Genomic DNA, 54,433 nt, shown 5'->3' on the forward strand with positions numbered 1-54,433 from the left:
TTGCCTGCCTTTCGGCGCCAAAAGGGGAAGTAAGGGCGCGCGGCAGCATTCCCTCCCCCTTGTGGGGAGGGTTAGGGTGGGGGTCCATCTTCGTAAGAATCCAAATGCGATTGCCCCGCCACAAGGGGGAGATCGGGAGCTTCGGCCGACTGCTCAAGCTCGCCTTCACCGCCGCCATCCACAGCCGGTCGATGTTGGCCAGGAATTTCTCGTCGAGCTTTTCGAGGTGCTTCCAGTACATGCCGTCCTCGAAGAAATAGCCGAGTTCCTTCTCGATCCTGTCGGCCTCCTCCGCCTGATCGAGCCGCAGGCCGGCAAGCATCTCGGCCTTCATTTCCGAAAGCCGCGAGGAAGAAAGCGCGCCGACTTCATCGAGCGTCAGCCGCGGGAAGACCAGCCGGCTGCGCGGCAGGTCGGATAGGTTGACGCACAGGCAGCCGCGCCGAAGCGCATGGATGAGCAGGCGGGCCGACTTCGCCTCGAGGTTGCGCAGGGTGACGTCGTTGCGCAGCGGATCGGCGCGGCCGACGCCGTAAAAATGCGTGTTGCCGGGCTGGTCGTAAATCATGTCGCAGCCAAGGAATGCCAGCACGTCCGGCTTCTGACTGTGGATCGTCCAGTAGGCCGCCGTCATCGACATGGTGCCCCCGGCATAGACGAAGCCGCCAAAGCTGTTTTGCGCCGGCACGTAATGCGAGGCGCTGAAGATCTGCGCCTGCTGCAGGGGACCGCCTTGCGGCATCCGCTCCGCCGGGAAATCGCCGGCATGGACGAGGAAATCCCAGTCCGGCCGCACGCGCCAGGCGTTGTTGATGGCGACGATCTTGCCGAAGGCCTGCTTGGGCCAGGCGGCGCAGCGCACCACATCGGGGGCGCTGCCGATCAGCAAGATCACGTTTGGCGTTCCGTCGATCACCACAACCCTCTCGACCGGCCGAAATGCATCCCGATGCCGCCCGGTTGAACGGCTTTATAGCCTCAACCGCCCATCGAAAACACCAGCCGGATTTAGGCTGCGTCAACGAAAGGGAGCTTGCCAGCCGGTTGTAAAATGCGGACTTAGGCACAGTCGTACAAGCAGCAGGCAGGTTTTCCCGCTAGCCCAAAAACGACGATATGAGTTGGGCGATATATATTAGTTGGCTAAACTAGCGGAACGTCCAACGCACATTCCCAGAACCGAACATGTCCTGTCTAGACCATGATATCTATATGGGACATTACTGCATAAGCTGAATGCGACCTCGACGGTTCGGCGGCACAGCCCTCAGACGCCGCGGCTTTGCCGCCGCGCCTTTCGCCCCGGATCCGTAGATCAACCGGACGACGAACAGGAAATATCCAACCTGCATGACGATCAAGGTCAAGATCGTCCAGGCCAGCGTCTTCCAGATTGAACCCGTCGCAAAGTAAGTCGAGATCGCCACGATGGACGATGTGGTGGTCAGCCCCACCAGGAACTGTGGAAAGTTCATGACTTTTCTGCGCCGCCCCGAAACTCGCAACAGCCGGGACGAACTCCCCTAACCCATTACCCCGGGGCAACGTTTTCACTATTTTAGCAATTGCGCAAGCACCAAATAGAACAGCAGTTAACGCATGCTTCCGTGATCAAGGGCTGCATGTCAGGTCACCAAGGTGGGCTGGCTTGGACAGCGGCTGCGCGTCCCCTACTCCCCAGCAACCTCCCTATACGCCCTCACCGCCCCATCAAGCCCACGTATTCGCCACGTCTCCCCTTCGCGCGCCTCGAGATAGGACGGGCCGAGCGGGACTTTCCCTCCGCCGTCCGGCAGGTCCAGCACGTAGACGGGATTGCAGATGCCCGACAGGCGCGCACGCAAGGCGCTGACCAGCGCCTGGCCCTCGGCGATCGTGGTGCGCCGGTGCGCCATGCCGCGCACGAGATCGCCGTGGTGCAGGTAATAGGGTTTGACGCCAAGGCGATACATCAGCTCGCGGCACAGCTCTTCCAGCACCTCGACCGTATCGTTCACGCCTTTCAGCAGAACGCTCTGGTTCAGCAGCACGAAGCCGCCCTGCCGCAACGTGCGGCAGGCCCGCTCGGTCGCCTCCGTGATTTCGCGTGGATGGTTGAAATGGGTGACGACAGTAACCATCAGCCGGCCCTGCAAGGCTTGAATCAACCCGCCGGTGACGCGCGACGGCAGCGCGACGGGTACGCGAGTGTGGATGCGCAACAGCCGCACATGCTGGATCGCCTCGACACGGGCGCGGATTTCCGCCAGCGCCCTGTCCGGCAGCGACAGCGGGTCGCCGCCGGTCAGGATCACCTCGCGGATTTCCGGATGGGCCGCGATATAGGCGAAGGCCGGCTCCAGCGCCTCGCGCGAAAAACCCCGGCCGATCGAGGTCAGCTGCTCCTTGCGAAAGCAGAACCGGCAATAGACCGCGCATTGATAGGTCGGGAACAACAGAACCCGGTCGGCATGTCGATGCGTCAATCTAGGCACGGGACTGAAGGCGTGGTCGGCGATCGGATCGTCGAGTTCGCCCTCCTGCTCTGCCAGTTCGTCGGGCGACGGGATGACCTGAAGCCGTATCGGATCGGCGGGGTCGTTCCAGTCGATCAGGTCGAGATAGGCCTTGGGAATGCGAACCTTGTGGCGCGTGGCCGCGGCTTTGGCCGCCGCCCGCTCGGCTGGCGACAGCAGCAGCGAATCCAGATCGCCTACCTGCCGCACGCCCTCGCGAACATCGTCCCGCCATGCGGCATCCGCCTCGCGAGCGCGCCGGTCATCGGCTGCCACGCCGGCCGCATCGACCGCCATGCTGGCGTCGGGGATGTCGGGATGTGAGGTCATCGCAGGCTCCTTGAATTTCGGGCCGGGGTACAGCATTGAAGCCAGGACTTGAAGGCAATAAGCGGTGTTTGGCCGGATTGGAGGGCGCGGCAGGAAGCCACAACCGGCCATGGTCAGAACAATCGTCCAACATCGCTGACGCAAAACATTAGCTTGCTCTTATATTAGCTTGAGCGTATACACATAAACGGCCGGTGATCTACCCCCCAACCGGTTAGGCTCGGCGCCAGTTCCCTCCCTACCCCTCAGGTCAACGACGCCGGGCCGCCCGGTCGCCCGCGGTCGAGACCGGATCGTCGACCTCTTCGATGTCGATCATGCCCCCTGCTCAAGCAGCACCCAGCTGAACATGCCAGCTGAACACATCGGCGATGCCCGCGTCTCTCGGCCTTCCCGTCGCCGGCCGCGGTCGCTAGTCTCGGATTGTGAAAAAGCTGGAGAACAGCGTATGGCGAACGACTTGTCGCCAAGGCTTTTGGAGATCGTCAATGCGCTGCCTTTGCGGCAGGGCATGCGAGTGCTGGAGATCGGCTGCGGACCGGGTGCTGCAGCGCGCGAGATCGCGCGCCGGATCGGCGGCGGGCACGTGCTGGCGATCGACCGCTCGGCCAAGGCCATCGCGCAGGCCGGGGCCGCCTCGCGCGCCGAGATTGCGGCAGGCCGGCTGAGCCTTCGCCAGATCGCCATCGAGGATTTCGAGTTGGAGGCCGATGAGAAGCACTTCGACATTGCCGTTGCGGTGCGCGTCGGCGCGCTGGACGGGCGTCATCCCGAAGCAGGAAAAATTGCCCTGCGACGGCTCAAGGCGGCGTTGACCGCGCAAGGCCGGCTGTTCATCGACGGCGGCGATCCGCTGCGCGAAATTGCGATACATGGCTGAGCACCTCGTGCTTGGCCCCCGGAATCGAGCGTCTACGTGACCGTGCGCGGCAGAGCCGGCCTCAGCTCCGCAACCCCGGCGCCTCCTGCCCGGTGCGCTCGACATATTCGGTATAGCCGCCGCCATAGGTGTGGATGCCCTCGGGCGTCAGTTCCAGCACCCGGTTCGACAGCGCCGCCAGGAAATGGCGGTCGTGCGAGACGAACAGCATGGTTCCCTCGTACTGCGACAGTGCCGTGATCAGCATCTCCTTGGTGGCGATGTCGAGGTGGTTGGTCGGCTCGTCCAGCACCAGCAAATTGGGCGGATCGAACAACATCAGCGCCATCACCAGCCGCGCCTTCTCGCCGCCCGACAGCACGCGGCATTTCTTCTCGATCTCGTCGCCGGAAAAGCCGAAGCAGCCGGCCAGCGCCCTGAGCGGCGCCTGGCCGGCCTGCGGAAACGCATCTTCCAGCGTCTGGAACACGGTGCGCTCGCCCTCCAGCACTTCCATGGCGTGCTGGGCGAAATAGCCCATCTTGACGCTGGGCCCGCGCGCCACCGTGCCATTGTCCGGCTCGGAAGCGCCAGCGACCAGCTTCAGCAGCGTCGACTTGCCGGCGCCGTTGACGCCCATGATGCACCAGCGCTCGCGGCGGCGCACCTGAAAATCCAATCCCTCGTAGATCGAGCGGCTGCCATAGCCCTTGTGCACGTTCTTCAGCGTCACCACGTCCTCGCCGCAGCGCGGCGCCGGCTGGAAGTCGAACGATACCTTCTGGCGGCGCTTGGGCGGCTCGACCCGGTCGATCTTGTCCAGCTTCTTCACCCGGCTCTGTACCTGGGCAGCATGCGAGGCACGCGCCTTGAAGCGCTCGATGAAGGCGATCTCCTTGGCCAGCATCGCCTGCTGGCGCTCGAACTGCGCCTGCTGCTGCCGGTCGGCAATCGCCCGCTGCTGCTGGTAGAATTCGTAGTTGCCGGAGTAAGCGGTCAGCGAACCGCCGTCGATCTCGACCACCTTGTTGACGATGCGGTTCATGAACTCGCGGTCGTGCGAGGTCATCAGCAGCGCGCCGTCATAGTTCTTCAGGAACTGCTCCAGCCAGATCAGGCTTTCCAGGTCGAGATGGTTGCTCGGCTCGTCGAGCAGCATGGCGTCGGGCCGCATCAAAAGGATCCTGGCCAGTGCCACGCGCATTTTCCAGCCGCCGGACAGCTTGCCGACGTCGCCGTCCATCATCTCCTGGCTGAAGCCGAGGCCGTCCAGCACCTCGCGCGCCCGGCCATCCAGCGCGTAGCCGTCGAGCTCCTCGAAGCGGTGCTGCGCCTCGCCGTAGCGGGCGATGATCTCGTCCATCTGGTCGGCCTGGTCAGGGTCGCCCATGGCGTGCTCGAGCTCGCGCATCTCGGCCGCCACTTCGCTGACCGGTCCGGCGCCGTCCATCACTTCGGCCACCGCACTGCGGCCTTCCATGTCGCCGACATCCTGGCTGAAATAGCCGATGGTGACGCCGCGATCGACCGAGACCTGGCCTTCGTCGGGCTGCTCCTCGCCGTTGATCATGCGAAACAGCGTCGTCTTGCCGGCGCCGTTAGGCCCGACCAGCCCGACCTTCTCGCCCTTCTGCAACGCGGCGGAGGCTTCGATGAAGACGATCTGCCTGCCGTTCTGCTTGCTGATGCTTTCGAGACGAATCATGGTTTTCCGGGGAAGGCCAAAGGAGAGTTCCTGCGCCAATACGCGATAGACCGCGCCGGCGGAAGCCCGCAGTAGTGAGGCGCCCCGCGCCAAATTGTCTGAACCCGCCAGTTGCTTCCCGGCTGGATCAGGCTTTGACGGCGTAGGGATGAGCCGGCGGATCAGCTATCGGTCAGGGCTTTTGTCGTCGCCAGCTTGACCCCGGCGGCGGCAAATGCCGCATTGTGCCGGGCGATGATCTCCGCGGCGGTCTCGCTGGCCGCGTCGAGCGTGCTGTGGGCGTCGGAAACCACGGTGACGCCCAGGCCCGCTGCAAAGGCGCCCTTCACCGTGGCCGCCACGCAGAAATCGGTCTGCGCGCCGATCAGAACGACCTCGCCGGCGCCCTGCCCGGCCACCCATTCTGCAAGGGCGGCATTGCTGAACGCATCGCCGACACACTTGGCGAAAGTCGGCTCGTCCTCGGCCTGGCCGAGCGCCGGCCACACCGGCCAGCCCGGCTCACCCGGCGCCAGAGGATCGCCCTGCGGCCCGTCATGCCTGATGAAGGCGACTTTGCGCCCGCTGCGCCGCGCCCATTCGATCAGCGCGCGGGTGCGGGCAACGATGCCGTCGGCATCATGGATCGGCGGTTCGGCAACACCGTCGAACATGCCGGTCTGAAGATCGATCACGATGAGCGGCACGGTGGCCGCGGGGCTGGTCTCTGACATGGCCGCGAACATAGCGTTGGTGGTAGGCGGGTCAAGTATACGCGCCGAAGCCGACGCTGGAGCTGCCGATCTCCCCCCACCAGCGCAGGGCTATGGCAGATGGAAAGCCGAGACTTTCGCTCTACGATGGACCCCCACCCCTAACCCCTCCCCACAAGGGGGAGGGAGACTTCCGTTGGCGCTGACCTCGGCAAATTGCCTGCCTTTCGGCGCCAAAGGGGAAGTAAGGGCGCGCGGCAGCATTCCCTCCCCCTTGTAGGGAGGGTTAGGGTGGGGGTCCATCTTCGCAAGAATCCAAATGCGGTTGCCCAGCGCAACAGTGGGGGTGTCCAAGCCCCGGCGACGAAATTGGATATCCCGCAATCAATCCGGCGCCCCGGCGAAAAGCACCATCCTATCGGCGCCGCCAGCCGGCCAGTCCCTGATGCTGCGGTCGTAGCCGCCGGTCAGCACCGTGCCGCCCGCGGCAAAGGCAACCGCATAGATCGGGCCGGACTGGCTGTCGAACATGGCGAGCTGGTTGCCGGTCTGCCGGCGGTGAAACTGAGGCCGTTCGGCACCTCGCGAGCACGCCTCGCCCAGCGCCAGATACGCCTCGATGAAGCAAGCCGTGCCGATCACGATCATGAGGGCTGCAAGCAGCCTGTCAGCAAACCTGTTCATCTATCCGCTCTGCAATGATGGCGCTCGGCGCCTGGCTGTCGGTGATGGCTCAAGTCCACCCCAGCCCTTCGGCAGCAGCCGCAGGCATCGCCGCGTTTGCCGGGAGGCCGGTCGTGCGCTAGATCGCTGGCAGAGGCTAACGCGAGGCCAGCAATGGACGATTGGAAGCTACCTTGGGGCGGCGGTTGCCTGTGCGCCGGAATACGCTTTCGCATCAGCGCCCCGCCCTTGCTGACGATGGCGTGTCACTGCACCGGCTGCCAGAAGCTGAGCGCCAGCGCGTATTCCCTGACCATCGCCGTGCCCAGCGACGGTTTCGCCGTCACCCAGGGCGAGCCGGTGGTCGGCGGCCTGCACGGCCCGCACCGGCAGCTCTATTGCCCGCATTGCAAGAACTGGATGTTCACGCGCCCGCATGGCCTGGACTTTTTCGTCAACGTTCGTGCGACCATGCTGGACCAGCACCAATGGTACGTGCCTTTCGTCGAAGTCTTCACTTCGGAAAAGCTGCCCTGGGCTTCGACCGCCGCTAGCCACAGTTTCGCTACGCAGCCCGACCTCGAGGGATACGCCCCTCTGATCGAGGCGTTCGCCCGCGAAGCGGCGCGGCCAACTTGACTGGTTGCCGCCCGGAAAGGCGGCGCCAGCCTCCGTGCCTCACTTCAACTCCACCCAGACCGGCGCATGATCGCTGGCGCCGGTCTCGCCGCGCACGTCGCGGTCGATGCCCGCCGCTACCAGCCGGCGCGACAGCTTCTTGCTGAGCAAGATATGGTCGAGGCGCAGGCCGGCATCGCGCGGCCAGCGGTTGCGGCGATAGTCCCAGAATGTGTAGAGCGTCTCGTTCGGGTGCTTCTTGCGCAGCGCGTCAAGCCAGCCCTGGTCGAGCAGCCGCTGGAACGATGCGCGGCTTTCCGGCTGGACCAGCGCGTTGTCGTCATAGGAGCGGGTCGGGTAGATGTCGCGCGGCTCGGGCACGATGTTGTAGTCGCCGGCCAGCACCACTGGCAGGTCGGTGTCGAGCAACTGTGCCGCATGCGCCTCCAGCCTTTCGTGCCAGTTGAGCTTGTACTGGAATTTCGGGCCGGGCTGCGGATTGCCGTTCGGCGCGTAGAGGCAGGCGACGACGATGCCGTTGACCGCCGCTTCGATGTAGCGCGCCTGCTGGTCGCTATCGTCGCCGGGCAGCGCCTCGCGGGTCAGAACGGGTTCTGCGCCACGCGAAAGGATGGCGACGCCGTTCCAGGTCGGCTGCCCGACCCAAACCGCGCCGTAGCCGGCCGCCGCCAGCGCAGTGCGCGGAAACTGCGTCTGTCTCGCCTTGAGCTCCTGCAGGCAGGCGATGTCGGGTTTGGCGGCAGCCAGCCATGCGAGCAGGTTCGGCAGCCGGCTGTTGATGTTGTTGACGTTGAAGGTGGCGATCTTCATCGGCCTGCTTCAGCGCACGATGCGTTCGGTCCACGCCTTCACCGCATCAGCGAGCGTCTTCAGATGATCGGCGGTGGAGAAGCCGGAGATGTTTTTGCGCGGCTTCAGATCATGGTCGCCGTCTTCCAGCCAGAAGATCTCGATTGCATCGGACAAAGCATAGGTCGCGACCTCGTCTTTGGTCCCGAACTCGTCGCGCGTGCCCTGGAAGATCACTGTCGGCGTCTTGAGATCGGCCAGGTGCTTTGTCCGAAGCTGCGTCGGTTTGTCAGGCGGATGGAAGGGATAGCCGAGACAAAGCAGCCCTGAAATCTCGCCCTTCGAAAACATCTCGTCGGCGATCATCGAAGCGACGCGTCCGCCCATCGACTTGCCGCCGATGATCAGCGGACCCTTCACGCCCTTCGCCCGGAGGTCGGCGATCGCCTTGACGTATTCCGGGTTAACCGTCTCGGCGCGCGGCGGCGGCTTGCGGTGGCCGTAGCGGCGAGCCGCCATGTAGTGGAATTCGAAGCGCGCGACGCGGAAGCCGGCTGCGGCCAGCGCCTTGGCGGTGGCGGTCATCGAGGGCGAGTCCATAGGAGCGCCTGCGCCATGGGCGAGCAGGATGATGATGGCGGCGGTGTCGGGGCCGTCGAAGAGGAAGGTTGTCATGGGGACTCCAACGCTGGTGACCCCTTCTCCCCTTGTGGGAGAAGGTGACCGAGCGAAGCTCGGTCGGATGAGGGGTGTTCCAGGGAACGCCGACGCCTCATTTCTTCCAACACCCCTCAACCGTCTCGGCGCTGCGCGCCGATCCACCTTCTCCCACAAGGGGAGAAGGAGGCGCTACCACCTATCCCGCCGACATCCGCGCCAGCTGCAAATCCACGAACTGTATCCCCTTGCCCGCCGTGCGCGCCCATTCGGAATTGGCGTCGAGCTCGAGGTAGCGCACCCAGCGACGCCGCGCCTCGGCGAGATTGCCGGCGTCGAACTCCAGCCTGGCAAGGTTGAACACCGCGTCGGCATAATTGGGATCGAGTGCGATCGCCTTCAGCAAATGGCGGCGCGCCGAGGCTACCCGCCCCTCTTCGCTCATCAGCCCGGCGAGATTGAACCAGGCCTCGACGAAGCCGGGATCGAGCTTTATGGCGCGGGCATAGTCGTGCGCCGCCTCGGCCGCGTGGCCGGCGGCGCGCAGGCAGTTGGCGCGGTTGAAGGCGGCGATGGCATCGCTTGGGTCGATGGCCAGGCAGCGCTGGTAGAGCGCCGCCGCCTGCTCGTGGTCTTCAGCCCCTTCCGCCGCCTCGGCATCGGCGAACAGCTCTTCCAGCGTGTCGTCATCCTGCGTTCCCAGATCGAACAGCAGCTGGCCGTCGAGTTCGCTCTGGCCTCCCTCGAGATAGATCGCGTCGGCCCGCCCATGCTGCGAGCCGACGGCGAGCGACTTGGCGGTGAGCGAGGCGACCGGGCCCGAGCGGTGCACCGAGCGCGCAATCGCCCCCCACGAGGCGCCGCCGGCAACCAGCCCGGCATATTTGCGGGCGAGGATCAGGTCGCGAAAGGAATACGGTTCGCAATCATGCTCGAAGGCATCGAACAGCGACAAAAGGTCGAGATCCGCGCCGGTCAGCCGCGACTGGTCGATCAGCGACTGCCGCGACAGCGCCGAAGCCTCCGGCGCTTTCATCAGGCCGAGCAGGCGCAGGAAGCCGTTCTCGCTGACCAGCTTGCGCCCGGCCGCGCGCTCCGCAGCAGCGCGACGCTCGATCTCGCCATCGCCGGCTTTGGCGAGCAACTTGCGGCCCAACACGACATGTGTGGTGCGCCGAGTGACGCCGCGCCGCAACTGGCCGTACTGGCGCTCGACCTCGCGCGCCGCCAGCCTGAGCGGAAAGGCCGCCAGCGCGCCGACGATGCCGAAGACCGTGCCGGCGAGAGCCGTCACGCCTTGCTCTTGCCGACGGCTTTGAGAAGGTTCGCCTTGAGCGGGTTTTCCTTGACCGCGGCGGCGCTGGCCTTGGCGGATTTCGCCGCGGGCTTGGCCGTTTCATCGGCCTTGCTCTTCGACTTGGCCGGCGGCTTGGCCGATTGCGACAGGCTCGCCTTCAGCGCATCCATGAGATTGATGACATTGCCGCGCTCGGGGGCCGCCGCGATGATCGGCTTATGGCCCTTCAGCTTCTCGCGGATCATCGCCATCAGCGCGATCTCGTAGCGGTCCTCGTAATTCTTCGGATCGAAGGTGGTTTCCTTCTGCTTGATCAGCGCTTCGGCCAATTGCAGCATTTCGGGATCGGGGTTTCCGGCCGGGATATTGCCGAAATATTCAGCCGTGCCACGCACTTCGTTCGGATTCCTCAAGGTGCAGACGAACATGCCGTTCTCGCGCGCGCCGATCGTCACCACGCGCTCGCGGCTGGACAGCACCAGGCGGGCGATCGCCAGCTTGCCGGATTTGCGCATCGCTTCGCGCAACACGGCAAAGGTCTCCTCGGCCATTGCGCCGTCCGGCGCCAGGTAATAGGGCGCGTCCTGATAGATGACGTCGACCGAATGCTCGTCGACAAAAGCCTCGATGTTCATCGTATGGTTGGATTCGATGCGCACCGCATCGAGATCGGAGTCCTCGATGATGATGTACTGCTTGTCCTCGTATTCGTAGCCCTTGACCAGGTCCGAACGCTCGACCAGCCCGAGCTCGGGGTCGACCGGCTTCATGTTGATGCGGTTGTGCGTCTTCTTGTGCAGCTGGTTGAAGCTGATGCGCTCGCTGGCGCTCGTCGCCGGATAGAGCCGGACCGGACAGCTGACCAGACTGAGCTTGAGGTAACCTTTCCAACTTGCCCTGGGCGCCATGAAATACTCCTACGCGGCCTTGTGCTGTCGAACTGTTCGCAGCGTTCATTCGTCCGGAGGACGAATGCGGCTGCCGAAATCCTACATTGCCCTTACAATACCGGCAAATCCCTAGCGAAATCTTCCTCCGCCGGAGCCCCTGCAGGTAAGAGGTCCGTGGCGAAGAATAATTCAAATTTTCCGGAGCGTCGATGGAGTCTGGGGCCGCGCCCGCGGGACTATCTCGCAGTGCCCATCACCGGCAAATCCCGGGCGAAATCTTCCATGTCGGCCCAAGGGTCGCCTGACGTCGCCAGCAGGCCCGGCAGTGACGAATAATTCAGATCCTGCGGGGCATCGATGGTCGCCAGGTCGCTCCAGCTCACCGGCGTCGAGGCCGGCAAATTGGTGCGGGCGCGCAGCGAATAGGGAGCCGCCGAGGTGTGGCCGCGCGCATTGCGGTGATAATCGATGAAGATGCGCCGCTTGCGGTTATCCTTGCCCATGGTGGTGGTGAAAGTGTCGGGCGCGGTGGCGGCAAGATGCGTCGAGATGGCGCTGGTCGCCTGGTGCAATTTCTTCCAGTTCTGCTTTTGCGTCACCGGTACTGATATGTGGATGCCGTGGCCGCCGGACGTCTTGGCGAACGGCACCAGCCCTAGCGCTTCCAGCTCGCCCTTAATGTGCACCGCCGCCTCAACCACCTCGCGCCAGGCGATCCCCTCGCCCGGGTCGAGGTCGAAAACGACCAGGTCCGGCTTGTCGAGCCGCGTGCGATGGGTGCCCCAGGTGTGGAACTCGACGACACCGAACTGCGCCAGGGCCAGATAGCCCTTGGCGTCTTCCACCGAGAGATAGGATTTGGTCTCGCCCTCCGAATTGGTCGCTTCGAAAGTCGCCACGGATGACGGCATGCCGGTGAAGGCGTGGCGCTGGAAGAAACAGTCCTGCGGCCTGCCGGTCGGGCAGCGCACCAGCGACACCGGCCGGCCGAGAATGTGCGGCAGCATGAAATCGCCGACCAGCGCATAATAGACGGCAATGTCGAGCTTGGTCGGGCCGGTCTTGCCGAACAGCCGCCGCGTCGGGTTGGTCACCCAGATGGTGGCGAGGTCGGCCTCGGCGATCAGCCGCTTGCGCTTGGCCGAAACCGGCGTCGACAGGCCGACGTCGCGCAGGCCGCGGAACACCGCATGGCGCAGCGCATTGTCGGTGGTCCGGTTGGCGTAGTGGATATGCGCCGAAAGCAGCGGCCGCACCCATTTCATCTCGCGCATGATTTCGCGCGGAACGCCTTCTGGCGCGGATGCACCCGCCCTTAGCGGCTCCAGCCTGGCCAGCAATTCGCCGGCGGTTCCCGCATCGAAGCCGGTGCCGACCTTGCCGCGATAGTGCAGCTCGCCGTCCTCGAATTCGCCGAGGCCAAGTGCAGCCAGCCCCTCGGCCGCGTCGGAAACTGTGTAGCCGGCGATGACGAAGTCGCCGGTCTGAAGCGCCTTGGTCTTGGTCCAGGTCTTGGTACGGCCGCTCTGGTAGATTGCCGTGGCGCGCTTGGAGACGACACCCTCGAGCCCCATCTCGGACGCCTGGTCATAAAGTGCCTGGCCGTCTCCTTCGACATGATCGCTGAGCTGGATGGCCGAATTGGCGCCGAGACCGGACAGCAATTGCGAAAGCAGCGCCTTGCGCCGGCGGAGCGGCGCTTGTCTCAGGTCCCAGCCGTCGAGATACAGAAGATCGAAGGCGTAGAAGTGGAGCTTGTTGCCGGCGCCTTCGGCCAGCGCATTCTGCAAAAGGGCAAAGCGGCTGATGCCCTTGGCGTCGAGCGCGACGACCTCGCCGTCGATGATCGCCTCGCGGCACGGCAGCCTGGCGAAGGCAAGCGGCAGGTCGCCATAGCGCTTCGTCCAGTCGAGGCCGGCGCGGGTGATCAGCCTGACTGCGCCGTTAGCGAGATGCGCCATGGTGCGGTAGCCATCGAATTTGATCTCGTGCAGCCAGACTTCGCCCGTTCGGGCCGCTGGGTCATCGCCGCCCGGCGGTTTCGAAACCTGCGTCGCCAGTTGCGGCTCGATGCGGGTGGGCAGCGGCGCCTTGACGGCGCCCGGCAAAGCACCTGGCTTCAGCACCACCGGCCTGGCAGGCTTGGCGGCCGGCTTCGGCGTTGCCGCCAGTTCCTCAATGCGGCGTCCGGATTTGACGCTTTCCGGCCGGGCTTCCAGTATGTCGAGCTTGGCGTCGGCGGCGAGATCGCGCTCCTTGAACAGCAGCCAGTTCTTCTTGCCCGCATCCTCGCCGGGCTTCGGTTTCAGCCGCGTCAGCATCCAGCCGCCATTCAGCTTTTCGCCGGCGAGGCGGAACTTGAAGGAACCGGTGCGCAGGCTCTTCTCGACATCGTCCATCGGCGCCCAGACGCCGGTGTCCCAGACGATCATCGGCCCGCCGCCATATTCGCCTTCGGGAATGACACCTTCGAAGTCGATATACTCGAGCGGATGGTCCTCGGTCTCGACCGCCAGCCGTTTGTCGGCGGGGTTGAGCGACGGGCCGCGCGGCACCGCCCAGCTCTTCAGCACGTCGCCGACCTGCAGGCGAAGGTCGTAGTGGTCGGCGGTGGCGTGGTGCTTGTGAACGACGAAGCGGTTGCCTTCCCCGGCAACCAGCCCGCCGGCGGGTTCCGGCGTCCTCGTGAACTCGCGCTTGGCGCGATAGGCCTTGAGCTTTGGCGGGGCGGTCACGGCCACATGCTCTTGCGCAAAAACAACGGCTTGATGCGCATGTCTTGAATCATTTTGTCAGCATGCGGCAGGTCGGCGTCATGCCGCTCAATCGTCGGTGGCCGGCGTCAATTCGAGCTCGGCCGGCGACAGGCCCTGCTGCAGCTGGCTGAGCCGGAATTCGTCGACCCAATAGGCCTCGCCGTTGACCAGCACCCGCGCGCTGTAGCTGCCGGCCGAAAAACGCTGCGCGGTGATGTACACCTTGTGGCGGTCGAGCGCGTTCCGCACCGCGGCGCGCTTGGATTTCTGACTGGCGACGGAACTGGCCATGCTGGTTACTCACGCACAAGCCGCAAGGCGGCGTGCCTTAAGGATGGCCGAGAGCGTGTCGGCTGTCAATTTGGCGGTCGCTGCGAGCCGCGCGCGGTAGCGTGTTCTTGCGCAAAGCTCCGGCCTTGGCTAGCATCCGCCGGCAGGCACCGAGCGGAGGAGAACGTCGCGGTGGACCGGCTGGAGCGCCGTTGCGTCCCTTCAAACACGAGTTGGGCGCTCGAAGGACACTCCATTTTTGAATCGACGCAAGGAACCTTCCGGAAAACCCATTCCGGTTTCGGGTCGTGCGCTCATCTGGGAGGAGACTAAATTGATCAACAGACGTGAATTCCTGCTGTCGACCGCGGCGATGGGCGCTTTAGCGCTGGCCGCCCCGCAACTGGCTTTTGCCCAGGACAAGCTGACCATCCTGGGTTCGGTGCCGAGCCTCGGCTTTCCGTTCTTCGTGCACATGCTGAACCAGATCAAGGCGGAAGCCCAGGCGCAGGGCGTCAACCTGGTCGAAAGCGACGGCCAGAACTCGGCGCCCAAGCAGACCGCCGATATCGAAGCGGCGCTCGTGCAGAAGGTCAACGCCATCGTCATCTCGCCGCTCGACGTCAACGCGCTTGCCCCAGCCATCGAGGAAGCGGTCAAGGCCGGCGTTCCCGTCGTCACCATCGACCGCCGTGTCGAAGGCGTCGAGGGCATCCTTGCCCATGTCGGCGCCGACAACGTCAAGGGCGGCGAGGCTGAAGCCAAGGCCATGGTGGCGGCGTTCCCGAACGGCGCCAAGATATTCCATCTGCAGGGCCAGCCCGGTGCCGGCCCGGCGATCGACCGCAACAAGGGTGTGCACAACGTCCTCGATCCGATGAAGGACAAGTACCAGATCATCTTCGAGCAGACCGCCAACTTCGCCCGCGCCGAGGCGCTGTCCGTCACCGAGGCCGGCCTTGCCGCCAACGGCAAGCCCGACGCGATCATCTGCGCCAATGACGACATGGCGCTTGGCGCGGTTGAAGCCTGCGCGGCGCGCAACTTCACCGACGTCAAGATCTACGGCTTCGACGCGCTTCCCGAAGCGCTGGTCGCCGTGCGCGACGGCAAGCTGGCCGGAACGGTCGAGCAATTCCCCGGCGAACAATCGCGCACTGCGGTGCAGATCGCGGTCGCCTACGCCAGGGACAAGACCGAGCCGAAGGAAAAGCTGGTGCTTTTGACGCCGATCGTCATCGGCAAGGACAATCTCGACAAGGCAGAGAGGCTGGGCGAGACGAAGTGAGGTTGCACAAAGGGCGCGCAGCGGCAAAAGTAGCATTCTGTCGCGCCCCCCTCTGCCCTGCCGGGCATCTCCCCCACTTGGGGGGAGATCGGAAGCTTCGCCGATGGCGCCTTTTCTGCAACGCAGGAAGATTGGCGAAAGACATCCAATCTCCCCCCTCGTGGGGGAGATGTCCGGTAGGACAGAGGGGGGCGCTGACCCGCCGACAATCGCAATCCAGGAGCAAACTTTGCCCAAGGCAGCCGCCATCGCGCCCTCTCCCGCCCTGCTCACCGTCGAGGGCGTGACCAAGCGCTTTGCCGGCGTCACCGCGCTGAACGACGTTTCGCTCGAAGTCCGCCCCGGCGAGATTCTCGGCCTGCTCGGCGAGAACGGAGCCGGCAAATCGACGCTGCTCAAGATCCTGTCCGGCGTGATGCCGCCGTCCAGCGGCCGCATCGTCTTCGATGGGGTCGAATTCAGCCCGCACAATCCGCAGGATGCCAAGCGCCACGGCATCGTAACAATCTACCAGGAACTGAGCCTGATCCCGACGCTGACGGTAGCGGAGAATATCTTCATCGGTCGCGCGCCGCTCGGCCGGTTCGGGCTGGTCAGCTGGCGAAAGATGGTGGAAGACTCACGCGCGATCATCGCCCGCGTCGGCCTCGACCTCGACCCGGCGACGCCGGTGTCGGCGCTGTCGGTGGCCGAGCAGCAGCTGGTCGAGATCGCCCGCGCGCTGTCGCTGAAGAGCCGCTTGATCATCATGGACGAGCCGACCTCTGCGCTGACCGAAACCGAAGTGCACAGGCTGATGTCGATCATGGACCGGCTGCGCAAGGATGGCGTCGCCATCATGTTCGTCACCCACCGGCTGGAGGAGGCCTCGGCGATCTGCGACCGCATGACGGTGCTGCGCGACGGCAGGCTGGCCGGCCATCTCGACCGCGAAGGCGGGCCGATCAAACTGCCGAAGATCATCGAGAAGATGGTCGGCCGCGCCGCTTCCGAGCTCTATGCCAGGCCGACGCAGCGCGACGTCGCCGGCGACGTCCGGCTCTCGGTGCGCGGCCTGCGCACGGTGCGCGATCCGCAGGCGCCGCACGCCATCGTGCTCGAAGGCGTCGATCTCGACCTCAAGGCGGGCGAAATCCTCGGCGTCGCCGGGCTCGTCGGCTCCGGCCGCACCGAGCTCGCCCGCGCCATCTTCGGCGCCGACCGCATTGCCGCCGGCACCATCAGGCTCGACGGCAAGCCGATCGCGCCCGCCTCACCCGCCGACGCCATCGAGCTCGGCATCGGCCTGGTGCCGGAGGACCGCAAGCACCAGGCAATCTTCGCAGCACTCGCCATCCTCACCAATTTCTCGATCGCCGCGCTCGACCGCTACTCCAGTGTCGGCTTCATGGCCGAGCGGCGCGAACGCGAGGCGCTGGCGAACTACAGGAAGATGCTGTCGATCCGCATGGCCTCGCCCGAGCAGGCGATCGAGGGCCTGTCCGGCGGCAACCAGCAGAAGGTGATCCTTGCCCGCTGGCTGGCGCGCGATCCCAAGGTACTGATCGTCGATGAACCGACGCGCGGCGTCGATGTCGGCGCCAAGGCGGAAGTGCACCAGATCCTGGTGGAGCTCGCCGCGCGCGGCATCGCCATCATGATGATCTCGTCCGAGCTGCCCGAAGTGCTTGCGGTGTCGGACAGGATCGTCACCATGCGGCGCGGGCGCATTACCGGCGAGATGCCCGGCGTCGAGGCGACCGAGGAGAAATTGATGGAACTGATGGCGCTCGACCAGAAGCAGGAAGCAACCCAATGACCAGCACGACCGAACGGAGCCAGCGCGGCGGTGTCAATATTGCGCGGCTGCTGATGAGTTTCGGCCCACTGATGTTCCTGGCGTTGCTGATCGTCGTCTTCACCGTGCTGAAGCCGAGCTTCATCGACCCGATCAACCTGTTCAACATCATGCGCCAGATCTCGATCACCGGCCTGATCGCGCTTGGCATGACCTTCGTCATCCTCACCGCCGGCATCGACCTGTCGGTCGGCTCGCTGCTCGCCTTCTGCGGCATGGTCGCGGCGGTGGTGGCCAAGGGCGGCACCGCCAACACGCTGTCGCTGTCGACAACGGGCACGCAGGGCTATGGCTGGTTCGCCGCCCTTCTCGCGGCCGTCGTCGTCGGTGCCGTGGCCGGCGGCGTCCAGGGCTTTGCCATCACCAGGCTGAAAGTGCCGCCCTTCGTCGTCACGCTTGGCGGCCTCACCGTGTTTCGCGGCCTGACCTTGACGATTTCCAATGGCGGCCCGATCTCCGGCTTCGACGCCTCGATGCGCTGGTTCGGTACCGGCCTGATCGGCCCGGTTCCGGTGCCGGCGATCATCTTCGCGATTGCCGCGATCCTTTGCCATATCGTGCTGCGCTACACACGTTACGGCCGCGCGGTCTATGCCGTCGGCGGCAATGCCGAGGCGGCACGACTCTCCGGCCTGCGTGTCGACCGCATCCTGATCTCGGTCTACATCATCGTCGGCTTCTTCGCCGGCCTTGCCGCCTTCGTTTTGTCGGCGCGGCTCAACTCCTCCGAAGCCGTCGCCGGCATCGGCTACGAGCTGACGGTGATCTCGGCGGTCGTCATCGGCGGCACCTCGCTGTTCGGCGGCATCGGCAGCGTCGGCGGCACGGTGGTCGGTGCAGGACTGATCGGCGTCTTGCAGAACGGGCTGCAGTTCAACAATGTCTCGTCCTACACGCAAAGCATCGTCATCGGCCTGATCCTCATCCTCGCCGTGGCCTTCGACCGCTGGCTGAAATCGCGGGTAAGGCGGTGATACAGGTGCCATGCCTATCCAGGTCGGCGGGCCAGCACCCCCCTCTGTCCTGCCGGACATCTCCCCCTCAAGGGGGGAGATTGGACGTCGCTCCAGCTTTCGCCAATCTCTAAAGAAGGGAGAATTTTCGGCGAAGCTGCCAATCTCCCCCCTTGAGGGGGAGATGTCCGGCAGGACAGAGGGGGGTGTTCAAGCGCAGCATAGAGAAGATGGGCAAGGTTCGCGCTGAGGAATAGAAGTAGTGAATCACTATCCCGTACCTCCCCGTAACCGCGGCAATGCGCGCAAGATGCGCAAGGCCATGACGGATGCCGAGCTGAAGCTCTGGAATGAGGTCAGGGCGCATCGACTCATGGGGCTGGCATTTCGGCGGCAGATGCCAATTGCAGGCCATATTGTCGATTTTGCCTGCCCGGACAAAAAGCTGATTGTCGAACTGGATGGCTCCCAGCATGCCCGGGCCGATGCCTCAATATCGGACGCTACCAGAAGCGCACGGCTTGAAGCGCTGGGCTGGACTATCCTGCGGTTCTGGAACGACGACGTCATTCGCGATATCGACAATGTCTGCCAGCACATAGTCATGGTGGCCGGCGCGGATGTGCGCTGAACTCAGCCGTGCAGGGCCGGCGGGACAGCACCTCTCTGTCTTGCCGGACATCTCCGCTCAAAAGGGGCAGGTTTCTGAGGCGAGGTGCCAATGACCCAAATAAGAACCATGACCGAACAGGACGTTCCGGCGGTGTCGCGGCTGCTTGGAGGGTCCTGGCGACACACCTATTCGCCAATCCTGGGTGCCGAGACGACGGCACGGCTGTCGGATGAGAAGCACGCGCCGGAGCGGCTGGCGGCCGAGCTCGGGGATGACAACAAGATGTCCTTCGTCGCCGAGCGGGCTGACGGCTCGCTCGCCGGTTATGCGATGGCAGCGATGGACGACAAGGGCGAGGTCATGCTCGAGCGGCTCCATATAGACAAAACAGAGTACGGCACCGGCCTTGCCGCCGACCTGCTGCATGCCGTTCTTGCCGCGCATGCGGGTATTCCCAGCATCGCCCTGGAAGTGATCGGGGGCAACGACCGCGCAATCGCCTTCTATCGCAAGCACGGCTTCGAGGTCGTCGAGCGCCGGCCGGCTGCACACGGGGTGGGCGGCCATGCCTCGCTGATCATGCGCCGGCTGCTACCGATGGCTTAGTAGGCGAAAGCGGCTGAGCGCGTAATCTCCCCCCTCGAGGGGGAGATGGCCGGCAGGCCAGAGGGGATAGCCGCGCGTGAGGCGCCAACTTTCTCTTTCGTCCAACATGGCGTCGCGCCAGGACGTACCGACCCCCTCTGTCGCCTTCGGCGACATCTCCCCCTCAAGGGACCCTCAAGGGGGGAGATTGGCGACTTCTCCAACCGCTCAGGCCGGGGCGTTGACGCGCTGTGCGCGCGTTGCCCAGTCGGCAACCGTCGCGCCAGCAACACTCTCGCCGGCAACCATCCCGTTCGCCTGCGGCGCAAGCAGGTCGTTGCGGCGGGCGAAGGCGACGAAGGTGGCGCGCGCCGTCTCGGCGTCGATCTCTCCTTCCATTGCCGCCCGGCAGGCCTTGGCGGCGATGTCATGCGCGGCCGTCCGGCTCGTTGCCGGCCACTCAGCCAAAAGTGCATAAGCCTCAGCCGCGCTTTCTATCTTCGTCGGCGTACCGAGGCCGGTGAGGATGGTAACTGGCTTGTCGAACGAAGCACGATCCATGAAACTCTCCTTTCCTGGCTCAATCGGCTGCTTGCGGAACTCAACCGCGCGGGCGCTTCGATCCGCCTGCAGGACGGCGTCGATCGGTGAATGCAACACGGCTTGCATGCTCGGCCGCGGCAGCAGCCGATGCACCTTGACCAGCGCCTCGAGCCAGGCCGCCACGCCCAGCGGCGGATGTTCGCGCCCGTAGAGCCACGCCTTTGCCTTGGCGAGCGGGTATCCCGCCTCTTCGGCGAAATCGGTTTCCGACCAACGCAGCAGGCGCAGGCATTCGCGCATCCGCGCCGCGATCATTTGCGCTCCTCCGTGCCGGCCCCCACGCGTTGAGCCGACAGAAACATCAGCGTGTAGGCCGCCTTGCGGCGGTCCCAGCCGGCCGACTCGGCCATATCCAGCAAGCCGTCGACCAAAGGCGCCAGCGCCGCCCTGCAGTCGGCTTCATAGTTGAAATCGTTTTTCGGGCGGGTCGGCGCCGCGATCTTTCCAAAACTGTCCATCATATCCATGGCAACACCTGCTCAGCATTAGTCCCGGACCGGCAAGACCGTGCCCGCTTTTGGCGGACACGGTCCATCTGCCGTTTCGAAGTCGCGCTTTGGAAGCCTGGCCTTAGAAGTCCATGCCGCCACCGCCGGGCATGGCCGGCGCGGCAGCTTCCTTCTTCGGCTTCTCGGCCACCATCGCCTCGGTCGTCACCAGCAGGCCGGCAACGGAGGCGGCACCCTGCAGGGCAGTGCGCACGACCTTGGCCGGGTCGATGACGCCTTGACTGTAGAGGTCGCCGAACTCGTTGGTCTGCGCGTTCCAGCCATAGCCGAAGTCGGTCGTCTCGCGCAGCTTGCCGACGATGATCGAACCTTCGGCGCCGGCATTCTCGGCGATCTGGCGCACCGGCGCTTCGATGGCGCGACGCACGATGTCGACACCGGTCTTCTGATCGGGATTGTCGACGACGACATTATCGAGCGCCTTCGCCGCTCTCAGCAGCGCCACGCCGCCGCCGGGCAGGATGCCCTCCTCAACCGCCGCGCGTGTGGCGTGCATGGCGTCGTCGACGCGATCCTTGCGCTCCTTGACCTCGATCTCGGTCGAGCCGCCGACACGGATGACGGCGACGCCGCCGGCGAGCTTGGCCAGCCGCTCCTGCAGCTTTTCGCGGTCGTAGTCGGAGGTGGTTTCCTCGATCTGCGCCTTGATCTGGCTGATGCGCGCATGGATTTCATCCTTGCGGCCGGCGCCGTCGACGATGGTGGTGTTCTCCTTCTCGATCAGCACCTTCTTGGCGCGGCCGAGCATCTCCAGTGTGACGTTCTCGAGCTTGATGCCGAGGTCCTCCGAGATCGCCGTGCCGCCGGTCAGGATGGCAATATCCTCCAGCATGGCCTTGCGGCGATCGCCGAAGCCCGGTGCCTTGACGGCCGCGACCTTAAGGCCGCCGCGCAGCTTGTTGACGACCAGCGTCGCCAGCGCCTCGCCCTCGACGTCCTCGGCGATGATCAACAGCGGCTTGCCGGATTGCACGGCGGCTTCGAGCACAGGAAGCATGGCCTGCAGGTTGGACAGCTTCTTCTCGTGGATCAGCACATAGGGTTCTTCGAGTTCGACGCGCATCTTATCCTGATTGGTGATGAAATAGGGCGAGAGGTAGCCACGGTCGAACTGCATGCCTTCGACCACTTCCAACTCGGTCTCAGCGGTCTTCGCTTCCTCGACAGTGATGACACCCTCATTGCCAACCTTTTCCATCGCCTCTGCGAGGAAGCGGCCGATCTCGGCATCGCCATTGGCAGAGATGGCGCCGACCTGAGCGATTTCGTCGTTCCTGGTCACCTTGCGGGCATTGGATTTCAGGTCGGCGACCACGGCGTCGACCGCCTTGTCGATGCCGCGCTTCAAATCCATCGGGTTCATGCCGGCAGCGACCGCCTTGGCCCCTTCCCTGACAATGGCCTGAGCAAGAATCGTCGCGGTCGTGGTGCCATCGCCTGCGGTGTCGCTGGTCTTCGAAGCAACTTCGCGGACCATCTGAGCGCCCATGTTCTCGAACTTGTCCTCGAGCTCGATCTCTTTTGCCACCGTCACGCCGTCCTTGGTGATGCGCGGCGCGCCGAACGATTTGTCGAAGACAACGTTGCGGCCCTTGGGACCGAGCGTCACCTTCACCGCATTGGCAAGCATATCGACACCGCGTAACATCTTCTCGCGGGCTTCGGTATGAAATTTCACATCTTTGGCAGCCATTGGAACACTCCTCGATAGGCAGCTTTTCGTTGACTGGAATGCTTGTTCAGGCCCCGCTCAGGCAGCCCTCTTCATCTCGCCCGTGGCTTCGATCACGCCCAGCACGTCGCTCTCTTTCATGATGAGCAGATCCTCGCCATTGAGCTTGATCTCGGTGCCGGACCATTTGCCGAACAAAATGCGGTCGCCGACCTTGACGTCGAGCGGCTGCAATTGGCCGCTGTCGTCGCGCGCGCCCGGACCGGCGGCAATGACCTCGCCCTCCTGCGGCTTCTCCTTGGCGGTGTCGGGGATGATGATGCCGCCCGCGGTCTTTTCGTCGACCTCGATGCGGCGGACCAGGATGCGGTCATGCAATGGACGGAACGCCATGTCGTTCTCCTCTCGGGACAAACAGATCTTCGAACATCCTCCTGACCGGACCGGCAATATCGGCCCGGCACGGGGTGCGCGATCTCTTCTTCAGGCATCGCGCGCATACGAACTAGTCGCGCTTTTTTCAGCTTTCAAGAGGATCATGCAAAAATTTTAGCACTCGACACCTGAGAGTGCCAATACGCTGTAATTGTTCGCACATTCGCCGTTTCCGGCGCGATGACCCGGCCGGATTTCCAAATCTGTCCGTCTCCTGAGCCGCTTGCCGGCGGCTGGAACCTATGTGGAAGGCGAGGCGTTTTGCAGACCGAGGTTCATTGGGAAAGGAAGGATTGCATGACCAGCAGGGACTTTCAGCTCCAGATGCAAGGGTTTGGCCTCACCACGGCGGAGATCCACTACCGCCTGCCCGATCATCGAAGCCTGCTTCAGCTCTATATCTGGCAGGAATACGATATCGCCCCTGATTTCCCGACGCTGAAGCATTTCCTCGATTTCTGGGAGCGCGAGATCGAAGGCCCGCTGCATTCGGTGCGCGTGGCTCATCACCGTCTGATCCAACCGTCCGAATGGCGGGCCGTAAATGGCATTATCACCGTCCACTGAGGAGCAAGCCGATCTGCCGCCAGACAGCAAACAAAGTGCCTCCGAAGCGGGGGAGAGGGGTAGCTGACTCTCCCCCACTTTGTTTTGGATCTCACAATATCGGAGGGCGTCCGGACTAGCCGGCGTGGTCGACAGGCTTGCGGGCCGCTGCGAGCAATCCAGCCTTGCGCGCCGCCCTGACGAAGGCCTTGCGCGCATCACGCGCGGTGCGCCAGCCGTCGAGCGCGTCGCGGCAGGTCCGATAGGCGGCGCGCCAGCTCCGGCCGCGTGCACGGTCCGGCCACTGCTGGCGCATGCATTCGATGGCTTCCCAACTGCTGGCGACCTTGCGCTCGCTGGATTGGAATTTCAACGTGATCGGCTCGGCGAAGCGGACGTCGTCCATCACTTCCTCCTTGTTTTCTGATCGTCTTCTTGTTTGAGCAAGCAACGTTATGCTGGCGGCACCGGCGGCCGGCCGGCGCCGCTGAAGGACATGGTTCGTCCCTTTGCGCGGTTCAAGAGCATCGCGGCAGCAGCCGGTTATTCCTCCTCGTCCGGCCCTTGCAGCAGTTCGATCAGCGTCGCTACCCTTGCCGTCGGCAGCGGTCGGCCCTCGTTCACCAGCGCCTCGTCGGCGGCGATCCAGGCCAGGGCCTCGCGCAATTCCTGGACCGTCCCGTCCGTCGCCGCAATGTCGGCGATCACGGCTTCGTCGACCGGGCCCAGCACAGAAATGATCTCGTCGCGTGTCATGGTCAGCTCCATCTGCGAGTGCCGGGAACGGGCCCGGCAACACAAGAAATCTGGATCTTGACCTGCTGCAGACAATAACCGGCCGGGGAAGTCAGCGTTGGCAATTGAAACCAACAGGCAATCTCCTGCCGGACATCTCCCCACTTGTGGCGAGATTGGCAGCCTCGCCGAACCGACCGAAAACCGGCCCGAAAAACCGGCAACGCGAGAGCCACCGGGTCTTGACTTGCGGCGGACAATAACCAGATCGAAGGCACCGGTCGCCGAAATGGGGCCGGCGGAACCAGGGAGCGCCAGCTCTTTGGCGCCCCTCGTATCTATGTTGCTCGATGGAGGATGTAGCTATGAGAACCGCATTCGACTTTTCCCCGCTCTATCGGTCGAGCATCGGCTTCGACCGCGTCTTCAACCTGCTGGAAAATGCTCCGCAGGCCTTCGACGCCTGGCCGCCCTATGACATCGCGCGCAGCGGCGAGAACAACTACCGCGTCACCATCGCCGTAGCCGGGTTTTCCGAGGACGACCTCGAAATCACTCATGAACCCAACCTCCTGATTGTCTCCGGCCAGCACAAGGAGCCGGACAACACGGAGTATCTGCATCATGGCCTCGCCACACGGCCCTTTACCCGCCGTTTCGAGCTTGCCGATCACGTCAAGGTCGCAGGCGCCTCGCTCGACAACGGCCTGCTCAGCATCGATCTGGTACGTGAGGTGCCAGAGGAGATGAAGCCTCGGCGCATCGCCATCGCGACCGATGTCGCCTCGCCGAAGACCGGGCCGAAGGTCGCGCAGGGCGAAGCAAACAAGCAGGCTGCCTGAATGCACCAGTCGAGAAAGGAGACTATGCAATGGCTATTCGTGATCTCATTCCGTGGGGCCGGGAGAACAATCAGCCCCCCAGCCTGTTCCGCAACGGCGACGGCGATCCCTTCCTGACGCTGCATCGCGAAATGAACCGCCTGTTCGACGAGGCGTTCCGCGGCTTCGACGCGAGGCTGCCGTCGCTCGGCGGCTTCTCCGCTGCCCGCGCCAGCTGGCCGAGTGTCGAAATCTCCGATAGCGAAAAGGAGATCCGCGTCACCGCCGAGATCCCCGGCATGGACGAGAAAGACGTCGAGCTGCTGCTCGATGACGGCGTGCTGACGCTGCGCGGCGAGAAGCGCGAAGAGACCGAGGACAAGGACAGGCAGTTCTCCGAACGCTTCTATGGCCGTTTCGAGCGGCGTATCCCGCTCGGCTACGAAGTCGACGAAGACAAGGTGAACGCCGCGTTCCGGAACGGTGTGCTCAGCGTGACGCTGCCCAAGACGGAGCGCGCCCAGGCAAAGGCCAAGCGTATCGCCATCACCGGCGGCGACGGCAAGTCCTGACGGCTCGTAGGACGACGTCCCTTCTGCCTGTCGGTTCCGGCGGGCAGAAGCGGGCAAATGTCGATGACCCGTTCTCCCGACGCTCCGGTTCCGCCTGACCAGGCGCAGCACGCCCTGCAGTGCCTGACGACCGAGCATTTCGTGCTGCAAAACGCTCGCGCCGCGACCATTCAGGAAGCGAACCAGAGAGCCGATCTGTTCCTGACCTCGGTCTCAAGCGCAACGATTGCCTTGTCCTTCGTCGCGCAGGTCACGGAGATGGGCAGGCCGTTCGTGTTGTTCAGCCTGATCTTGCTGCCTTGCCTTTTCTTCATCGGACTGGTCACCTTTGTGCGCGCGGTGCAGGTTGCCATCGAGGACATGGTGCATGCCCGCGGCATGGCCAGGATCCGCCACTATTTCGTCGAACTGGCGCCCGTCCTGCAAAGATACCTCGTCAATTCCACGCATGACGACCCCTCGGCGGTGCTGGTCGACAAGGGCCTCAGACCCTCGCCGCTGCAATATTTCATGACCACCGCGGGGATGGTGGGCACGATCAACGGCGCCATTGCCGGCGTCTTCACCGGCATCGTTGTTAAGTCCGCTTTCGGCGGGGGCATGTCGCCCGGCGTGATTTGCGGGCTGGCGGTCTTCGCGACATGCATTCTCATCCTGCGGCGCTATCATAGTCGCGCCTGGGCGGCGGCCGAAGAAAGCTTGCCCGCACGGTTCCCGGGCGACAATGGCAGGGAAAGCTAGCGCCGACATATCCGGATGTCGAAAAGTGGCAGGGCGCCGCCCTTGCGTCTTGCGCGCCAATTGACCATCCTCGCCAACATCATTTGCACCGCGGCCGGGGGGTTCGCATATGCCGACGCTTTATGCGCTGAAACCGGCCTTCCAGGCCAGGCTGCGGCCGCTTGCCGATGGCCTGGCCAGGGCCGGCGTCACCGCCAACCAGATCACACTGCTGGCCGCTGCCCTCTCGCTCGCCGCCGGCCTTGCGGTGGCAGTCCTTGCAGGCCATCGCGCGGTCTTTCTGCTGATGCCGCTCGTGCTGTTTACGCGAATGGCGCTGAATGCCATCGACGGCATGCTCGCAAGGGAACATGGCCAGGCCTCGAAGCTCGGCATGTATCTCAACGAGCTCTGCGATATGATCTCCGACCTCGCTTTGATCCTGGCATTTGCCGTCATTTTTCCCGCCTGGGGTGTCGTTGCATTTGCGATCGCGGCTATGATCACTGAGTTCGCCGGCGTGCTCGGCATCGCCGCCGGAACCGGGCGCAACTATGCCGGCCCGTTCGGCAAAAGCGACCGGGCGCTGGCGCTCGGCATCCTCGCCGTGCTTATCGCGTCCGGCCTGTGGGTCCCGGCGCTCACGCCGCTCGTGTTTCCGGCCATGGCTACACTCTCGCTGGCGACCGCCATCAACCGGATACGCAGCGGCCTTAACGGGAGCGGCAGCTGAATTCCGGTCTCGCCAGGGAGAACAACATGCTTCACCAACAGACGGTTGCCGCAGTGGCTTCAGCCAATATCGAGCGGGTGGCGCAGGAGCGCAGCTTCAAGAGCCATGACGGCACCGAGATCTTCTACCGCTATTGGCCGGCGCTGTCGGAAAACCGCAAGGGCGCCATCCTGCTGTTCCATCGCGGCCACGAGCATGGCGGCCGCATGGCGCATCTGGTCGACGAGCTCCAGATGCCCGACCACGCCTTCTATGCCTGGGACGCGCGCGGCAATGGCCGCTCCGCCGGCGAACGCGGCTATGCGCCATCGTTTGCCGCACTGGTGCGCGACATCGATTGTTTTGTGCGCGAGATCGGCAGCGACGGCTTTGCCCGGCGCGATATCGCGCTGATCGCGCAATCCTTCGGCGCCGTGCTTGCCGCCGCCTGGGTGCATGATTACGCGCCCGACATTCGCGCCCTGGTGCTGGCCTCGCCGGCCTTCTCGGTCAAGCTCTACGTACCCTTCGCCAAGCAAGGCATTGCGTTGTGGCAGAAGCTGAAGGGCCGCTTCTTCGTCAATTCCTACGTCAAAGCGAAATTCCTGACGCATGACCCCGAGCGCATCGCCTCCTTCGACGCCGACCCGCTGATCACCCGGCCGATCGCCTCCAACATCCTGGTCGAGCTCTACGATCATGCCGCGCGCATCGTCGCCGACGCCCGCGCCATCACCGTGCCGACACAGCTTCTGATCTCCGGCAGCGACTGGGTGGTGCGGCATGGACCGCAGCACGAATTCTTCGTCAATCTGGCGAGCCCGGCCAAGGAGCGGCACGTGCTGCCCGGCTTCTTCCACGACACGCTGGGCGAGCGCGACCGCCACAAGGCACTCGACCTGATCAGGCCCTTCCTCGAAAAGCAGTTCGCGGCGCCGGAAGAGCCGGTCGACCTGACCTGGGCCGACCGCGCCGGCTACACACGCGACGAGGCCGACCGGCTGGCCTCGCCGCTGCCGCTGCTGTCTCCCAGGGGACTCTACTGGGCAATGAGCCGCGCCTCGATCCGCATGGGCGCCTGGCTGTCATCCGGCATGAAGACGGGGATTGCCACCGGCTTCGATTCCGGCTCGACGCTCGACTATGTCTATGAGAACGAGGCGCGCGGCATCAGCCCCATCGGCCGCATGATCGACCGCACCTTTCTGGACGCCGTCGGCTGGCGCGGCATCCGCCAGCGCAAGCTGCATCTGGAGGAGCTGATAGGCAGCGCCGTTGAGACGCTGAAGGCCGCCGGTCGGCCGGTCCATATCGTCGATATCGCCGCCGGCCATGGCCGCTATGTGCTCGATGCCGTGCAGAAAGGCGCCGCGTCGCCGGCAAGCGTGCGGCTGCAGGATTTCTCCGAGCTGAACGTCTCGCTCGGCCGCAAGCTGATCGCCGAGCGCAAGCTGCCGGCGACCGTCTCGTTCCATCGAGGTGACGCCTTCGACGCCACGATGCTGGCCGGGCTCGACCCGGCGCCGGATCTCGCCATCGTCTCGGGGCTCTACGAATTGTTTTCCGACAATGCCATGATCGCCCGCTCGCTCGGTGGACTGGCCAGCGCCATGCAGCCCGGAAGCCTGCTGGTCTACACCAACCAGCCTTGGCATCCGCAGCTCGAGATGATCGCGCGCAGCCTGACCTCGCACCGCGGCGGCCAGGCATGGGTGATGCGCCGCCGCACGCAGACCGAGATGGACCAGTTGGTGGCGGCCGCCGGCTTCGAGAAGCTCGACCAGCGCATCGACCAGTGGGGCATCTTCACCGTTTCGGTCGCGCGGCGCGTCTGAGCATGGACCTGCCTGCCTGTGCCTCACCTCGCGATGCCCCTGCCCTTCCGGCCTTGCCACGCGAGCCGTATCACGGGATAGTCCTGCGCGCCGCATTGTGGCTGGCATTTCTGGCGCCGTTCTTCTACGCCACCTACGGCTTCGCCAACTGGCTGGCGTCGCGGCGCGACGACGTCGGCAGCATCGTCTTTGGCTGGGAGCGCGGCATCCCGTTCCTTGCTTGGACGATCGTGCCCTACTGGTCGATCAACCTGTTCTACGGCTTGTCGCTGCTGTTGAACAATTCGAAGAGCGGCGTCGACCGCCTCGCCGGCCGCTATCTGACGGCACAGATCGTTGCCGTCGCCTGCTTCATCCTGTTCCCGCTGACTGCCACGTTCGTGCGCCCACAGACGAGCGGCCTGCCCGGCTTCATGTTCGCCGTGCTCGGCGGCTTCGACAAATCCTTCAACCAGGCGCCGTCGCTGCATATCGCGCTGCTGGTCATCATCTGGGACCATTGGCGTCACAGATTGGCCGGCATCGCCGGCGTCGCCTGGCATGTCTGGTGTTTCCTGATCGGCGCCTCGGTGCTGACGACGTGGCAGCACCATTTCATCGACATACCGACCGGCGCGCTGCTCGGCCTTTTCGCGCTGTGGCTGTTTCCGCGCGACGGCGCCTTGCCTTTCGTCGGCTTCCGCCTGACCGCGGACCCGAAAGCGCGGCTTCTGGCGCTGTTCTATGCGCTTGGCGCAGCCTTTGCGCTGGCCGGCGCTGCTGCCGGCGCATTGGTCTCGGCGCTATGGCTCATCCTGTTGTGGCCGGCACTGGCGCTGGCCATAGTCGCTTTCGCCTATGCCGGCGCCGGCGCCAAGGTGTTCCAGAAAACAGCCGATGGCCGCGTGTCGCTGGCCAGCCGTCTTCTGCTGTGGCCCTACCGGGTTGCCGCCAAGGTCAATGTGTGGGCATGGACGCGAAAGCTCCCGGCGCAGATCGTCATCGCCGACGGTGTTTCCCTTGGCCGTTTTCCGACCGCCGCCGAGGCCGACGCCTTTGGCACGGTGATCGACCTTGCCGGCGAATTGGAACGGCCGCGTGGCGCCTCGATCCACTGGATGAGCCTGCCCATGGTCGACCTTTTGCCGCCGTCTCGCGAGGCGCGTGCGCAAGCGGTGGCGGCGATCGAGACGGCGCAGAGCCAGGGCACGGTGCTGGTCTGCTGTGCGCTCGGCTTCCAGCGCAGCGCCGCCGTCGTCGCCGAATGGCTGGTCGCCAGCGGCCGGGCCGCCACGCCGGATCAGGCGCGAGGCCAGCTCGCCGCCGCGGGCCGGCCTGTGCATCTTGGCATGGACGCGGCGACATGACCGCTTTTCGAGATAAGGCCGAGACGTTCGCCGCCGGACTGATGGTGCAGGTGGCGTGGCCGCTGCTGTTGATTGCTGCTGCCTTGCTGGCGGCGCCGGTCATCGGCCTGGCGACTGCGCCGCAAACATCGTCGCTGTCCGCGGCGGCCTGGCTGATCGCCGCCGCGGGTGCCATAGCCACAATCATTCTCTCGGCCCTGCTTTTGTTTGACGCGCTGCTGTTCCGGCTGATGGCCAGCCACGCCAGCGAAGCAGGCGGCGCTGCGGCGATCGACGACGTGCTGGCGCGCATGCGGCTGAAACCCACGGCGGCCGGTGGCCGCTCGCTCGACCAGCGGATGGCCGGCACGCGCCGTCTGCTCGCCAAGCAGCGTATCGCCTTCAGCCTGTTCGCGGCGGCCTCGGTCGTCGCGGCATTCTATTGAGCCCGTCCATGACAAAGCTTCGCGTCAGCACCTATACCCTGCTGCAGACGGTGACCTCGGTCGGCCTGTCAGCACTGGCCTGGGTGGTCACCGGCGTGCGGCCGATCTGGAACGGCAGCCAGCCATCGGACCGGCAGCGCATCTACTTCGCCAACCATGCCAGCCACGGCGATTTCATCCTGCTGTCGGCCTGCCTCAGCGAGAAGGAGCGCGCCCGTACCCATGCGGTGGCGGCCGCCGATTATTGGAGCAAGACGCGGCTGCGCCGTTTCATTGCCGAGGACATGCTGTCTTCCGTGCTGATCCACCGGCAGTGGACGGATGAAACGCAGCACCCGATCTCGATCATGCTGTCGGTGCTCGACCAGGGCCATTCGCTGATCCTGTTTCCCGAAGGCACGCGCAACATGACCGACGAACCGCTCCTGCCGTTCCGTTCCGGCCTCTACAATCTGTCGATGGCGCGGCCCGATGTCGAACTCATCCCGTGCTGGATCGAGAACATGTCGCGGGTGCTGCCCAAGGGCCAATTCGTGCCGGTGCCGCTGCTTTGCCGTGTCGTCTTCGGCGCACCGATCGCCATTCAACCGGGTGAGGAACGCCGCGCCTTTCTCGACCGCGCCCGCGAAACGCTGCTGGCGCTCAACCCCCGGCCGCAGCGAGACGATTGAGGACCAAGGCAAAATGCTGCCGATGATGCACGAAACCCTCATTCTGATTGTCGGCCTGCTGGCGGTGCTGATCAGTGCCAGCGTCGTCGCCGGCGTCTTGTCATGGCGCGCGCCAAAGCCGTTGTCGCCGACGCTGGTCAACCTCACCCAGCGCATCAATGCCTGGTGGGTGATGGTGGTGGCGATCACCGTCGCCTTCTTCTTCGGCCGCCCCGGCATGACCATCCTGTTCGCGCTGATTTCCTTCGCCGCGTTGCGCGAATTCGTGACGCTGACGCACAGCCGCCGCAGCGACCACTGGGTGCTGCTCGGCATGTTCGGCATCGTCATCCCGTTCCAGTACTGGTTGGTGTGGACCGCCTGGTATGGCCTGTTCACCATCTTCATCCCGGTCTACTGCTTCCTGCTGATGCCGGCGATCACCGCGCTGCACGGCGACACCGAACGCTTTCTCGAGCGCGTCTCGGCGCAGCAATGGGCGGTGATGATTTCGGTCTACTGCGTCAGCCACGTGCCGGCGCTGCTGACGCTCGAGGTGCCAGGCTTCGAAGGCCGCAACCTGTTGCTGATCGCTTTCCTGATCATCACCGTGCAAGGCAGCGACGTGCTGCAATATATTTTCGGCAAGCTGTTCGGCCGGCATCTCCTGGCGCCGACGGTCTCGCCGTCGAAGACCTGGGAGGGGCTGGTCGGCGGGCTGGCGGCGTCGAGCCTGCTCGGCGCGCTGCTGTCGTTCCTGACGCCGTTCTCGCCGCTGCAGGCAGCCGGCGTGGCCTTCATCGCCTGCCTGATGGGCTTCCTTGGCGGGCTGGTCGCCTCGGCCATCAAGCGCGATCAGGGCGTCAAGGACTGGGGCCATCTGATCGAAGGCCATGGCGGCATGATGGACCGTGCCGACAGCCTGGTCTTCGCCGCTCCGGTTTTCTTCCATACGGTGCGCTATTTCTGGACTGTATGAAGGTTGGCGCCGTTTGCCGCGGCGGATGGTTCAGCGCGATCTTGCGAAGATAACCTGATCCGTCTCGTTATTACCACTTTCGCGAAAGCGGTAATAACCCGACCTGCCGCGGTCTTCGCCGCGCTCATTTTGCCGCGGCGAGCGGCTCTTTCTTGCGCGCCGGCGTGAGGCGGCGCATGCGGCGTTTGGCGGTGGTCTTCAGCGCCACCGGCGGAGCGCTGGACAACGCACCGAGCACCGCGCCGACCATGCCATGTGCGACGAAATCGGCGTTGATCTCGTTGGCCAATCTGGCATCTGCCTCCTGGTTGTCGCTGTCGGCTTCCGACCACAACACGATGCCCACTCGCAACCTTGGTTTGGTGCGTTTCAGCCGACGGACCAGGAACCGCCCGTGCTTGACGGAATCCCGGTTCAAAAATCCGATGACGACACTATCGACGGCGTCGAGCTCAAGGCGGCGAATGCTCCCCGGTTCCATCTCGGCGAAGCTCGCTCTCAACACCGTAGCGCCCTGGACTTCGAGCACCTGGGCCAGCATGGCGGCCGCCGCGTCGTCGAGTTCGCCGCGCCCGCCGGCGCACAGCACCGACATGCCCGTGCCATCCGGCAGTTCGGTGTACTCCTCGCCCTGAACCTCCCCCTGAACGTGCCTGTCCTCGCGTGAGCCGTTGTCCTCGGCCGCGGCCGTGTCGTCCGCTTCCGCCTCCTCCTGCGCGCTGTCGTCGAGGTTCGCCACCATCGTCAGCGCGCTGCCCGCGACCTGCTGTCTTTGCTCGTCGCTCAGCACACCACGCACCCGGTCCTGCTCGCCGAGCAGAAGTGCGGGAATCGCGACCTTGTCGTAGAACTCGACCAGATATTCTTCGTCCAGCATCTCCTCGGCATGGTCCGTCGCTTCCTCGGGATCGCCGGCCAACAGCCGCTGGTAAAGCCGGGCGTGAGGTTCGAGCACGGGTTCGTTGCCGAACAGAACGTCGAGGAATTCGAACTGCGGCACATGGCGGCCGAGCACGACGAGGCAGACCGTGAGCGGCGTCGACAGAACCAGGCCCAATGGCCCCCAGAGCCAGGTCCAGAATATCGCCGCAACGATGATGGCCAATGGCGACAGCCCGGTGCGCGAGCCGTAGAGCCAGGGTTCGATCACGTTGCCGGTGATCAGTTCGACCACGACGAAAAGCCCTGCGGTCCAGAGCACGAGCGACCAGCCGGGCGCCACGGCAAGCGCCAGGAACAGAGGCAACAGCGTCGCGATGACCGGGCCGATATAGGGAACGAAGCGCAGCGCCAGCGCCAGCAAACCCCACAGCAATGGATTGGGTATGCCCAGCAGCCAAAGTCCAATTGCAATCGGGACGGCATAGACGATGTTCACGACCAGTTGCATGAGCAGATAGCGGCCGACGCGCTTGCCGGCATCCTGCAGCGCCTCGGTGGTTCGATGCAGATCGCCATAGCCGACGAGGCGTATGAAGCGATCGCGCAGGTCCTCCCGCTCGAGCAGCATGAATATGACGACCACGACGATCAGTCCGGCCGATGCCAGCGGGCTCAGCAGCGGGCCGATCAGATTCTGGAGAACCTCGAGCGGTCGTTCGCGCGCGACGATTTCGACCGGGATCGGTTCCCGCGGAGGCTGATCGGCGGCGGGTTGTACGGGCTCGGGTCTGTCGAGTTCCTGGCCGACGCGTTCGATCACCCGGCTCAATCTGGAAACGATGCCGCCGCCGACGCCGGTTTCCTTGAGCGACCGGACCTTGGTCAGGATATTCGCCTGGTAGAGCGGAATGTTCTGCGCCAGTTCACTGACCTGCGTGGCGACGATGAAGGAGAACAGCGCCAGCACGGTGAATGCGCCGAGCACACTGGCGATCACGGCCGGAAGACGCGGAATGCCGGCTCGCTTGAGTGCCGACACCATGGGCACGAGCGCAAAGGTAAGCAGCAGCGCGATTGCGATCGGCAGAAAGACCTCGCGCCCGAAATAGAGCGCCGCGACGGCCGTCACGACCGACGCTACGCTGGGCAACGATGTGCGCGGAAGCGCCCTGGCCGCGGAAACGATGCCCGCCCGCCGGGGCTCCGACAGGTGCGCGTCGTTTCGACGATTTGCCGCCACTTGATACCTCCGCTCCGCCGTCGCCATGATCGGGCATATTGAGCCGGCCTGCAACTTCGCAGCGTCTCACCCAGCTGGACGCCGATTGCCCTGGTCGGCAGCGCGGCAAATTCAGTCATGGTAGAATTTTTTGCATTAATGACGTCACGGGCAATCCTGTTCCATGTCTGCGCCAGAACGTGGAACTTTTGGGTCAAAACACCGTTCCTTCGTAGATCGCTGATGGACAACCTCAAAGCAGCAGCTCAGGAGGAATGATCATGAACTTCAAGACGCTTTGCATGGGCGCGATGGCCCTTTCGATGATGACCGGCGCAGCGCTTGCCGCCGGTGCCACTGGCACTTCGGCGCTCGACGATCCGCAGAAAATGACGCCCTTCTTCACCGACGCCGGCATGAAGACCATGAAGTCGGAAGCCGAATTCAAGGCGGCATGGATGGCCATGTCCACGAGCGACCGGGCCATGATGTTGAAGGAATGCAGCGACGCAGGCATTGCCAAGATGCATGCCGACTTCTGCAAGATGGCCAAGCAGCTCAACAAGTAACCGTCGGCTTCTTGCCAAGCGAAATGGGGGCCAAGCGAAAGGGCGGGCGGCCCTTTCGCGACCTTCCAGTCCGCACTCATACCGGCGGGTGCCTAGCCATTTGAAATCGCGACGCCGGCCGGAGCGGCAATGACATTATGGTCCAGGGGCACCGTCTGCTTGCAACCTCGGGTTTTCCGGTCGGCCGTTCCCGCATAGTATTGGCGGGCGGCCCGCTTGACGCTTGACCCCGCTTGACGCTTGACCTTGTCGCCGAGCGTGGGATAGGCCGGGGACTGGCCCGACCACCTCCCACCGGAGTCCCACGAAAGACCTGCCATGACCGACGCGATCATAAGAGACAGCAATGGCACGGCGCTGCACGAGGGCGACTCCGTGACCCTGATCAAGGATCTCAAGGTCAAAGGCACGTCGGAGACGATCAAGCGCGGCACGCTGGTGAAGAATATTCGCCTCACCGGCAATCCCGGCGAGATCGAATGCAGCACCAGGCAGGTGAAGGGCCTGGTGCTGAAGACCGAGTTTTTGAAAAAGGCGTGATCGCCTCGGCACCCTTCGCTTCGCTTCCATATCAGTGGCTCTCGAATCGCTCGTGTGAGTGAACCGCCCACGCGAGGAACTGGAGGAGCCGCGCCCTCCCCCTATGTTGCACTGCGTTAGATTTGTTGCATTGCAATATCGTCGCATCGGGTCGAGCCTCTGCGAGGTGGGCATTCCTTGCATGAGGTGATTGTGTCGGCATCATTTCGGCCTGACATCGAAGGGCTGCGCGCGCTGGCGGTGGCGGGTGTCATCGCCTTCCATTTTGGTCTGTCCGGCCTGCCCGGCGGCTTTGCCGGCGTCGACATCTTCTTCGTCATCTCCGGCTATCTGATCACCCGCCACCTGGTTACGGAAATTACCGAGACCGGGCGGCTGAACCTCTGGCGCTTCTACGCCCGGCGCGCCCGGCGCCTGTTGCCGGCGGCACTGTTCGTCATCCTCGCCACGCTGTTCGCGGGTTACTTCATCCTGTCGCCGGAGGAACAGGCGCTTTATTCGAAAGGCGCCATGTTCGCCTCCGCCTACATGATCAACCTTTGGCTGATCCGCTGGTCGTTCGACTATTTCGCCGCCGACGCCACCAACAACCCGTTCATCCACTTCTGGTCGCTCTCGGTCGAGGAACAGTTCTATTTGGCATGGCCGGCGCTGCTTCTTGCCGCCGCCTGGCTGCGTCCCGGCAAGCGCGCCGCTATAATCGTCATCGGCGTCGCCGGCGCGGCCTCCTTCGCGGCCTGCGCCTGGCTGACGGAAGTGTCGCAGCCCTGGGCCTTCTATTTCTCGCCGCTCAGGGCCTGGGAATTCGCCGCCGGCGGCCTCGCGACCATGGCGCCGGCAAAGATCTGGCGCGACCGGCCGCTGTTGGCCACGCTCCAGGCATGCCTCGGTCTGGCGCTGATCGCCTGGGCCTATCTGATGCTGGACGAAGACTCGCCGTTTCCCGGGGTGAATGCGCTGGCGCCTGTTGTCGGCACCGTGCTGCTGCTGCTCAGCGGCAGCGGCGGCCGCAATCTGCCGAGCGCCCTGCTGGCGCTGCCGCCCATGCAATGGTTGGGCCGGCTGTCCTATTCGCTCTATCTCTGGCACTGGCCGGTCATCGTCTATGCGGCGATGGTGGTTCCCAGCCTGTCCATCCTGGACCGCCTTGCCTGCGCGGCGCTGACGCTGCTTCTGTCGATGTTCACCTATCATTTCATCGAGAACCCGATCCGCCGCAACGGCTGGCTGATGGCCGGAGCAGCGCGGGCGCTGGTGCCCGCCGTCGCGCTGACCGGCGCCGGCGTGGTCGCGGCCTATGGCAATGCGCGCTTTGCCGAGCACAATCTCAGCCCCGAACAGCACGTCATCGCCGACAGCGCCGCGCAGCTCTCTACTGTGCGCGCGAGCAATGGCGGCTGCGTGCTCGATTTCGAGACCGTCAAGCCAAAACCCTGCATGTTCGGCCGCAAGGATGCCCAGCGCTCGGTCGTGCTGTTCGGCGACTCGCATGCCGACCATTGGTCGACGCCGCTGATCAAGGCGGCCGAGAAGAACAATTTTCGCGTCGTCACCTTTCTCAAATCCTCCTGCCGGGCTTCGCGGGTGACGACCTGGAACTGGCGGCTGAAGCGCGACTACACCGAATGCGACCAATGGCGCGAGCAGTCGGTCAAGGACATCATCGCGCTCCACCCGCAACTGGTGGTGATCTCGGAGTTCTCGATCGGCAATGTGATGAAAGAATCGCCCGAGGAGTTGAGGCACGCCGATTGGCAAGCGCAGTGGCGGACGGGCCTCACCTGGACGCTTCAGGCCTTCAGCCAGGCCGGCATCAATGTCGCGGTCATCAGGGACGTTCCCTACAATGCAAGCTACGCCGACAAATGCGTGGCGCGGGCGCTGTGGCGAGGCCAGACGCCCGCGACATGCGACACGCCGCGGATCATGGCGGCAAACGACGACATCGCCACCATCGAGCGCGATATCGTGCGCTCGACACCGAACGCTGCTTACATCGACATGACCGACCGCTTTTGCGACCAGACCACCTGCCACGTCTTCATCGACGGCAAACTAGCCTTCCGCGACCGCCACCACCTGGCGACGCCATTCGCCGAAACGCTGGAACCGGCGGTGGAGCGGGCGCTGTTTTCGGATGTGATGGCGGCAAGGTAGGGAGCGTAGGCCATCTGCTATATGGGTCAGTCACTGTCTTCACAAACGCCCAGATCGGCGTTTGCATGATTACAGCCGTTGATCTCGTCTCAGAAGTCTCAAGGCACGCACGGCCATGCCGTAACCGGTATTCGACAGCCGATATCTGCGTGCGGCAACACCATCGCCGCTAGAAATCTCATAGTAAGCATAAAAATCCTGATTGAAGTAACGGCTTACGTTATCTTTATGTTTTGGGACTATGCCCTTGAAAACACCCTTTATCATAAGTGCGATCCGTGTAGTCGAAAAGAATGGGCGCGTCTCCTCTTCGCTCCATGCGCTTAGCAACGCAATCAGTATGGCGTCTTCCAACTTTATCTCACGTAGCGACGCCAAGCTCGCGATGGCGGTCAATATCTCTATATCATCTTCGATAACTGAACCAATCATTAAGTCAACATCCTTAAAATACTTTTCAAGGCTGTCGGAGTTTGGAAGATAGGCTATGGCGGGCAAACTACGGATTTGTTCCAGTCCCATTCGCTCTTGTTGCTTATCACGACGCCGAAATTCGTCGATTGTTATATCATCGCCCGGTCGCATTCGCGCCTGAAGCCGCTTGAATCGAATTTCTTGGTCGGCGCTGACGAAGACTGTACGGAATGCTTTGCCGCGTGCAGCCAGAACGTCTCGGAGGAATTTGATCTCTTCGGGTGCGCGAAAGCCCGAGACCACCACGGGAGATGAGAGATTCTCTGCGACGTGCTCCGCCACCTTCTCGGCCGCGATGTTCGGTTTCTGACTGAGCGCACGTTCGGCAAAATCCCCGATCGAGATAGCGCCGGTGTATCCGTGGCGGTAGTAGTAGCTCAGGTACATGAAATCACTTGCCTCAACGTGCAAGTATCCGAACTTTCTCGCGAGATATTGACTGGCGGCAGTCTTCCCAGCGCACGTGTAACCGCTCAGGATGAAGCTTGGCTTGCTATCGAATTCGAACTCTAGCTGTCGAGCATCGATGGTAAGATAACGCCGCTCTTCCAAAAATTTTATCAATTTCTCAAACGACTTCCGCCGAAAATCGACAGGATCTGCTGCGGCTATTGCCAAGGCACCAAAGGGAAGGCTGACGCCAGAAGGCTGGAACCACTTGTTGAATGTCTGATTGTCGAGCCAGGGATAAACTAAATCCGATTCGAAGTTGATTTCAGCATCAACGACTTTTCCGAGTTGCTTTCCTACAAAAACCAGGTAGTTGTTTTCGACCTCCCAGGAAGCCTTCAAGTTGTTAGGGACGTGCAACAGCACGTCGGACCGGACTGACGCTGACCGCAAGTTACCGCGGGCCTTGAGAGACGCGTCAAGCGCGCTAAATGTTTGGTTTTTCATCCAATATTTGATATCGAGACCCGGTGATTCCTGTCCATCGACGCTCAAAGCATCGATCTTGACCGAGGTGTCCTCTAGCACAAAGGGGTGACTGTCTACGGCGATTCCGGCCTTTTCACATTGCCGAAGTGCACTTTGATAGCTTGCCTCAAGAAGCTCTTCTCGCGAGGATAATCGGGGTTCATCATAGTCAGCATGATAAGTGCGCTGCCGAAAGCCTTTTATTCTAATCGGATGGCCCTCCACGATATAGCGGGCATGCGCCAATTTAGTGGCGTTAGATGTGAAGAAGGTCAGCTCCCGCATGGCAACATCCGAGATATCATCCGGCCGCAATTGTTCGGCATGGTTTGAAACGTATGACAGTCCAGCGATTTTTGCTCGCGCACGATTGTGTTCAAGACTGCCGGGCTCCCAAAGCAGAAAAGCATTGGACCGAGACTGGACATTCCGACGCAATCGACCCCAAGTCGTCTAAGGCTTCGCCTTAGCGCCTGTAGCGGCTCGCCGTACTCCCGCCATTCGCAAGCTTTCCAATCGGTTTCTTGCATGGCTTCGACCGCGCTGCAAAAGCCCCGATAATTGGCCTCTGCGACCGATGCGTAGGCATGGAAAAGTGCCTCATAGCTGGCGCGATATGATGCAGCGGCGGTGAGCGGAGCCGTCCGTGCAAAGAACTCAGCCTCCTCCTCTTGCGTCTTGGAGGGGATCGACTCGGGAACACAGAGGCAAAGCGGCCACTTAGGCATTTCGAGACAAGGGAGTGTCGTCGGACTTCGTCCCGCACTTATTCGCGAGGAGGGGACGAAAGGGGAGCCGTCATTCACAGCGCCGAGATCGAGGACCATCCCCCCGGAAAAATAAGTACTCACACCGATACCGGACGTACCTCCTCTCCCCGATCGCTCGACTAGTTGCTGCCTTGAAGGGGCCCGTTCATCGAGAAGATGCAATCCCTCTGTAATAGCCAATCGAATAGCTGTTCCTGAACCCATTCCGACATGGGTGCGAAACGCACCCGCAATGAGGACATCGGCGGTCGTGGCAAGTTGTTCTGATGACAGGAGATGCCCCATCGCCGCCAGCACCTGATCGATCTCTGCTCGATTGAAGGGGTGACTACGATTGTCTCGAACACGTAACTGATCTGCTGCTTTAAGCTCGATCGTCGCCGCAGGTCCAGCGACGGAGAAACCGATCCCGCCGTTCTTGCGAACAGCGCCATCGTGCATTGAGATCAGGCCGAGGTGGATTCGAGGGCTGACTTCTATCCTGAGATCAGGATTTTGGGGCACAAGATTTCCAGACCCCCTCGAAATGTTCATCATACTTTTGGGCAAACCTTGTCGACATCACAACATGCACCGCAGGTGCATATTTGCTGAGGTCTCCCTCAAAAATCGGTCCAGCAATCAGGTCATCGTCAGCGATGACAAAACTATGTTGCGCCCGGTGCGGAAATCGGCGCAATGCTACCCGGTCGCCAAATTCAGTCCTTAGTTCGTCCAGCTTCTTGTCCAAAGCATGCGTACGGGTTTTGGCATCTCCGGCCATATGACGTTGTTCCGGTACGAGAAGTTGAACATTCAGACGCCGATGCTTCCGAAGGGCGTCCACCAGGACTTTATCCTCGTTACGCATGTCAAGGAAATCGTCGACGAAGCGTGTACAGGAAGCGCCCATGACACGAACGATCTTTTCCGCGCCCCCGACCAGATCGGCGTAGTAGACCTTGTCGTGTCGATTGGCGAGAACGCCTCTTACTCCCATCTTCTCATATCGATCGAGTTTTTGCAGCGGGCGGATCGACGTCACAAAGGTCAGAATGAAGACAATTAGGCCCGTGACGATACCGCCAGCCAAGCCGACCAGCTTCACATTGCTAGGATCGAGATAATAATAGAAAACGCCAGCCGCGATGACCAACGCTAGCATTGTCAAGATCAAAACGAGCCACTGCGGTACAGCAAGCTTACCTGTTTCAAGGTTCATGTTCGCGGGTGTCCTATGAAGAGCAATTCTCTTCTTGGTGACCGACTAAGCGCATGACTATGCTCTCTTGTGTGCAAAGTCACGTTTGAAAATTCTTCCTCGAAGAAGCGCTTTATTTCCGACTCCAGCGGAAAGGCGTTCGTGACGTAAGAAAGAACAACTATAGAATTTTTGTGCGTTTTTATTAGTGCGTATAGTCTGTCGGAGAAAGTCTTTCGACGTGACCACTCTATCATCCACTGCGGCTGCTGAAGCAATCGGATGTTAGAAATCGGATCTAAGAGTTTTTCCCATTCTCCATATTGCGCCAACCCCTCAAGGAAATGATAGCGTCGCCAATAATCATCATGGTTATACCGCTCTTGAAGACTGATATACGGTGGATCAATATATACTAAATCGTAGCCATTTGATATATCCTCCGCGTTACGCGACGGCAAAATCGTACACTCCTTGTGAAACGAAGGTTTTATGGCAAGTTCATCATATGCTTGGATCATGTGATGCTCAAAGCTGCGCTCCCAAGTCGCAAAATTCCCAAATGACCGTTTAATCTCGCGATTCGTTCTCAAGTGCAGATTTGCTCTGTGAAACAAATTAAAAGGACGTTTTTTTAGGCATGCTTGGTACAGAAGATAACGCAGAAGAGATATCTCTGCCGCAGGAAGTGTAGTTTCATTCAGTTGGTTAGCAATTCCGTCCAGCCAAGCGTTTTCCTCGTCTGTGTAATAAATTCCGGCGAACAGTTCCGAAATTAAACCACGCCGCGGCACGACCCGAGCTAAGAAATTGACCAGGTCCAATCGCGTTAGCGCAGGCATGTTCGATAACAGTGTCCGCCCCACGTCCTCATTAAACCGAAAACCGTCGTGGTAAGTGACTGTCTTGCGCATAGCTTTCAGAAGAAGCGAAACTGAAGCCGTCCCTCCAAAAAGGTCAAGGACCGTCTGAAACTCAAGACCTCGGATATTCTCATATATCCAAGAGAGAAGTTTCCGCTTGCTGCCATAGTAGCGCGTAGAGGGAAGGGCTGCGATAGCATTCGATATTGGTTGTATCAGGCTAAGCTCGGGCCGTCCGAAAACAATCGGATTGAGCTGCTTCTCCTGTAGCGCACCCGGCATTCTTTAGCTCCGCGCAATCATGCCAGAGCTTGTTGTCGACTCGTTGACATCGCTTGCCCCCATTTGGCAGTTAGGCAGCGCGGCGTCGAAAAGTAAACCATGTTGAACGGCCGGGGCGACATCTGCGGTAATTCGCGCCCGACCACAATGCAGCTTCCTCAGTCTCGTAAATCGCACCACCCGCGGAATGCTGCCGCCTCTCAGCCGTCTCTGTTAGCTAGAGGGACGTTAAAACGGACGTGGCTATGAAGAAGCTCCTGCTCGCCTCGGTAATCCTTGCAGCCTTTCCCGCCGGAATCCTTCAGGCGGGCGTTGGTGCCGCGTTGACCGACACGGGCTCCTCGGCAAGCAACCATGCGGGGGTCAGCTAAGGATGAGACCCGCCAGGAAAACGGTAAGGAGAAGCGACAGCGGAACTGCAAGAAGGCAGCACAACTCGAAAGTATTGGCTCGCCAAGAAGTCATTGGGCGCTTTTCCATGTTGGCCTTCTCCCTCAACGGCCAGACCGAAACGGCAGTTCCGCTTAAATGTCAGGGTGCTCGTCCGCACCGCTCTTTATGCTACTGGCGCAACTCGTTCCGCTTCCTGGTCATCCATCGTGCACGCGCCAGATGTGTCGCCCACGCCCGGAAAGCCCTCTCCGGCTCCCGCTCCGGATCAAGATGCAGGACGATGCGGGCGACCTCGCGCCAGTCCGTTCCTTCCGCCGAAGCGTCGAGCAGCCGGATATAAGTAAGCATGCGATCTTCGTCATAACCGGTCAGCACCGAAGACGTCGGCGCTGCGTTCGCGATATGAGAGTTTGGCTGCTTTGGCATTGCGACCTACCAGCAATGGCGCATCGTAGCAGCCTATGAAGAAGCCCGCGCCCTTTGATCGGAGGATGCGGATCGCGATTCGCCCCGACAGTCGACAAATGCGGACCTCGGGCGGCGGTTCCCCGCCCAGCTGGGCTCACGCCTCACCACGTCGTGATCGGGTCGAGGCAATCTATATATTTTAGTGGAACCTAATTTAGTCAACGCAATTATGCGTGCGTGAGAAAGCGTGAAATCCAGACCGTCACTGAAAGCCGGCTATCGCGGGATCAGTTGGCCGATGATCCAGTGATTGCAGTCGATTTGACGGAACGGATATTGCAGGCGGCCGACAACGACAGGATTGTCTGCCTCGTCATGGCAACGGAGGAGTTGGAAACCGACCGCATCGAGAAAGCAGAGTCTAAGGAGACCAGGATTGCCGCAAGCTTCGTCCGGGACTTTGAGGTAATGCTGCTTGTTCTTTATGCGGCCTACGCCCTCGCTGTGCTGGGTGCGACCGCGTTCGTTTTGCTGGAACTGGGCCATGTTCTGTAGGCAGACGTCGCCAAAAACGGGACTGACGCGCGATTGCCGCTGTTTGATGAGAGGAGCGGCCACGCTGCGTCGACGATCCGACCCCGGCGCAGCCAGCGGCGTTTTCGCGCCAGCAGGCGCTAAACTTCGGGCTCGTCCGTTCGTTACATCTTGCCAATCTATGGAACGAGGCTGCCCCTCGGGGGTTTTTCTATTAGAGGGACGTTAAAGAAGGAGGTAGCTATGAAGAAGCTCCTGCTTGCCTCGGTGATCGCCATCGCATCGGCGGCTTCCGTGATCGGCCCGGCGAATGCCGGCGGCAGCGTCACAATCGGCATCGGCAACGGCTATGACGACGACGACTATTACTATCGCCACCATCGGTATTCCGATTACGACGATGAGTACGTTCCCCGTTACCGCTATGATGTCTATAACGAGGACTACGCGCCGCGCTACCGGTACCGGTACCACCGGCGCTGCCACACCGAAGTCATCAGGCACTGGCGTCATCACCACCGGATTATCGAAAGAATCCGTGTCTGCCGTCGTTGACGGATCGATCCGGCCGGTAGTGCCGGCCGGATCGGCGGGGCTCCTCATCTCGGCTTGCGCATCAGCATCATGCCGTAATGTACGGCCAATATGTCGAGCCCGATCTTGAGTAGTTTCACCACCACGTCGCGCGGCTCGCCGGCCTGTTCGGCCAGGCTCTTGACCGTTGCGTCGGCACAGCAGACCTTTTGCACGATGCCGACGATCTCCCAGTGGGCAAGCGCCCTGGTGGCTTCGGCATGGTCGCGGCCGGCGGACAGGATGTGTTCGGCGACGCCGCTGCCGGTGCGGCCGCCGTCGACGCGCTCGGCCCAGGCCATCGGCTTGGCGGTTGCCTCGGACGAGTTGCGGAAATCCTGGCGGTAGCGCATGCCCGCCTCGCGCTGCTGGCGCGACAGCGAGGTGAGGCCGCTCAGCGGGTCGACGTTGCGCACCCGCACGATGCCGCCGGTCGCTGTGTGGCCGTCATTGGAGACCTCATAGAGGCGCGCTCCCTCCTGCGTCCCCTTCGCCAGCCGCTTGCGGCCGAACCGGTCGTCCTTCAGTGCGAAATCATGGCCGATCTCCTTGCGGATGCGCACCTGCTCGGCCTCGCCTTTCGGCAATCTCGGTGGCCTGGCTTTGGCCTTTTGGGCGGTTTTGGTGCTCATCGGCTCGGTCCTCCTGGGTTTTGGTCGTCGGGCGCTGGCGAACTTCCAGCCTCATTGCAGCGGGCTCAAATCGCTTCGGCCGGCAGCGTGCGCAGGAAGCGCGCAGCGTGATAGGCGCAGTAGCTTTTCGATGGGTTCGTGCGCATTCCGCAGCACAGCATGTCCAAACCTGGCCGGCTGCCGGGGGCGTCGTTTTCCGCATCCTCCTGCGGCGTCGTGTCGAGCGGCGCGCGGCAGCGCTCGAACAGGCAATCGATGAAGCGCATGGCGGCGAAATGCGGCTGGCGGCCGCCGGCGGCGATCGGGCGCGGCGCCGGCATTTCGAGCGGTGCGCCATCGGTCCCGGTGATCCGAGCCGGACCCGGCTGCCAGGCCGGCGGCGCCAGCCTGGCCGACAGCCTTGCCGGGCGGCAGCGTGGCTCGGCCTTCGGAGCCGACTCCGCTTGATCAGCAGTGCTTGATGGCTCAGGCGCCGAATTTCCGAGCCGGCCGCCAGAGCGTCCGCCACACCAGCCCTTGGATCTGGCAAGGCCGATGGTGCGCAAACGGGCGGTGCGGTGGACGATGCCGATGATGGCTGCACGCGAGGCCGGGCGGCCGCGCAGCGCGGTCAACCGGGTGGCGATCTTCGCTGCCGACAGTCCGCTCGTCAGCCAGTTCTCGATTTGTTCCAGTTCCGAGGCGGAATAGCGGGCGGCCATGATGTTTCATTCCCTGCAAAAATGGTTGTGTGCGGCGCCGGCTTCGCCGGCCTCAGGCTCGAAAGCCGGTCAGCCTTCGCATGGTCTGCTGCGATCGAGCTTCATCTCGGCCGCCCTGCCTTGTTGCGCCGGACACTGCCTTGCCCGTCCGCTTGTCGAAGGCGATGACCGTGCCGTCTTCGGTGCGGATGCAGGAAACCGCGGCTTCCGCATTGCCGGCCGGCAGGTAATTCGTGGCCGGAGCCGGGAGGGGAACGGCTCCGGCCGTTCCGGCCGCTTGCGCTGCCGGATCCGAGGCGCGAGCCTCGGGCATCGTCCCGGCCGGGGAGGAGGACAGCCCCGACGAAGGGGAAAGGGTTGGCACATGCATGGCCCCGGCGATCGGTTGCGCTACCGCCTCCAGGCGAGCGCTGCCGGCGCGCTGAACGGCGGATTCAAGGACCGAAAGCTGGCGAAGCGACTTGTGCATGCCTACATAAGAGCATAACTCAAATCGTAATGCAAGCGATTCTTGCATAGACGAAACCGAATCTTATGCCTCAGATGGAGCCATGGCGAAAACTGCACTGTCGATCAAGGTCGGAGCGGCGATCCGCCGGGCGCGCAAGCAGCGCGGCCTGGTGATGCGTCACATTGCCGAGCACAACGACACCGACGTCGCTGCCGTCGGCAATTGGGAGACCGGGCGCAACCTGCCCAAGACCGAGAACCTTTTGAAGACCGCCGCTTTCCTGCGCGTCGACCCGGTGGCGCTCGGCAAGGGCGAGGTCGTTTTCCTCGAAGATGCCGGACCGGTCGCCGATGCCGAGATCGTCACCGATCCCGGCCCCCTGCCCGCCGGGCCGATGGACATCCAGCTTCTCGGCACCGCCGTCGGCGGCGACGATGGCGACTTCACCTTCAACGGCCAGCCGGCCGGCTATGTCCAGCGGCCGCCGGGGATCCGGCATCTGCGCAATGTGTTTGCGCTGCACGTGCTGAGCGATTCGATGGTGCCGCGCTACGAGCCCGGCGAGATGATCTATTGCGGCGGCCGCGAAGCGTTGCCCGGCGACCATGTGGTGATCGAGACCCTGCCCGAGGAGAACGAGCAAAACGGCAAGGCCTTCATCAAGAAGCTGGTCAAGCGCACCGCCGCCGAGCTGATCGTCGAACAGTACAACCCGCCCAAGACGCTGTCCTTCAACCGCTACGCCATCAAGAACGTCTTCCGCGTCATCCCGCTCAAGGAACTGCTGGGGTATTGAGGAGGCGCCGGCGCGCCCTTCTCCCCTTGGGGAGAAGGTGGATCGGCGCGCAGCGTCGAGCCGGATGAGGGGTGTTGGAAGAAATGAGGCGTTTAAAAATATTCGGATGATTCTAGTCTAAATCCCTACGTCTTCAACTCCGCGATCCGTCCAACACCCCTCATGCGACCGAGCTTCGCTCGGCCACCTTCTCCCACAAGGGGAGAAGGAAGAACACCGTCCCCGTCCCCCTCAAGCCCGCCTCGACTGCAGCTCTCGACCATTGAGCAGGCGCGCCTCGGCGCGGGTCCGTTGCCGGTCGTCGATGAAGGCGGCCTGGATCGAGACGGCGGCGCCCGGCAGGCCGTCGGCCCGGCAGGCCTTGCAGATCAGGCGCCCCGAAAGTGCGGCCAGCGGTGTCTCCGGCATCACCCCATGCCGCTTGAGCTCGGCCGGCTTCCACCACCTGTTGCGGCCGCAGTCGATGCATTCGACGGCAATCGAGACAACATCGGCGATCGTCGCTTCCTTGCCTGCCAATGCCATGGTTATCCCCATCGTTGTTCCTGCTTTGTTCGCAACATTATCGGTTTTTGGAGCGGAGTCGAGTCGGTTCCGCTTACATCAACGTGAAAGTTTAACTTGTTCACTTATTTGAGTTATGCTTATACGTGGTGAGGACCGGAATCGGCGCGAGCAACAGAACCGCGGCCGGCCGGCAGCAAGGGAATGACGATGGACCCAGCCCAGTTCGCCCATGCCTGCGGCTATAGCGGCGACAGCCCGGCCATGCTTGCCGCTTTCGCGGCCATCCGCCAGGACGGCATCCGCAAGGCACGCCAGGGTCATCGCCACCGCAAGGCGGCGATTGACCAGATGAAGCCGAGCCGCGCTCTGTTCCTGGCGGCGATCCGCCCGGCACAGTCGGCCGAGGAGGCACTCGAGGATGCCGCCCGCTTTCTGTCGATGTTCCGCAACATGCCGCACTGGCGACAGGAAAGGCGCGCCGCCGACCTCACCCGCGCCAGGCAGCAGCGCCTCTTCGCCCGCTTCTTCCGCCGCTACGGCCACCGCCTCTGGGCGCTCGAGGCCACCTGAAGGCGCGCGGGCCTCCCTTGCAAGTCAAAACGGATATTGCGATCGCCGACACCGCGCCGTATGTCTCCGCGCGATGAGCGAGATCGAATTCCGTCGCGCGCAGGCGCCCGACCTGCCGGCGATCGTTGCAATGCTTGCGGACGATGTGCTCGGCGCAGACCGGGAAGACCCGTCCACGCCGCTGGCGCCATCCTATCTCGATGCCTTCAGCGCAATCGATACCGATCCCAACCAGTTGCTGGCCGTGGCCGTCGGGGCCGGGCAAGTGGTCGGAACGCTGCAGCTCAGCTTCCTTCCAGGCATTTCGAGAAAAGGCGACTGGCGCGGCCAGATCGAAGGCGTTCGCGTCGTCCGGCAATGGCGCTCGCGCGGCGTCGGCAAGCTGATGATCGAATGGGCGATTGAAACCTGCCGTTCGCGCAATTGCAGCTTCGTCCAGCTCACCACGGACAAAGGTCGACGGGAGGCGCACGCTTTTTACGAGCGCCTCGGCTTCACCGCCAGTCATCTCGGCTACAAGATGGCGCTGTAGATCAGCATTTCATCGCATTCAGCGCCGACCGCTCATCTTCGCTACCCACTCTGGATGGAGCATTGACAAGCCGGCCTTTCGCCCTGCTCCATCCGCCCATGATTTACGACCGAACCTGGCTTGAGAAAACCTTTCGCGCAAAGCCCCGGCAGAAGTTCCTGTTCTTCTGGGGCCATCAGCCGTCTAAGGACGGCCGAATAAGCACGTCGTGCTTCAGCCAGTGGTGGCATGCGCCTTTTACCGTCGATGGCCTGAGCTATCCGACTGCCGAACACTGGATGATGGCCGAGAAGGCACGACTGTTCGGTGATGCTCCGACGGCAACACAAATCCTCAGGGCGGCGAGCCCCAAGCAGGCAAAGCAGCTTGGCCGCCAGGTGAGCGGCTTCGATGGCACCAAATGGGATGCAGACAAATATCGCATCGTGACTGAAGGGAGCTTTCAGAAGTTCCGTCAGAACGCGGCGCTGCGCGAATATCTGTTGTCGACGCATGACCGGGTGCTGGTCGAGGCGAGCCCTGTCGACCGGGTGTGGGGTATCGGCCTTGCGGCGGATGACGAGAGGGCGGTGAACCCGCTGCTGTGGCGCGGCGAGAACCTGTTGGGATTCGCGCTGATGCAGGCCCGCGATCGGCTGCGCGGCTGAACATTTGCCGCGCGCTCGTCATCTGCGGCCGCCTCCGCGCTGCTTGACAATCCACCCAAAATGTTCTCTCTATGTTCTCATCACAACTCGAGACAATGCGGCGTTCGAACCGCCGCGGGCGAACGGGCCGGATGGAAGCCAACATCCTCCACGCGGATCTGGATGCCTTCTATGCCTCGGTCGAACAGTTGCTCGACCCGGCCTTGCGCGGCAAGCCGATTGCCGTCGGCGGCGGCGTGGTGCTGGCCGCATCCTATGAAGCCAAGGCGTTCGGCGTGCGCGGCGGTATGCCGGGACGGCGGGCGCGGGAACTCTGCCCGCAACTCGTCTTCGTCGGCGGCCATTTCAAGGACTATCAGCGGCTGGGCGATGCGGCAATCAAGGTGCTCGGCGATTTCACGCCGGTGGTCGAGCGGATTTCGATCGACGAGGCCTTTGCCGACGTCGCCGGCTGCACCCATTTGTTCGGCTCGCCGGCCGAGATCGCCGGCAAGATCCGCCGCCGCGTGCGGGCCGAGCTCGGCCTGCCGATCTCGGTCGGCGTAGCCCGCACCAAGCATCTGGCCAAGATCGCCTCACAGGTCGCAAAACCGGACGGGCTGGTGGTGGTCGATCCGCGCCACGAGCTGGAATTCCTGCACCACCTGCCGGTCGAGCTGATGTGGGGCGTCGGCCCGGTCACCAGGCAGCGGCTGGCCGGCATCGGCGTCAACACCATCGGCGAGCTGGCGAAGACCAATGGTGGGGCGCTTGAGCGCCTGCTCGGGTCGGCGGCGGGAGAGAAACTCAACGCGCTGGCGTGGAACCGCGATCCGCGCAAGCTCGAGACGCAGCGCCGGGCGCGCTCGGCGGGTGCGCAGTCGGCGCTTGGCCGAAAACCGGCCGAGGAGCAGGTCTTCGTGCCGGCTTTGCTGCATCTGGCCGACAGGGTCGCCACAAGATTGCGGGCGAAATCCCGGCCCGGCCGTACAGTGACGGTTCGCGTCCGCTTTGCCGATTTGCGCTCGGTGACGCGCTCGATCACGCTCGACCAGCCGATATCGGCAACCGCCATGCTGGCCGAGATCGCCGAGGCGCTGGTGCGCAAGGTGCTCATCGACCATCCGCACGAAAAGACAATCTCGCTGCTGGCGATCGCCGTATCGCATCTGGAGCAGCATGCCGGCCTGCAACTGGAACTGCCGCTCGGGCTCGACGACGACCGCCGCCGCCCCGGCACCAGCAAGGGCGCGGCGCGCTGGACCGCGGACCGCGCCGTCGACAAGATCCGCGACCGCTTCGGCTGGGAGGCGGTGGGCTACGCCTCGGTCGCGCTCGGGCTACAGCGGTCGGTTCCCGACGCATTTCGCGAGCTGGCCGAGAAGGAACTGTGAGCCTCGATTACACTTTGGTTGCCAAGTCGCCGGAATGACGTTGAAGGCTGCGCCGTTGTGAATTTATCTTGGGACCAGTTCGTCGTGCACCGGTTTGGGTATCAACCAGACAGGGTAGCACCCGCTCGCAAATCCTTCCGCCCTCACTTCGAACGACAGGAGATCGGCATGGGACAGAACGCCGGATATTTCGCCCTCATCGTTGCCGGACTGGTGACCAATGCAACGACGCTGGCCAAGCCGCTCAACCCGGACCGGGCGATTCCATCCCTGGGCGATATCAACTCGCCGGTGGCCAGCCCGCTGTTCAAGCAGGTCAAGGCCGGGCCGCTGGAGATAAAGCTTGAGGAAACCACGCTTGCCGATGTCGAAAAAGCCTTCGGCGGAGCGATGCACGATGAAGGCGACGCCGGAGATTCACGCCACTGGCTTTGCTATGCCGGCCCCGACGCCGGCGGATCGCCGTCGATCTTCTGGTTCGTCTCCGGCGAGATGGGCGGCTCCGACCACGGTGTCCTGTCCGTCGCCCTGCAGCCGAACCCGGAAGGCAAGGTGCCGGAAGGATGCGCCGGCGCACCTGCCAGCCTGACAGCAATTGAACTCGATACGCCCGGCGTCGGAGCGCCGCTGAGCGACGTGGCCGCGAAATTTGGCGCCGCCAAGCCCGATCGTTACGGCCATTTCGGCTTCGCCGCCTCTTATCCTCCTTCGTCTCCCGACCAGAAGGACACCACGGTCACGCAGACGCTCACCTACACAGCCGGGAACGGCAGGATAACCGGCGTGGCGGTGACGCAAGTCACCACCAATTAGGGTGTCCCCGCTCGGTTGGCGAATGGTTCACGTGTGAATGATCTGCCGCGCCCGAGCCAGGCGGCCTGCTTGCTGGCCACCTCGTTATGCAGATTGGTTCTGATGTGCCGCCCGGGCCCGCCCTCCTCCTGCAAATGCGACATTCGAGGCGGCCCTGGTCGTCAGACCAAAAGCGTTGCGGTGCCCCAGGCAATCAGGGCGATGCCGGCCGCCCGGCCAACCCACGGGCCGGCAGGAAACACCGGTTCGACGAGAACCCGCGAAGGTCCGGAAATGACCCAGAAGCGGGCGTTCGGCAGCGATCAGAGCAGCAACGATTTTGGCAGGACCGGAAATCGGCATGGAATGCTGCAATCATCATCATGTCCCGTCCAAGTTGTGGACAGTTCCTTCTCAAAGGCGCACTCTTACCATGCGAAACGCGAGCTGGCGTTTCGTGCAACGCTTCACATGCTTGACTTGCGTCGGTGATTATCTGACCTACCCGGATACTTCCGGGTGGGCAGACCTCACATTGTGTCGCCTATCCGTGATCAGGCTACGGCCTAAGGCACGTTGCAGCCCGTTCCGGATCAACTGGGAGGTAAACAACATGCCTGATTTTCAGCGCAGAGAACTTCTTGTTCAAGGAAGCGCGGCTCTTGCCGCAATTGCTGCTCTCTATACCTCGCGCCGGGCTTACGCTTTTCCAACACGGCCGAACGAGGAAGTTATTCGATGGCTGGATCAGCCGACCGAAAATCCCGATCCGGTGGGTATCCAGAAGCAGCTTGTCTGGGAGGATTTGGATAGCTGGATAACGCCAAACGACAAGTTCTTCAGCATCTCGCATTTCAACCGACCAACGATCGACGAGAAGACATGGTCGATGGAGATCGGAGGCCTGGTCAAGAAGCCCCTCGAGTTAACGCTCGCCGACATCAGGGCGCGACCGCGGCAGGAGGTCGTTTTCACAGTGGAATGCTCGGGCAACCACGGGTTTCCCTTTTTCACCGGCGGCATCGGCAATGCTCGCTGGGCAGGGACGCCGCTCGCCCCGATCCTTGAGGAAGCTGGCGTTCTGGAGAAGGGCATCGAGGTCGTCTTTTTCGGTACCGACACAGGCGAGATCCCGATACGCGACGTCAAGATGCAGCAGAACTTCGCTCGTAGCATGTCGCTCGCCGACGCGATGAACCCCGACAATCTCCTCTGCTATGAAATGAACGGGGCCGCCTTGCCGGCGCCCAATGGCTTCCCGGTACGGCTCATTGCGCCAGGCTGGTACGGGATCGCCAACGTCAAGTGGCTAAAGCGCATCGAGGTTCGCGATACGCGGTTCATGAGCCTTCTGATGGCCCGTGACTATGTCACCATCCGGGAGGAGGACCACAACGGCGAGACCGTATGGGCCGAGACGTCAGTCGGGCGAGCGCTGATAAAGTCCGCGCCTGCGAAGGTTACCCGGAAAGATTCAGATTACCGCATCGTTGGGGCAGCCTGGGGGGCGCCGATCGACCGGGTCGAAGTGCAAATCGATCAAGGGCCTTGGACACCAGCGACCATTGACCACAGTGAGGAGGCCGAACACGCCTGGAAAATATGGTCCCTGGCTTGGGCAAATCCCTCTCCTGGAGAACACACCGTGACCTCGCGCGCGGTCAGCACCACAGGACAAATTCAACCGGCGATGGACGATCCCTTGATAGCCAAGAAACACACATACTGGGAAAGCAATGGCCAAGTGACGCGCCGCGTGCGTATCGGCTAGAGGATTCTGCCGCCAAATGGAGTCATGTGGCGTCCGCATAAATGCGGCAAAACAGATAGTTAGAGCGAGTTACCGGTTCTAAGAGAACCGGAACCGCTCTAAGAACGTGCTGCCATGTGGCAATTGCGTTTAGGTCAAACAGCAGGAGGCTGCCTGATCGCCATTTCGCACCATTTCCAGCGCTCTCCTCACCCCTCCACGGCCCTGATCTCCGCGTCGACCAGGCACCAGGGCGCATAGCGGAAGTCGCGGATCTGGATGACCTGATCGTTCCGCCACTCGACCAGCATGAAGCCGCGCACCGCGCCGTCGGCCGCTTGCGGGTGGCGGATCAGGATCGCCGGCCTGTCGTCGACGAAGCCGAGCGACAATGTCCAGTCGCTGATACGGGCATAATTGCCGAAATAGGTCGACACCTCGGCCTTGCCGCGCAGGCGGACGCGGTTGACGACGTCGAGCCGCACGTCCTCGGCGATCAGTGCCCTGACCGCGTCGAAGTCGCGCGCGTTGAACAGGTCGACATAGCGCCGCAGCCGGCGCTCGTCATCGGCGTCGAGCCTCGGCGCAAGCGCCTGTTCGGGCTGCAGCGCCAGCAACTTGAGCTGCGCCCGCCCGCGATGCAGCGCGGCCTTGGTGGCGGCGAGCGTCGCGCCGGTGACTTCGCAGGTCTCATGCAGGCTGAGCCCGAGCACGTCGACCAGGATCACGGCGCTGCGCTGCGGCACCGAAAGCTGCATGAAGGAGCGCAGGCCGGTCTGGGCGGCGAGCCGGCTGTCGGCGCTGCCGGAGGGATCCTCGATCACGCTCATGTCGGCCTCGGTCATGCGCGACCTTTCCCGATTGCGCCGCCGCAGATGATCCTGCGCGGCATTGTGGGCTATGCGAAACAGCCATTGCTCGGGACGTTCGACGATCGCACCCCCGTCGATCGCCTGCAGCGCCTTGATCAGGACCTCCTGGACGATGTCCTCGCCGTCGATCACCGAGCCGGCCATACGCGCGCAGTAGCGATGCAGCCTTGGCCGCAACCCGACGAGCATCACCTCCAAAGTCGCCCTGTTCATTTTCGGCGTAGCGTCCCATTTCTGCGCGAGCGGCATGGCGGGCGCTACCCGGCTTTCTGATCCGCCAGCATACGATAGTTGCCGATGACTTTGACAGGCGATCGCATTGCCGGGGTCGAACGGCGCTGGGCGTGGTTTTCCGCAAATGCCTTGAAGGCGGCAAGCCCGGTCAGCGCCGACGAATCGCCGTCCTGGCCGACGATGTGGACGAACGAGCCGTCGTCCAGCTCGAGCACAAGATAGCACATCGTCGGCGGTGCCGCCTCGCCCAGCGCTTCAAATACTTTTTCGACCAGCACGCGGTTATCTGCCAGGTCGGCTTGGTTCACACCGTATCGAATGAGCGCGTAGTCCATCGTCGTCTCCTGACTGGTTGGTATGAACGAAGGACGACCGGCTGCGCTGAAAAGATTCTCCTTGCCGACGAATCTTTTCGGTTGCCCGCATCGTCTTTCCCGCGTGGGCGGCTGCGCGGCAGCCATCAAGCAGGAGAGACGATCATGCATATCCAGTTTGCCGAGCTTCCGGTGTTCGAGCAGGACCGCGCCAAGGCGTTCTACACCAGGCATCTCGCCTGCCAGGTCATGGCCGACCAGAAGATGGGTGATGGCGGCTGGCGCTGGATCGAGCTGGCATTTCCGCATGCCGTGACGAACCTGCATTTTGTCAGGCGCGCCGACGACGCTCCCGGAGCGGAGCCCGTATTGGTGCTGGTCGACGAAAATGTCGGGGCAATGATCGCGGCGCTGAAGAAGGACGGCGTCGAGATCGTCACCGAACCGCATGAGGCGCCGTGGCAGCCGGGGCGCACGGTGGCGGAGTTTCGCGACAGCGAAGGCAACCGCATGGTCCTCGCCAGCCGCTAAGCCACCGGAGCCCTCTGTCCGGCGGGGCGTCGTACCTAAGTCCTACCTCCGGCCGGACCATCGGCCGTGCTTCCTACCTATTATTATTTCG

Annotated in this window: 61 protein-coding genes; 31 read left to right on the top strand and 30 right to left on the bottom strand. The window is 63.0% G+C overall.

From position 1 onward, the window contains the following. The 3 genes from NKH04_RS20010 to NKH04_RS20020 all read right to left on the bottom strand — a co-directional run. A partial coding sequence (locus tag NKH04_RS20010; protein ID WP_353044823.1) for a hypothetical protein occupies positions 1 to 895 on the bottom strand: 895 nt, incomplete at its 3' end. Positions 896 to 1,220: 325 nt separating this feature from the next. Beyond that, a complete protein-coding gene (locus NKH04_RS20015; protein WP_352472098.1) occupies positions 1,221 to 1,475 on the bottom strand; it encodes an exopolysaccharide production repressor protein in 255 nt (84 codons plus the stop codon). 195 nt (positions 1,476 to 1,670) lie between these two features. Further along, on the bottom strand, positions 1,671 to 2,792 hold the full coding sequence (locus tag NKH04_RS20020; RefSeq protein ID WP_502896442.1) for a KamA family radical SAM protein: 1,122 nt from the start codon (positions 2,790 to 2,792) through the stop codon (positions 1,671 to 1,673). Between the two features lie 481 nt (positions 2,793 to 3,273). Here NKH04_RS20020 and NKH04_RS20025 point away from each other — a divergent pair, with 481 nt between their 5' ends. Further along, positions 3,274 to 3,705 (top strand): SAM-dependent methyltransferase, encoded by a 432-nt coding sequence (locus NKH04_RS20025; protein ID WP_023675692.1) that lies wholly within the window; start codon positions 3,274 to 3,276, stop codon positions 3,703 to 3,705. Positions 3,706 to 3,766: 61 nt separating this feature from the next. Here the strand turns inward: NKH04_RS20025 and NKH04_RS20030 are convergent, their stop codons facing one another. The 3 genes from NKH04_RS20030 to NKH04_RS20040 form a co-directional block, all read right to left on the bottom strand. After that, a complete protein-coding gene (locus NKH04_RS20030) occupies positions 3,767 to 5,389 on the bottom strand; it encodes an ABC-F family ATP-binding cassette domain-containing protein (RefSeq protein WP_352472101.1) in 1,623 nt (540 codons plus the stop codon). Between the two features lie 161 nt (positions 5,390 to 5,550). Further along, positions 5,551 to 6,102 (bottom strand): isochorismatase family protein, encoded by a 552-nt coding sequence (locus tag NKH04_RS20035; protein WP_352920177.1) that lies wholly within the window; start codon positions 6,100 to 6,102, stop codon positions 5,551 to 5,553. 363 nt (positions 6,103 to 6,465) lie between these two features. Further along, positions 6,466 to 6,765, bottom strand: coding sequence for a WD40 repeat domain-containing protein (locus NKH04_RS20040; protein ID WP_352501204.1), 300 nt, complete (start codon positions 6,763 to 6,765; stop codon positions 6,466 to 6,468). A 153-nt stretch (positions 6,766 to 6,918) separates the two neighbouring features. Between NKH04_RS20040 and NKH04_RS20045 the strand changes: the two genes are divergently transcribed. Further along, the gene (locus NKH04_RS20045) at positions 6,919 to 7,383 is read left to right on the top strand and encodes a GFA family protein (RefSeq protein ID WP_352920179.1); all 465 of its coding nucleotides are present in this window, start codon (positions 6,919 to 6,921) and stop codon (positions 7,381 to 7,383) included. Between the two features lie 39 nt (positions 7,384 to 7,422). Here the strand turns inward: NKH04_RS20045 and NKH04_RS20050 are convergent, their stop codons facing one another. The 6 genes from NKH04_RS20050 to NKH04_RS20075 all read right to left on the bottom strand — a co-directional run bounded on the left by NKH04_RS20050 (position 7,423) and on the right by NKH04_RS20075 (position 14,063). Beyond that, on the bottom strand, positions 7,423 to 8,193 hold the full coding sequence (locus tag NKH04_RS20050; protein WP_352920181.1) for an exodeoxyribonuclease III: 771 nt from the start codon (positions 8,191 to 8,193) through the stop codon (positions 7,423 to 7,425). A 9-nt stretch (positions 8,194 to 8,202) separates the two neighbouring features. After that, positions 8,203 to 8,847 carry an alpha/beta hydrolase family protein gene (locus NKH04_RS20055; protein ID WP_352920184.1) on the bottom strand — a complete coding sequence of 215 codons (645 nt, stop codon included), beginning with the start codon at positions 8,845 to 8,847 and terminating at the stop codon, positions 8,203 to 8,205. Between the two features lie 181 nt (positions 8,848 to 9,028). Beyond that, positions 9,029 to 10,123 (bottom strand): tetratricopeptide repeat protein, encoded by a 1,095-nt coding sequence (locus NKH04_RS20060; protein ID WP_352920186.1) that lies wholly within the window; start codon positions 10,121 to 10,123, stop codon positions 9,029 to 9,031. Further along, a complete protein-coding gene (gene ku, locus NKH04_RS20065) occupies positions 10,120 to 11,034 on the bottom strand; it encodes a non-homologous end joining protein Ku (RefSeq protein ID WP_352773121.1) in 915 nt (304 codons plus the stop codon). Before ku ends, NKH04_RS20060 begins: the two co-directional genes overlap by 4 nt. Positions 11,035 to 11,252: 218 nt before the next feature. Continuing rightward, positions 11,253 to 13,751 carry a DNA ligase D gene (gene ligD, locus NKH04_RS20070; RefSeq protein WP_352501210.1) on the bottom strand — a complete coding sequence of 833 codons (2,499 nt, stop codon included), beginning with the start codon at positions 13,749 to 13,751 and terminating at the stop codon, positions 11,253 to 11,255. 87 nt (positions 13,752 to 13,838) lie between these two features. After that, positions 13,839 to 14,063, bottom strand: coding sequence for a hypothetical protein (locus NKH04_RS20075; protein ID WP_352472112.1), 225 nt, complete (start codon positions 14,061 to 14,063; stop codon positions 13,839 to 13,841). A gap of 316 nt (positions 14,064 to 14,379) precedes the next feature. On the opposite strand from NKH04_RS20075, the gene NKH04_RS20080 reads away from it, so the two are divergent. From NKH04_RS20080 to NKH04_RS20100, 5 genes are all read left to right on the top strand, one after another. Next, on the top strand, positions 14,380 to 15,330 hold the full coding sequence (locus tag NKH04_RS20080) for a substrate-binding domain-containing protein (protein WP_352472200.1): 951 nt from the start codon (positions 14,380 to 14,382) through the stop codon (positions 15,328 to 15,330). 229 nt (positions 15,331 to 15,559) lie between these two features. Beyond that, on the top strand, positions 15,560 to 17,128 hold the full coding sequence (locus NKH04_RS20085; RefSeq protein ID WP_352920190.1) for a sugar ABC transporter ATP-binding protein: 1,569 nt from the start codon (positions 15,560 to 15,562) through the stop codon (positions 17,126 to 17,128). Continuing rightward, positions 17,125 to 18,141: an ABC transporter permease gene (locus tag NKH04_RS20090; RefSeq protein WP_254819652.1), complete on the top strand. Its 1,017-nt coding sequence runs from the start codon at positions 17,125 to 17,127 to the stop codon at positions 18,139 to 18,141. Before NKH04_RS20085 ends, NKH04_RS20090 begins: the two co-directional genes overlap by 4 nt. Positions 18,142 to 18,382: 241 nt before the next feature. Continuing rightward, entirely contained in the window at positions 18,383 to 18,751 is a 369-nt protein-coding gene (locus tag NKH04_RS20095) for an endonuclease domain-containing protein (RefSeq protein WP_352472114.1), read from the top strand. Positions 18,752 to 18,841: 90 nt separating this feature from the next. Next, positions 18,842 to 19,339, top strand: coding sequence for a GNAT family N-acetyltransferase (locus NKH04_RS20100; protein WP_352920192.1), 498 nt, complete (start codon positions 18,842 to 18,844; stop codon positions 19,337 to 19,339). Between the two features lie 207 nt (positions 19,340 to 19,546). Here NKH04_RS20100 and NKH04_RS20105 read toward each other — a convergent pair whose 3' ends face one another. The 4 genes from NKH04_RS20105 to NKH04_RS20120 form a co-directional block, all read right to left on the bottom strand. Continuing rightward, positions 19,547 to 20,176: a DUF982 domain-containing protein gene (locus NKH04_RS20105; RefSeq protein WP_352920195.1), complete on the bottom strand. Its 630-nt coding sequence runs from the start codon at positions 20,174 to 20,176 to the stop codon at positions 19,547 to 19,549. Continuing rightward, positions 20,173 to 20,388: a hypothetical protein gene (locus NKH04_RS20110; protein WP_254819654.1), complete on the bottom strand. Its 216-nt coding sequence runs from the start codon at positions 20,386 to 20,388 to the stop codon at positions 20,173 to 20,175. Before NKH04_RS20110 ends, NKH04_RS20105 begins: the two co-directional genes overlap by 4 nt. Before the next feature lie 103 nt (positions 20,389 to 20,491). Further along, positions 20,492 to 22,123 (bottom strand): chaperonin GroEL, encoded by a 1,632-nt coding sequence (gene groL / locus NKH04_RS20115; protein ID WP_352501213.1) that lies wholly within the window; start codon positions 22,121 to 22,123, stop codon positions 20,492 to 20,494. 57 nt (positions 22,124 to 22,180) lie between these two features. Beyond that, complete coding sequence (locus tag NKH04_RS20120) at positions 22,181 to 22,495, bottom strand: co-chaperone GroES (protein WP_352472118.1); 315 nt, start codon at positions 22,493 to 22,495, stop codon at positions 22,181 to 22,183. 339 nt (positions 22,496 to 22,834) lie between these two features. Between NKH04_RS20120 and NKH04_RS20125 the strand changes: the two genes are divergently transcribed. Then, positions 22,835 to 23,104 carry an usg protein gene (locus NKH04_RS20125; protein ID WP_352457304.1) on the top strand — a complete coding sequence of 90 codons (270 nt, stop codon included), beginning with the start codon at positions 22,835 to 22,837 and terminating at the stop codon, positions 23,102 to 23,104. A 115-nt stretch (positions 23,105 to 23,219) separates the two neighbouring features. Here NKH04_RS20125 and NKH04_RS20130 read toward each other — a convergent pair whose 3' ends face one another. Both NKH04_RS20130 and NKH04_RS20135 read right to left on the bottom strand, forming a co-directional pair. Further along, on the bottom strand, positions 23,220 to 23,489 hold the full coding sequence (locus NKH04_RS20130) for a DUF982 domain-containing protein (RefSeq protein WP_352541165.1): 270 nt from the start codon (positions 23,487 to 23,489) through the stop codon (positions 23,220 to 23,222). A 137-nt stretch (positions 23,490 to 23,626) separates the two neighbouring features. Next, a complete protein-coding gene (locus NKH04_RS20135) occupies positions 23,627 to 23,839 on the bottom strand; it encodes a hypothetical protein (protein ID WP_245274651.1) in 213 nt (70 codons plus the stop codon). Positions 23,840 to 24,183: 344 nt separating this feature from the next. Between NKH04_RS20135 and NKH04_RS20140 the strand changes: the two genes are divergently transcribed. From NKH04_RS20140 to NKH04_RS20180, 9 genes are all read left to right on the top strand, one after another. Further along, positions 24,184 to 24,660, top strand: a complete 477-nt coding sequence (locus tag NKH04_RS20140; protein ID WP_352472122.1) for an Hsp20 family protein — start codon at positions 24,184 to 24,186, stop codon at positions 24,658 to 24,660. A 29-nt stretch (positions 24,661 to 24,689) separates the two neighbouring features. Then, positions 24,690 to 25,211: an Hsp20/alpha crystallin family protein gene (locus NKH04_RS20145; protein WP_352472123.1), complete on the top strand. Its 522-nt coding sequence runs from the start codon at positions 24,690 to 24,692 to the stop codon at positions 25,209 to 25,211. Positions 25,212 to 25,274: 63 nt separating this feature from the next. Next, the gene (locus NKH04_RS20150) at positions 25,275 to 25,952 is read left to right on the top strand and encodes a hypothetical protein (protein ID WP_352775650.1); all 678 of its coding nucleotides are present in this window, start codon (positions 25,275 to 25,277) and stop codon (positions 25,950 to 25,952) included. A 109-nt stretch (positions 25,953 to 26,061) separates the two neighbouring features. Further along, on the top strand, positions 26,062 to 26,664 hold the full coding sequence (locus NKH04_RS20155) for a CDP-alcohol phosphatidyltransferase family protein (RefSeq protein WP_352501216.1): 603 nt from the start codon (positions 26,062 to 26,064) through the stop codon (positions 26,662 to 26,664). Between the two features lie 26 nt (positions 26,665 to 26,690). Beyond that, positions 26,691 to 28,478, top strand: coding sequence for a bifunctional alpha/beta hydrolase/class I SAM-dependent methyltransferase (locus tag NKH04_RS20160; protein WP_352920204.1), 1,788 nt, complete (start codon positions 26,691 to 26,693; stop codon positions 28,476 to 28,478). A gap of 2 nt (positions 28,479 to 28,480) precedes the next feature. Continuing rightward, positions 28,481 to 29,824, top strand: a complete 1,344-nt coding sequence (locus tag NKH04_RS20165; protein ID WP_352920207.1) for a phosphatase PAP2/dual specificity phosphatase family protein — start codon at positions 28,481 to 28,483, stop codon at positions 29,822 to 29,824. Then, a complete protein-coding gene (locus tag NKH04_RS20170) occupies positions 29,821 to 30,249 on the top strand; it encodes a hypothetical protein (RefSeq protein WP_353015528.1) in 429 nt (142 codons plus the stop codon). Before NKH04_RS20165 ends, NKH04_RS20170 begins: the two co-directional genes overlap by 4 nt. An 8-nt stretch (positions 30,250 to 30,257) precedes the next feature. Continuing rightward, positions 30,258 to 30,920 (top strand): lysophospholipid acyltransferase family protein, encoded by a 663-nt coding sequence (locus NKH04_RS20175; RefSeq protein ID WP_031211476.1) that lies wholly within the window; start codon positions 30,258 to 30,260, stop codon positions 30,918 to 30,920. A gap of 22 nt (positions 30,921 to 30,942) precedes the next feature. After that, on the top strand, positions 30,943 to 31,878 hold the full coding sequence (locus NKH04_RS20180; protein ID WP_023675663.1) for a phosphatidate cytidylyltransferase: 936 nt from the start codon (positions 30,943 to 30,945) through the stop codon (positions 31,876 to 31,878). A gap of 124 nt (positions 31,879 to 32,002) precedes the next feature. Here the strand turns inward: NKH04_RS20180 and NKH04_RS20185 are convergent, their stop codons facing one another. Further along, complete coding sequence (locus tag NKH04_RS20185) at positions 32,003 to 34,000, bottom strand: AI-2E family transporter (protein WP_352969806.1); 1,998 nt, start codon at positions 33,998 to 34,000, stop codon at positions 32,003 to 32,005. Between the two features lie 260 nt (positions 34,001 to 34,260). On the opposite strand from NKH04_RS20185, the gene NKH04_RS20190 reads away from it, so the two are divergent. The 3 genes from NKH04_RS20190 (at position 34,261) to NKH04_RS20200 (ending at position 37,245) form a co-directional block, all read left to right on the top strand. Then, a complete protein-coding gene (locus NKH04_RS20190; protein WP_352501220.1) occupies positions 34,261 to 34,548 on the top strand; it encodes a hypothetical protein in 288 nt (95 codons plus the stop codon). Positions 34,549 to 34,866: 318 nt separating this feature from the next. Beyond that, on the top strand, positions 34,867 to 35,088 hold the full coding sequence (locus tag NKH04_RS20195; protein WP_023675660.1) for an alkylphosphonate utilization protein: 222 nt from the start codon (positions 34,867 to 34,869) through the stop codon (positions 35,086 to 35,088). A gap of 192 nt (positions 35,089 to 35,280) precedes the next feature. Next, positions 35,281 to 37,245 carry an acyltransferase family protein gene (locus tag NKH04_RS20200; protein WP_353044824.1) on the top strand — a complete coding sequence of 655 codons (1,965 nt, stop codon included), beginning with the start codon at positions 35,281 to 35,283 and terminating at the stop codon, positions 37,243 to 37,245. Positions 37,246 to 37,314: 69 nt separating this feature from the next. On the opposite strand, the gene NKH04_RS20205 is transcribed toward NKH04_RS20200, so the two are convergent. The 4 genes from NKH04_RS20205 to NKH04_RS20220 are packed head-to-tail and all read right to left on the bottom strand — an operon-like array spanning position 37,315 to position 41,732. Further along, positions 37,315 to 38,922 carry a non-canonical purine NTP pyrophosphatase gene (locus NKH04_RS20205; protein WP_352920213.1) on the bottom strand — a complete coding sequence of 536 codons (1,608 nt, stop codon included), beginning with the start codon at positions 38,920 to 38,922 and terminating at the stop codon, positions 37,315 to 37,317. Further along, positions 38,910 to 39,944 carry a beta-ribofuranosylaminobenzene 5'-phosphate synthase family protein gene (locus NKH04_RS20210; protein ID WP_352920216.1) on the bottom strand — a complete coding sequence of 345 codons (1,035 nt, stop codon included), beginning with the start codon at positions 39,942 to 39,944 and terminating at the stop codon, positions 38,910 to 38,912. The genes NKH04_RS20205 and NKH04_RS20210 overlap by 13 nt, the downstream gene beginning before the upstream one ends. Continuing rightward, a complete protein-coding gene (locus NKH04_RS20215) occupies positions 39,895 to 40,608 on the bottom strand; it encodes a hypothetical protein (RefSeq protein ID WP_352920219.1) in 714 nt (237 codons plus the stop codon). The genes NKH04_RS20210 and NKH04_RS20215 overlap by 50 nt, the downstream gene beginning before the upstream one ends. Then, positions 40,605 to 41,732, bottom strand: coding sequence for a DNA adenine methylase (locus NKH04_RS20220; RefSeq protein ID WP_352969803.1), 1,128 nt, complete (start codon positions 41,730 to 41,732; stop codon positions 40,605 to 40,607). The genes NKH04_RS20215 and NKH04_RS20220 overlap by 4 nt, the downstream gene beginning before the upstream one ends. Positions 41,733 to 41,977: 245 nt before the next feature. Here NKH04_RS20220 and NKH04_RS20225 point away from each other — a divergent pair, with 245 nt between their 5' ends. Then, complete coding sequence (locus NKH04_RS20225) at positions 41,978 to 42,103, top strand: hypothetical protein (protein ID WP_352920225.1); 126 nt, start codon at positions 41,978 to 41,980, stop codon at positions 42,101 to 42,103. A gap of 190 nt (positions 42,104 to 42,293) precedes the next feature. On the opposite strand, the gene NKH04_RS20230 is transcribed toward NKH04_RS20225, so the two are convergent. Next, a complete protein-coding gene (locus tag NKH04_RS20230; protein ID WP_352774435.1) occupies positions 42,294 to 42,551 on the bottom strand; it encodes a hypothetical protein in 258 nt (85 codons plus the stop codon). Between the two features lie 219 nt (positions 42,552 to 42,770). Here NKH04_RS20230 and NKH04_RS20235 point away from each other — a divergent pair, with 219 nt between their 5' ends. Both NKH04_RS20235 and NKH04_RS20240 read left to right on the top strand, forming a co-directional pair. Beyond that, entirely contained in the window at positions 42,771 to 43,088 is a 318-nt protein-coding gene (locus tag NKH04_RS20235; protein ID WP_352920228.1) for a hypothetical protein, read from the top strand. Between the two features lie 222 nt (positions 43,089 to 43,310). After that, complete coding sequence (locus NKH04_RS20240) at positions 43,311 to 43,622, top strand: hypothetical protein (RefSeq protein WP_352467934.1); 312 nt, start codon at positions 43,311 to 43,313, stop codon at positions 43,620 to 43,622. Between the two features lie 44 nt (positions 43,623 to 43,666). On the opposite strand, the gene NKH04_RS20245 is transcribed toward NKH04_RS20240, so the two are convergent. The 3 genes from NKH04_RS20245 to NKH04_RS20255 form a co-directional block, all read right to left on the bottom strand. Beyond that, entirely contained in the window at positions 43,667 to 44,272 is a 606-nt protein-coding gene (locus NKH04_RS20245; RefSeq protein ID WP_352920231.1) for a DUF6456 domain-containing protein, read from the bottom strand. Positions 44,273 to 44,337: 65 nt separating this feature from the next. Then, positions 44,338 to 44,973 (bottom strand): high mobility group family protein, encoded by a 636-nt coding sequence (locus NKH04_RS20250; RefSeq protein WP_352685142.1) that lies wholly within the window; start codon positions 44,971 to 44,973, stop codon positions 44,338 to 44,340. Between the two features lie 52 nt (positions 44,974 to 45,025). Continuing rightward, positions 45,026 to 45,442, bottom strand: coding sequence for a hypothetical protein (locus tag NKH04_RS20255; RefSeq protein ID WP_353044825.1), 417 nt, complete (start codon positions 45,440 to 45,442; stop codon positions 45,026 to 45,028). 82 nt (positions 45,443 to 45,524) lie between these two features. On the opposite strand from NKH04_RS20255, the gene NKH04_RS20260 reads away from it, so the two are divergent. Next, a complete protein-coding gene (locus NKH04_RS20260) occupies positions 45,525 to 46,220 on the top strand; it encodes an XRE family transcriptional regulator (RefSeq protein ID WP_352457320.1) in 696 nt (231 codons plus the stop codon). Positions 46,221 to 46,451: 231 nt separating this feature from the next. Here the strand turns inward: NKH04_RS20260 and NKH04_RS20265 are convergent, their stop codons facing one another. Further along, on the bottom strand, positions 46,452 to 46,757 hold the full coding sequence (locus NKH04_RS20265; RefSeq protein ID WP_352501226.1) for a hypothetical protein: 306 nt from the start codon (positions 46,755 to 46,757) through the stop codon (positions 46,452 to 46,454). A 171-nt stretch (positions 46,758 to 46,928) separates the two neighbouring features. Here NKH04_RS20265 and NKH04_RS20270 point away from each other — a divergent pair, with 171 nt between their 5' ends. The 6 genes from NKH04_RS20270 (at position 46,929) to NKH04_RS20295 (ending at position 52,412) form a co-directional block, all read left to right on the top strand. Further along, positions 46,929 to 47,297 carry a hypothetical protein gene (locus NKH04_RS20270; protein WP_352920236.1) on the top strand — a complete coding sequence of 123 codons (369 nt, stop codon included), beginning with the start codon at positions 46,929 to 46,931 and terminating at the stop codon, positions 47,295 to 47,297. A 73-nt stretch (positions 47,298 to 47,370) separates the two neighbouring features. Then, positions 47,371 to 47,829, top strand: a complete 459-nt coding sequence (locus tag NKH04_RS20275) for a GNAT family N-acetyltransferase (protein ID WP_352920238.1) — start codon at positions 47,371 to 47,373, stop codon at positions 47,827 to 47,829. A gap of 98 nt (positions 47,830 to 47,927) precedes the next feature. Continuing rightward, positions 47,928 to 48,476 carry a riboflavin biosynthesis intermediates N-glycosidase gene (gene ybiA / locus NKH04_RS20280; protein WP_352834135.1) on the top strand — a complete coding sequence of 183 codons (549 nt, stop codon included), beginning with the start codon at positions 47,928 to 47,930 and terminating at the stop codon, positions 48,474 to 48,476. 131 nt (positions 48,477 to 48,607) lie between these two features. Beyond that, entirely contained in the window at positions 48,608 to 49,849 is a 1,242-nt protein-coding gene (dinB, locus tag NKH04_RS20285; RefSeq protein WP_352969798.1) for a DNA polymerase IV, read from the top strand. A 168-nt stretch (positions 49,850 to 50,017) separates the two neighbouring features. Beyond that, positions 50,018 to 50,662: a hypothetical protein gene (locus NKH04_RS20290; protein ID WP_352770568.1), complete on the top strand. Its 645-nt coding sequence runs from the start codon at positions 50,018 to 50,020 to the stop codon at positions 50,660 to 50,662. A gap of 592 nt (positions 50,663 to 51,254) precedes the next feature. After that, a complete protein-coding gene (locus tag NKH04_RS20295; protein WP_352472151.1) occupies positions 51,255 to 52,412 on the top strand; it encodes a sulfite oxidase in 1,158 nt (385 codons plus the stop codon). Positions 52,413 to 52,600: 188 nt separating this feature from the next. Here NKH04_RS20295 and NKH04_RS20300 read toward each other — a convergent pair whose 3' ends face one another. Together NKH04_RS20300 and NKH04_RS20305 are read right to left on the bottom strand one after the other, a co-directional pair. Continuing rightward, positions 52,601 to 53,512, bottom strand: coding sequence for a sigma-70 family RNA polymerase sigma factor (locus NKH04_RS20300; protein WP_352472153.1), 912 nt, complete (start codon positions 53,510 to 53,512; stop codon positions 52,601 to 52,603). 8 nt (positions 53,513 to 53,520) lie between these two features. Further along, positions 53,521 to 53,832, bottom strand: a complete 312-nt coding sequence (locus NKH04_RS20305) for a hypothetical protein (protein ID WP_352472155.1) — start codon at positions 53,830 to 53,832, stop codon at positions 53,521 to 53,523. Positions 53,833 to 53,976: 144 nt separating this feature from the next. On the opposite strand from NKH04_RS20305, the gene NKH04_RS20310 reads away from it, so the two are divergent. Continuing rightward, on the top strand, positions 53,977 to 54,342 hold the full coding sequence (locus NKH04_RS20310; protein ID WP_352472157.1) for a VOC family protein: 366 nt from the start codon (positions 53,977 to 53,979) through the stop codon (positions 54,340 to 54,342). The last annotated feature ends 91 nt before the right edge of the window (positions 54,343 to 54,433 follow it).

This window comes from Mesorhizobium sp. M1365 (assembly GCF_040317865.1).
In the GTDB taxonomy this organism is placed as follows: domain Bacteria; phylum Pseudomonadota; class Alphaproteobacteria; order Rhizobiales; family Rhizobiaceae; genus Mesorhizobium.

Bases quoted from the DNA above. Each gene is read 5' to 3' on its own strand.
- NKH04_RS20310 (WP_352472157.1), top strand. From the start codon at position 53,977: ATGCATATCCAGTTTGCCGAGCTTCCGGTGTTCGAGCAGGACCGCGCC.
- NKH04_RS20170 (WP_353015528.1), top strand. From the start codon at position 29,821: ATGACCGCTTTTCGAGATAAGGCCGAGACGTTCGCCGCCGGACTGATG.
- NKH04_RS20040 (WP_352501204.1), bottom strand. From the start codon at position 6,765: ATGAACAGGTTTGCTGACAGGCTGCTTGCAGCCCTCATGATCGTGATC.
- NKH04_RS20150 (WP_352775650.1), top strand. From the start codon at position 25,275: ATGACCCGTTCTCCCGACGCTCCGGTTCCGCCTGACCAGGCGCAGCAC.
- NKH04_RS20220 (WP_352969803.1), bottom strand. From the start codon at position 41,732: ATGCCGGGTGCGCTACAGGAGAAGCAGCTCAATCCGATTGTTTTCGGA.
- NKH04_RS20240 (WP_352467934.1), top strand. From the start codon at position 43,311: ATGAAGAAGCTCCTGCTTGCCTCGGTGATCGCCATCGCATCGGCGGCT.
- NKH04_RS20290 (WP_352770568.1), top strand. From the start codon at position 50,018: ATGGGACAGAACGCCGGATATTTCGCCCTCATCGTTGCCGGACTGGTG.
- NKH04_RS20295 (WP_352472151.1), top strand. From the start codon at position 51,255: ATGCCTGATTTTCAGCGCAGAGAACTTCTTGTTCAAGGAAGCGCGGCT.
- NKH04_RS20110 (WP_254819654.1), bottom strand. From the start codon at position 20,388: ATGGATATGATGGACAGTTTTGGAAAGATCGCGGCGCCGACCCGCCCG.
- NKH04_RS20125 (WP_352457304.1), top strand. From the start codon at position 22,835: ATGACCAGCAGGGACTTTCAGCTCCAGATGCAAGGGTTTGGCCTCACC.
- NKH04_RS20245 (WP_352920231.1), bottom strand. From the start codon at position 44,272: ATGAGCACCAAAACCGCCCAAAAGGCCAAAGCCAGGCCACCGAGATTG.
- NKH04_RS20195 (WP_023675660.1), top strand. From the start codon at position 34,867: ATGACCGACGCGATCATAAGAGACAGCAATGGCACGGCGCTGCACGAG.
- NKH04_RS20015 (WP_352472098.1), bottom strand. From the start codon at position 1,475: ATGAACTTTCCACAGTTCCTGGTGGGGCTGACCACCACATCGTCCATC.
- NKH04_RS20155 (WP_352501216.1), top strand. From the start codon at position 26,062: ATGCCGACGCTTTATGCGCTGAAACCGGCCTTCCAGGCCAGGCTGCGG.
- NKH04_RS20210 (WP_352920216.1), bottom strand. From the start codon at position 39,944: ATGATGAACATTTCGAGGGGGTCTGGAAATCTTGTGCCCCAAAATCCT.
- NKH04_RS20305 (WP_352472155.1), bottom strand. From the start codon at position 53,832: ATGGACTACGCGCTCATTCGATACGGTGTGAACCAAGCCGACCTGGCA.
- NKH04_RS20025 (WP_023675692.1), top strand. From the start codon at position 3,274: ATGGCGAACGACTTGTCGCCAAGGCTTTTGGAGATCGTCAATGCGCTG.
- NKH04_RS20135 (WP_245274651.1), bottom strand. From the start codon at position 23,839: ATGACACGCGACGAGATCATTTCTGTGCTGGGCCCGGTCGACGAAGCC.
- NKH04_RS20050 (WP_352920181.1), bottom strand. From the start codon at position 8,193: ATGAAGATCGCCACCTTCAACGTCAACAACATCAACAGCCGGCTGCCG.
- NKH04_RS20165 (WP_352920207.1), top strand. From the start codon at position 28,481: ATGGACCTGCCTGCCTGTGCCTCACCTCGCGATGCCCCTGCCCTTCCG.
- NKH04_RS20270 (WP_352920236.1), top strand. From the start codon at position 46,929: ATGACGATGGACCCAGCCCAGTTCGCCCATGCCTGCGGCTATAGCGGC.
- NKH04_RS20090 (WP_254819652.1), top strand. From the start codon at position 17,125: ATGACCAGCACGACCGAACGGAGCCAGCGCGGCGGTGTCAATATTGCG.
- NKH04_RS20030 (WP_352472101.1), bottom strand. From the start codon at position 5,389: ATGATTCGTCTCGAAAGCATCAGCAAGCAGAACGGCAGGCAGATCGTC.
- NKH04_RS20225 (WP_352920225.1), top strand. From the start codon at position 41,978: ATGAAGAAGCTCCTGCTCGCCTCGGTAATCCTTGCAGCCTTTCCCGCC.
- ku (WP_352773121.1), bottom strand. From the start codon at position 11,034: ATGGCGCCCAGGGCAAGTTGGAAAGGTTACCTCAAGCTCAGTCTGGTC.
- NKH04_RS20105 (WP_352920195.1), bottom strand. From the start codon at position 20,176: ATGATCGCGGCGCGGATGCGCGAATGCCTGCGCCTGCTGCGTTGGTCG.
- NKH04_RS20260 (WP_352457320.1), top strand. From the start codon at position 45,525: ATGGCGAAAACTGCACTGTCGATCAAGGTCGGAGCGGCGATCCGCCGG.
- NKH04_RS20255 (WP_353044825.1), bottom strand. From the start codon at position 45,442: ATGCACAAGTCGCTTCGCCAGCTTTCGGTCCTTGAATCCGCCGTTCAG.
- NKH04_RS20145 (WP_352472123.1), top strand. From the start codon at position 24,690: ATGGCTATTCGTGATCTCATTCCGTGGGGCCGGGAGAACAATCAGCCC.
- NKH04_RS20045 (WP_352920179.1), top strand. From the start codon at position 6,919: ATGGACGATTGGAAGCTACCTTGGGGCGGCGGTTGCCTGTGCGCCGGA.
- NKH04_RS20250 (WP_352685142.1), bottom strand. From the start codon at position 44,973: ATGGCCGCCCGCTATTCCGCCTCGGAACTGGAACAAATCGAGAACTGG.
- NKH04_RS20055 (WP_352920184.1), bottom strand. From the start codon at position 8,847: ATGACAACCTTCCTCTTCGACGGCCCCGACACCGCCGCCATCATCATC.
- NKH04_RS20020 (WP_502896442.1), bottom strand. From the start codon at position 2,792: ATGGCGGTCGATGCGGCCGGCGTGGCAGCCGATGACCGGCGCGCTCGC.
- NKH04_RS20120 (WP_352472118.1), bottom strand. From the start codon at position 22,495: ATGGCGTTCCGTCCATTGCATGACCGCATCCTGGTCCGCCGCATCGAG.
- NKH04_RS20215 (WP_352920219.1), bottom strand. From the start codon at position 40,608: ATGAACCTTGAAACAGGTAAGCTTGCTGTACCGCAGTGGCTCGTTTTG.
- NKH04_RS20190 (WP_352501220.1), top strand. From the start codon at position 34,261: ATGAACTTCAAGACGCTTTGCATGGGCGCGATGGCCCTTTCGATGATG.
- NKH04_RS20160 (WP_352920204.1), top strand. From the start codon at position 26,691: ATGCTTCACCAACAGACGGTTGCCGCAGTGGCTTCAGCCAATATCGAG.
- NKH04_RS20075 (WP_352472112.1), bottom strand. From the start codon at position 14,063: ATGGCCAGTTCCGTCGCCAGTCAGAAATCCAAGCGCGCCGCGGTGCGG.
- NKH04_RS20130 (WP_352541165.1), bottom strand. From the start codon at position 23,489: ATGGACGACGTCCGCTTCGCCGAGCCGATCACGTTGAAATTCCAATCC.
- ybiA (WP_352834135.1), top strand. From the start codon at position 47,928: ATGATTTACGACCGAACCTGGCTTGAGAAAACCTTTCGCGCAAAGCCC.
- NKH04_RS20230 (WP_352774435.1), bottom strand. From the start codon at position 42,551: ATGCCAAAGCAGCCAAACTCTCATATCGCGAACGCAGCGCCGACGTCT.
- dinB (WP_352969798.1), top strand. From the start codon at position 48,608: ATGGAAGCCAACATCCTCCACGCGGATCTGGATGCCTTCTATGCCTCG.
- NKH04_RS20205 (WP_352920213.1), bottom strand. From the start codon at position 38,922: ATGCGGGAGCTGACCTTCTTCACATCTAACGCCACTAAATTGGCGCAT.
- NKH04_RS20265 (WP_352501226.1), bottom strand. From the start codon at position 46,757: ATGGGGATAACCATGGCATTGGCAGGCAAGGAAGCGACGATCGCCGAT.
- NKH04_RS20035 (WP_352920177.1), bottom strand. From the start codon at position 6,102: ATGTCAGAGACCAGCCCCGCGGCCACCGTGCCGCTCATCGTGATCGAT.
- NKH04_RS20175 (WP_031211476.1), top strand. From the start codon at position 30,258: ATGACAAAGCTTCGCGTCAGCACCTATACCCTGCTGCAGACGGTGACC.
- NKH04_RS20180 (WP_023675663.1), top strand. From the start codon at position 30,943: ATGATGCACGAAACCCTCATTCTGATTGTCGGCCTGCTGGCGGTGCTG.
- NKH04_RS20140 (WP_352472122.1), top strand. From the start codon at position 24,184: ATGAGAACCGCATTCGACTTTTCCCCGCTCTATCGGTCGAGCATCGGC.
- NKH04_RS20300 (WP_352472153.1), bottom strand. From the start codon at position 53,512: ATGCCGCTCGCGCAGAAATGGGACGCTACGCCGAAAATGAACAGGGCG.
- NKH04_RS20275 (WP_352920238.1), top strand. From the start codon at position 47,371: ATGAGCGAGATCGAATTCCGTCGCGCGCAGGCGCCCGACCTGCCGGCG.
- NKH04_RS20100 (WP_352920192.1), top strand. From the start codon at position 18,842: ATGACCCAAATAAGAACCATGACCGAACAGGACGTTCCGGCGGTGTCG.
- groL (WP_352501213.1), bottom strand. From the start codon at position 22,123: ATGGCTGCCAAAGATGTGAAATTTCATACCGAAGCCCGCGAGAAGATG.